This window comes from Pseudophaeobacter sp. TrK17 (genome assembly GCF_042192375.1).
GTDB lineage: Bacteria > Pseudomonadota > Alphaproteobacteria > Rhodobacterales > Rhodobacteraceae > Pseudophaeobacter.
The window spans coordinates 3,363,231-3,417,945 of record NZ_CP071700.1 but is presented as its reverse complement, the minus strand read 5'-3'; the positions used below and the strand labels follow the sequence as shown (position 1 = coordinate 3,417,945).

Below are 54,715 nucleotides of genomic sequence, written 5' to 3'. Positions count from 1 at the left end.
TGCCCTGGCGGCCACAACAAAACCGTGATCCCAGCGCGGAAGAGATCGACATGATGCTGCCCTTTCTTGCCCGCCATGTGGAATTGGCGCAGCCGGACATTCTGGTGCTGATGGGCAATATCAGCTGTCAGGCGGTGCTGGGCAAACGGGGCATCTCGCGGCTGCGCGGGAATTGGGTCGAGGCCTGGGGCAAGCCAGTGCTGCCGATGTTCCACCCGGCCTATCTGTTGCGCCAGCCCGAGCACAAGCGCGCGGCCTGGGCCGATTTGCTGGAATTGAAGGCGCGGTTGGGCGCGCCAAACTAGGGATCTTTGCAGATGAAAATACTGGCCTTTTCCGACCTGCACCTGTCTGCTGCCCATGCGGCGGCACTGGTAGCGGCCAGCGATCAGGCGGATCTGGTGATTGGCGCCGGAGATTTTTGCAATCAGCGCAAAGGTCTGGATCAGGCCATGGCACTGCTGGCCGATATCGCCGCTCCGTTGATAACTGTGGCGGGCAATGCCGAAAGCGCGGCGGAGATGCGCGCTGCTGCCCTGCCGGGGATGCATGTCCTGCACGGTGAGGGGATGGCGTTTGGCGGGCTGCATTTCTTTGGCCTTGGCGGTGGTATTCCCGCGCCGCCCTTTGGCGCGTGGTCCTACAACCTGTCAGAGGCTGAAGCAGAGGCGCTGCTGGCGGGCTGCGCGCGCACTGATATCCTGATCTGCCATTCCCCACCCAAAGGACAGGGGGATGCGACCTCGCTGGGACTGTCGGTGGGCTCCACTTCGATCCTGCAGGCGGTGGAACGGCTGCAGCCGCAGCTGGCCCTGTTTGGTCATATTCACGACAGTTGGGGATTTCGCGGTCAAATCGGCACAACCCTGACCGCCAATCTGGGGCCAGAGCCTAACTTTTTTGACGTCACACCATGATTGACCCCATCACTCTTTTGACCTTTGTGCCGGCGGCGCTGGCGCTGAACCTCACCCCTGGCGCTGATATGATGTTCTGTCTGGGGCAGGGGCTGCGGTCGGGGCGGAGATCGGCGCTGGCGGCCAGTGCGGGGATTTCTGCCGGCGGGATGGTACATGTGGCGCTGGCCGGGCTGGGGCTGGGCGCGGTTGTGAATACCATGCCGGGGCTGTTTGATGTGATCCGCTGGCTTGGCGTGGCCTATCTGCTGTATCTTGCCTGGGGCGCGCTGCAGGCGCCGGCCAGCGCGGCGCAGCCCGGTCAGCCGCCGGTTCCGGCCTCCCGCGCTTTTCGCGCCGGGTTTTGGGTCAATCTGACCAACCCCAAGGTGATCCTGTTTGTGTTGGCCTTTGTGCCACAGTTTGTGGTGCCCGAGGCCGGGCCAGTGCTGGGGCAATTCCTGATCTACGGCTTGGTTCTGGCGCTGGGGGGCTTTGTCATCAATGGGCTGGTTGGCGTCTTTGGCAGTGCCGCCGGGCGCTTTCTGGCCCCAACCTCGCGGGCGGGCCTGTGGCTGGGCCGCATCTCGGCGGGAATATTTGCGGGGCTGGCACTCAGGCTCGCGCTTTTGCAAAAGACATGAGGTCTGCTATGTCACGTATCGACGAAACCATGGAGTTCATCCCGGTCCGTATCGCCATCCTTACCGTCTCGGACAGTCGCAGCCTGGCGGAGGATCGTTCGGGGCAGGTGCTGGTCGACCGGTTGCAGGCGGCGGGGCATATCCTGGCGGATCGCCAGATCATGCCGGATGAACGGGGCGGGATCGCCGATCAGCTGCGCGCCTGGGTGGCAGACCCGGCGGTGGATGTGGTGATTTCCACCGGGGGCACCGGGCTGACAGGGCGCGATGTCACGGTTGAGGCGCACCGGGATGTCTATGAAAAAGAGATCGAGGCCTTTGGCACCGTCTTTACCATCGTGTCGATGAAAAAGATCGGCACCTCGGCGGTGCAATCGCGCGCCACAGGGGGCGTTGCAGGCGGCACCTACATGTTTGCGCTGCCCGGCAGCCCCGGCGCCTGCAAGGATGGCTGGGACGAAATCCTGGCGATGCAGCTGGATTACCGGCACCGCCCCTGCAATTTTGTGGAAATAATGCCGCGTTTGACCGAAACCCAGCGACGGAAGTAACGCCACGGTGCGTGTATTCGAATAAGACGCACACTATGTACAGTGATATGTGCCAATAAGGCGCTGCACAGGGGAGGCTCAGCAGGGGGCTCTCAGAGCGGCGCCTTGTCTGGCAAAGAAACATATTTGATAGGGTAGCAGGGGCGATCCCCAGCCATCAAAGGGAATAAGGCATGCGCTTTTTGCGGCACAGTTTGACGGGTTTGTTTCTGGCGGCAGTGGCAGTCGCGCTGATGCTCTATGCGGGGCAGATGGTGGTGGGGGCGGTGCAGACACGGCTCAACGCCGAACCGCGCAAGCCACCAGCGCGGGAACGGGTTTTTGCGGTGAACCTCGTCACTGCCGATCTGCAAGAGGTGACGCCGGAACTCATCGCCTTTGGCCGGGTTGAAAGCCGCCGGACGCTGGAGCTGCGCAGCGCTCAGGGTGGGCGGATCATCCATTTGTCCGACCGTTTTGAAGAGGGCGGCGTGGTCCAGGCGGGAGAGATCCTGATCCAGATCGACCCCTCTGATATGCAGGCGGCGCTGCAAGAGGCCGAGGCCGATATGCAGGACTCCCGCGCCGAAGAGCGCGACGCCACCCGCGACCTGACCCTTGCCAAGGATGAACTGAAGGCAACACAGGATCAGGCGCAGTTGCGGGCCCGTGCGCATCAACGCCAGTTGGAGCTGCAAGAGCGTGGTGTTGGCACCACCGCAGCGGTTGAAGCGGCTGAGCTCACCGCCGTGCAGGCGCGCCAGGCGGTGATTTCGCGGCGCCAGGCGGTCAGCCAGGCCGAGGCCCGTGTTGATCAGGCGGCCACCCGGGTGGCCCGCAGTCAGATTGCCCTGGACAGGGCGCGGCGCGACCTCGCCGATACCACCCTGCGTGCCGGGTTTGATGGCACCCTGCAGGCGGTGACCCTGGTCGAAGGACGTCTGGTTTCGGCCAATGAAAAATTGGCAGAGCTGGTCGATGGCGATCAACTGGAGGCCGCATTCCGGGTGTCTACCCTGCAATATGCCCGGTTACTGGGCGCTGATAATCGGCTCAGCCCAGCCCCGGTGCGGGTGACTCTGGATGCGGCGGGCGCCGGGCTTGAGGCAACGGGGCGGCTGTCGCGCGCCAGCGGCGCGGTGGGGGACGGCCAAACAGGCCGATTGCTCTATGCCAGTCTGGATCTGACGCCAGGGTTCAAACCGGGCGATTTTGTCACCGTGAAGGTCAGCGAACCGCCGCTCTTGGCTGTGGCGCGGGTGCCGGCTTCGGCGCTGGGATCCGATGGCACGGTGCTGGTGCTGGGGCCTGAAGAGCGGTTGCAGTCGCTGCCGGTTGAGCTGCTGCGCCGACAGGGCGATGATGTGCTGATCCGCGGCGCGGGGCTGGAGGGCCGACAAGTGGTGACCGGCCGCACGCCGCTTTTGGGCGCCGGGATCCGGGTGCGCCCCCTGCATCAGGACGCAGGGACGGCACAGCCAACCCCCGCGGCTGAGCGGTCGGCGACGGCGGCCGAGCTGATTGAATTGTCAGAAGAGCGCCGCGCCAAACTGGTCGCCGCCGTCGAAGGCAGCGCAGGCTTGCCGGATGCGGCCAAGGAGCGGATGCTGGCGGCCCTGGCCAAGGCGCAGGTGCCAGCCGGGCTGGTCAACCGGATCGAAGCCCGGATGGGGGGATAATCCATGCGTGATTTGTCGCGTCCTGCCGGCGGTTTGCTGAGCTACTTCACCCGCCACCGCACGGCGGCAAACCTGTTGTTGCTGGTGCTCTTGCTGCTTGGCACTGCGGCAATCCCAAAGATGCGGGCGCAGTTCTTTCCGGATGTGATTATCGAAAGCGTCACGGTCGGCGTCACCTGGGAGGGTGCCGGGCCGGAAGATGTGGACGGCGCCATCGTGCAGGTGCTGGAGCCGGTGTTGCTGGCGGTGGACGGGGTTGAGGAAAGCGCCGCCTCCTCGCGCGAAGGCGTCGCCTCGATCGTGCTGGATTTTGAGCCCGGCTGGGACATGGCGCTGGCGGCGGATGATGTGCAATCGGCGGTGGATGCCATTACCACCCTGCCGGAAGAGGCAGATGACCCGACGGTGCGGCGCGGCGCCTGGCGTGACCGGGTGACGGATGTGGTGATCTCGGGTCCGCTGGCGCCGGATCAGCTGGGGCTGTTCGCCGATGAATTGATTATACGCCTGTTTGCAGTCGGGGTCACCCGCACCACCATTCGCGGCCTTGCTGCACCACAGACCCTGGTCGAGGTGCCCTCCTACAGTTTGATCACCCATGATATCGCGATGAGCGATATCGCCAGTGCTATCGCCGCCGAGGTCGATGCCGATCCTGCGGGGGATGTGACCGGGGCCAATACCCGGGTGCGCACCGGGCGGGAAAAGCGCAGCCCGGAAGAGATCGAAGGGATCGTGTTGCGGACAGAACCAGATGGTTCGGTTTTGACCATTGGCGATCTGGCGCAGGCCACCCGCGAAGGGGTGGACCGCAACCGTTCCTATTTTGTCGGCGACAACCCCGCCATGTCGATCCGGGTGGATCGCTCGGATATGGGCAATGCCATCGCCATTCAGGCTGAGGTGCAAAAGGTGGTTGATGCGCTGCAAACCACCCTGCCGCAGGGCGTCAGTGCCGAGCTGATCCGCACCCGTGCCGCTGCCATCTCTGACCGGCTGGATATTCTGATCGACAATGGGCTGATGGGGCTGGGGCTGGTCATGGCGCTGTTGTTCCTGTTCCTCAATACCCGCATTGCCTTTTGGGTGGCGGCGGGTATTCCGGCGGCAATGTTTGCCGCCGTGGCGCTGATGTATGCCGCCGGGATCACCATCAATATGATCAGCCTGTTTGGCCTGATCATTACCCTGGGGATCGTGGTGGATGATGCCATCGTGGTGGGGGAGCACGCCGATTTTCGGGTGCGCCGCCTGAATGAAACCCCGATGCAGGCCGCCGAGAACGCCGCGCGCCGCATGGCGATGCCGGTATTTGCCGCCACCCTGACCACCATCATCGCCTTCTTTGGGCTGACCGCTATTGGCGGGCGCTTTGGTGATCTGATCCGTGATATTCCCTTTACGGTGATTGCAGTGCTGGCGGCCTCGTTGCTGGAGTGCTTCTTGATCCTGCCGCACCATATGGCCCATGCGTTGACCCACGCGCAAAAGGACCATTGGTATGACTGGCCCAATCGCATGGTCAATCGCGGCTTTCGCTGGATGCGCGACACCCTGTTTCGCCCCATTATGGCCCTGGTGGTGCAGGCGCGTTACGTGGTTTTGGCGGGGGCCCTGACCATTCTGGCCAGCCAGATGGCGCTGTTTATTGGTGGCGATGTCAATTGGCGCTTCTTCAATGCGCCGGAGCGCGGCTCTGTCACCGGCAATTTTGCCATGGCCGAAGGCGCCACCCGCGCCGACACCCTGGCGATGATGGCGGAGATGCAACGGGCCACCGCCGCCACGGGGGCCTCTTTTGCGGAACGCTATGAGGACATCAATCCGGTGGATTTTGTCATCGCCGAGGTCGGCGGCAATGCCGGGCGCGGCATGTCCGGGGTGGATGCCAAGGACACGGACCTGTTGGGGGGGATCTCAATCGAGCTGATCGACGCGGATCTGCGGCCTGACTATTCCAGCTTTGCCTTTGTGGCCGAACTGCAGGAAGAGGTGCAAAACCACCCGCTGGTCGAGGCTGTCAGCTTTCGCAGCTGGCGCTCTGGTCCCGGTGGTGATGCGCTGGATGTGCAGTTTTATGGCGCCGATGTTCAGGTGCTCAAGGCGGCCTCTGAAGATCTAAAAACCGCGCTGTTACGCTACCCTGAGATTTCGGCGGTGGAAGACAATCTTGCCTATGACAAAGAGGAAGTGGTGCTGGAGCTGACGCCCCAGGGGCAGGCGCTGAACTTTACCATCGACACCCTGGGGCGGGCCTTGCGGGCGCGGCTGAACGGGATTGAGGCGGCGACCTACCCGGATGGGCCACGCAGCGCTGAGATCCGGGTCGAGCTGCCCCGCGATGAGCTGTCGGCGGATTTCCTGGAGCGCACCCTGATGCGCAGCCCCGGCGGCATCTATGTGCCGCTCTCGGATATTGTCTCGGTGAGCCAGCGCACGGGGTTTTCCACCGTGCGGCGCGAAAACGGCATTCGCCTGATCAGCGTCACCGGCGATATCTCAGAGGATGACCCAACCCGTGCCGCCGATATCGGCAAGGCGCTGGAGGAGGAAATTCTGCCCGATATCGCCAGCCGCCGTCAGGTGGAGTGGCGGCTCAGCGGGTTGAGCGAACAGGAAGACAACTTTCTCAACGATGCCCGCACCGGGCTGATCCTCTGTCTTGCCGGGATTTATCTGGTGCTGGCCTGGATCTTTGCCAGCTGGACCCGGCCTCTGGTGGTGATGGCAATCATTCCCTTTGGATTGGTGGGGACCATCTGGGGCCACTATCTGTGGGGCATACCGCTGAGCATGTTCACCGTGGTTGGCCTGTTGGGGATGACAGGGATTATCATCAATGATTCCATCGTGCTGGTGACCACCATCGACGAATATGCCGAAACCCGCGGGTTGGTGCCTTCGATCATTGACGGGGCGGCGGACCGGCTGCGGCCGGTGATGCTGACAACCCTGACCACGGTACTGGGGCTGGCGCCTTTGATGTATGAAAGCTCGCAGCAGGCGCAGTTCCTCAAGCCAACGGTGATCACCCTGGTCTATGGCCTGGGCTTTGGCATGTTTCTGGTGCTTTTGGTGGTGCCGGCCCTGGTGGCGATCCAACGGGATATGGCGCGGCCTGTGACGGCCCTGCGCCGGGCCCTTCGTGGCGGGACAAACCCGCTGCGCTGGCTGGTTCTGGGCACCGGAGTGGCGCAGCTGGGCTGGCTGGGAGTAAGCCTGGGCTGGGCGATGGCAACCGGAGCGCTGCACCCGGCCTTGCGCACGGTGCTGCCCGGTCTGGCCGGGTTTGAGCCACTGCGCGCCGGGCTGTTTCTGGCGTTGGGCGGGATCGCTGCGCTGTCCCTGCTGGCCTATCTGATCTCGGCGCTGGTCTTTGGCCTGCGGCGGCACCGGACAGCCTAAACCGGACAGCCTAGATCCGTTTTTGTTAGGCTGGTTTTTGCTATGCCTGTCTTTGGCGGGCCAGGCGGGCCACGTCTGCGACCTGATCAATCAGCTCCAATCCCCGCTCTTCGATTTCATCGACGGGGATCCAGCTGGCCTGCAGGGCATCATCATCAGGCACAGGGATGCCGCTTTCATAAGCGCAGAGAACCGCCGTCAGCAGATATTGCTTTTGCACCGCACCCACAGAATCACGCAGCAAGACGTCGATATTGGTCAGATATTCCAGGGGGCGGGCCACGACGCCGGTTTCCTCAAACAGCTCGCGGATGGCTGCCTGCATGGCGGTTTCGCCCAGCTCCACATGACCACCGGGAAAGCCCCACCAGCCGGCATTGGGCTCGGTCTTGCGCTGGATCAGGATGACCTGTCCCAGGTGGTAGACCACGGCAATGGCCCCGAGAACGGGGCGGTGGGGCTGGGTTATCGACATTCTGGCACCATTTCGCAGTTACCCGGACGCTACCCGGCGGTTATCCAGCTGTGCAGCCAGAGATATCCACCGCATGTTTTTGCCCCAGAACGGTGATCCGCAATTGTGAGCGATCCACCGCAGCCAGGCTGCCCGCGCGGGTGGGAAGCAGCTCGGATGTGGCCACCAGAGTACCACCGCTGCGCCGGGTGGTGGTGGCGCCAGCAAACAGATGCGGCGAGCCAGCTTCGATCACCGCGACCTCGGTGCCACCAGCGCTGGGCATGGTGATCCGGGCTTCGACTTCGATACCGTATTTGGTTGGCGTCAAGCGGCAGGTGCTGGCGGAGACCCTGGCTTCGCGGGCGGAAAAGGGGCGGGCGGCAATGGCGGCGACGATGGCCGGGTTGCGCGGCGCTGCTGAATCTAGCTGATGGTCGAAAGACAGTTCCGATGGCACACAGATATCTTTGCAGATGCCCAGCTCCATCCGTCCTTTGAGCCGCACCGGGCGGCCGGGCCTTTCGGGGGTGATCTCTATCGGCAGCACCAGCTGATGGTGATAGCCGATGGTCTGATAACCAGAAGTCAAGAACACCTCGGGTGTGGGCCAGGTCATCGACATTTCGCCGACATTTCGGGAGCCACGCCAGGTGAAACTGGGGGGGATGCCTGCTTCGCCGGGGGCGCGCCAATAGGTCTTCCAGCCGTCGCGAAGGGTCAGGCGCAGGGCGCCGATATATGTCCCATCTGGTGAGACACCGCCGTCGAGGATTTCCACTTGCACCAGCTCATCCATGCTGGTGGGCAGGGCGCTTTGTGCCTTGGCCGCAAACGGGGTGAGCGCCGAAGCAAACACTGCAACCGCAGCAGCCATCAGGCTGCGCAGGCTGACCGCCGGTTTTGCGGCGGCGGATCTGGGATCGGTTTGTGGGCCGAGGGGAGGACGATATTCATGCATGGAAATATAAATGGCCTCTTGCGGGGCAATTGCCAAGTCACGATCTGGTCAAATGCTTGACTGCGCTGTTGTGACCGGATCGCCCGGAGGCTCTTGCACCTTCGGAAGCTGGGCGGCATGCTGCGGGAGACGCTGTAACAGCCAAGGGAAAGGGCAGGATATGGATCTCACCGGGAAGTTATTGATCGCGATGCCGGGCATTGGCGATCCTCGGTTTGAGCATTCGGTTATTTTTCTGTGTTCGCACAGCGAAGACGGGGCCATGGGGCTGATCATCAACAAGGTTGCGCCGGAGGTGCAGCTGGGAAATCTGCTTGAGCAGCTGGAGATCCCGGTGATTGCGGCAGGCAAGGGCGAAGAGGCCATCCGCTTTGGCGGGCCGGTGGAGGTGCAGCGCGGGTTTGTACTGCATTCACCGGAGTATGAATCCAGTATCAATTCCCTGACGGTGCCGCCGGGCTATGGCATGACTGCAACCCTGGATGTTCTTGAGGATATTGCCCAGGGCAATGGGCCTGAGAAGCTGTTGATCATGCTGGGCTATGCCGGCTGGGGGCCGGGGCAGCTGGAGGCAGAGATCATTGCCAATGGCTGGCTCACCACCGAGAGCACGGATGCGCTGATTTTTGAGACCGCGGATGTGGATAAATGGGAGGCGGCGCTTGGCTCCCTGGGGATTGATCCGCTGTCGCTTTCGGCCAGTGCCGGGAGCGCCTGAACTGCGACGGTTCTAGGGGGGGTAGTTATCTAGGGGTGGGCCTAGTTACTTGGAGCTGGTGAGGACACATCGCGCGGCGCTGCTGCGCGGCGCAACCGGTCATTGATGGCAGCGCCAAGGCCGGTCTCGGGGATGGGGGCCACGGCAATGGGCTGCCCCTGCGCATCCAGATGATGCAGATGGCCAAAGAGATTGGCGGCGGCCTCAACCAGATCGCCGCGCGTGGACAGGGAAAGGTCGCAGGCGCGGGCGCCGCTGTAGTGGCCAAATCCCAGGTAGCATTCGCCCGCGCGCGCAGAGGTTGCATTGAGGCGCACCCGCTCTTGTGGCGCGTAGTGGGACAGGAGCTGGCCGGGCGCTGTCAGGGGGTCGTGGAGGTCGCGTGTGGCCAGGGGCTGGCCCAGTACTGCTTCGATTTCCTCGGCTGCCAGACCACCGGGGCGCAGCAGCACAGGCGCCTCCCCTGCAAGGCCAACAATGGTGGATTCGACACCAACACCGCAGGCCCCATCTGCAACCACGGCGGCGATACGCCCGGCAAGGCCGGCCATGACATGCTGCGCCGTTGTGGGGCTGATCCGCCCCGAAGGGTTGGCCGAGGGGGCCGCTACGGGACCGTCGAGCGCCGCCAGCAGCTTTTGCGCCGTGGGATGGGCTGGCACCCGCACCGCCAGGGTGTCGAGCCCGGCCGTGACCAGCTCGGAGATACCATGTCCGGGTGCCAGCGGCAGCACCAGCGTCAGCGGTCCGGGCCAGAAGGCGCGGGCCAGGGTCTCGGCCCAAGGATTCCATATGACGTGGCGTTTTGCAGCCTCAACCGAGGCCACATGGGCGATCAGCGGGTTGAAGCTGGGACGCCCCTTGGCGGCATAGATCGCCGCCACCGCATCGCCGCGCCGGGCATCGGCGCCCAGGCCATAGACCGTCTCGGTTGGGAAAGAGACCAGATCGCCCTGCCGCAGCAGCTGCGCTGCGCGACTGATCCCGCTGGCGGAGGCATCCAGCATTTGCGTTGCTTTTTGGTCGGTTTCTTGAGGCATTTTGGGTGACGCGGCGTTTTGGTTGATTGCAAGGGGGCGAAGGTTAGGTAATCGATCAGCTAAACTGACAGACAGCGCAACAGACATACCGGGCGGTTTGGGCAATGCCAAGCCTGCGCCCGCGATTATCCCCAAGGCCGACAAGAGGATGCCTATGACCTTCCGTGCCCCCGTTTCCGAGTATGAGTTTCTCCTGAACACCGTGATTGGCTTCGAGCAGATCGCCCAGACAGACCGGTTCAGCGAGGCAAGCCGTGAACTGGTGACTGCGATCCTGACCGAAGCGGGCAAGCTGTGTGATGAGGTCATGGCGCCGCTGCAACGGGCGGGTGATGTGCAACCTGCGGCGCTGGAAAACGGCGTGGTGCGGACCTCGCCCGGCTTTGGCAAGGGGTTCACGGCCATTGCCGAGGGCGGCTGGATTGGCATGAGCGCCGCGCCTGAGCAGGGCGGCATGGGGCTGCCGATGACCCTGACGGCGGCAGTGAATGAGATGATGTCGGGGGCCTGCCTGTCTTTGCAGCTGGCACCCCTGATGAGCCAGGGCCAGATCGAGGCGCTGGAGCATCACGCCAGTGACGTCCTGAAACAGATGTACCTGCCGAAACTGATCTCGGGGGAATGGACCGGCACCATGAACCTGACGGAACCGCAGGCAGGCTCTGACGTGGGGGCGCTCAGCTCCAAGGCCGAAGCCAATGGCGATGGATCCTATGCGGTGACCGGCCAGAAGATCTATATCTCCTGGGGCGACAATGATTTTGCCGAGAATGTCTGCCATCTGGTGCTGGCGCGATTGCCCGATGGGGTGCCCGGCACCAAGGGGATCTCGCTGTTTCTGGTGCCCAAGTTCCTGCCCAACGAGGAGGGCACCATGGGCGCCGCCAACACATTGGGTGTGGTCAGCCTGGAGCATAAGATGGGCCTGCATGGCAGCCCGACCTGCGTGATGCAGTTTGATGGCGCCAAGGGCTGGCTGGTTGGCCCCGAACATGGGGGTATGGCGGCGATGTTCACCATGATGAACAATGCCCGCCTGGGCGTCGGCGGCCAGGGCGTTGGCGTTAGCGAAGCTGCCTATCAGCAGGCGCTGTCCTATGCGCTGGAGCGCAAACAGGGGAAGACGCCCTCGGGCTTTATCGCGGATCACGCCGATGTGCGCCGGATGCTGATGGAGATGAAAGCCGATACCTACGCTGCGCGGGCCATCCTGCTGGCCTGTGCCCATGCCACCGATATGCAGACCGCAACCGGGGCTGCGGATTGGAAGGCGCGGGCTGCCTTTCTGACCCCAATCGCCAAGGCCTTTGGCACCGAGACCGGCATTCGGGTGGCCGATCTGGGCATCCAGGTACATGGCGGCATGGGCTTTATCGAGGAAAGCGGCGCGGCTCAGTTCCTGCGCGATGTGCGGGTGACCTCGATCTACGAGGGCACCAATGGCATCCAGGCGATGGATCTGGTGGCGCGCAAGATGATGGATGGCGGCGATATGGCCCATCGCATCATTGACGAGATCGAAGCCCAGGCCGAGGGTGCCCGGGCCACCCATCCCAATATGGGAGAGGCGGTCTGGCAGGCCTGCGAATCCCTGCGTGAAACCACCGAATGGCTGGTAGAGCAGGACGACCTGCAGGATCGCTTTGCCGGGGCGGTGCCCTATCTGCGCGCCTTTGCCCGGGTTCTGGGCGGCCATTACCACCTGTCTGCGGCCATTGCCGACAAGGGTGGCCCGCGCGAAAAACTGGCGCGGTTCTACATCAAACGCATGCTGCCGGAACATTCGGGTCTGCTGACCCACGTGCAGGAAGGTGCCGCCGGCACCATGGCGCTCACTCTTGAAGAATTGGCAGGCTGATCATGGCAAGTGTCCCCGAAGTAGGTCCCCGCACCCCCTGGACCGAACCGCCCGCGCTGGGCGAGGCGATTGAGGTCGCCGAAGGGGTTCTGTGGATGCGCCAGCCGCTGCCGATGAAGCTGGATCACGTCAACATCTATGCCCTGGACGAGGGCGACAGCTGGACGGTGGTGGACACCGGCTTTAACACCCGCAAAAGCCGCGAGATCTGGCAAAGCCTGATGGCAGGTCCCTTGAAGGGTAAGCCGATCAGCCGGGTTGTCGGCACCCATCATCACCCCGATCACATCGGGCTGGCGGGCTGGTTTCAGTCCGAATACGGCGCCGAGCTGGTCACCAGCCGCACCGCCTGGCTGTTTGCCCGGATGCTGACGCTGGATGTGCAGGAAACCTGGCCCGCCGAAACCCTGGCCTATTACCGCTCGGCCGGGATGGACGGGGAGATTTATGACAAACGCATTGCCGACCGGCCTTTCAATTTCTCCGATATGGTCTACCCGATGCCGCTGGGCTTTACCCGGGTGCAACAGGGCGATGTCTTCCGCATGGGCGGGCGTGACTGGGATGTGCATATGGGCAATGGCCACGCGCCCGAACACGCCACCTTCTGGAGTCGCGATGACAATCTTGTGATCACTGGCGACCAGATCCTGGCCTCGATCAGCCCCAATATCGGGGTCTATGCCACCGAACCCATGGCCGATCCCCTGGGCGAATGGCTGGAGGCCTGCGAGCGGCTGGCACCGCTGTCGCGCCCGGATCATCTGGCGCTGGGGGGCCATAAGCTGCCCTTTACCCGTTTGCCGCTGCGCATGCGGCAGCTGATCGACAATCACCACGGCGCGCTGGACCGGCTGATGAACCATCTTGAAACGCCAAAGACCGCAGCCGATTGTTTTGCGCCGCTGTTCAAGCGTAAGATTGGCGAGGGTGAATATGGGCTTGCACTGGTAGAGGCGGTGGCCCATGTCAATCATCTGTACCGCACAGGTCGCGTCAGCCGCGTCAAGGGCGACAACGACGCCTGGCTGTACCAGAGCATAGAGTAGGCGCCGGGTGTTCCCCGGCAGAAGAGTGGCAGGGGAGTGAAGGCCATGGACAACAAGATTTCAACCAGCGCCGAGGCCGTCGAGGCCGCGGCATTGCCCTGCGTCCATGAGGTGCATGCGGACCCGGAGGCCAAAAATGGTCTCACCGAAGTGCCAGAACAGCTGCAAAAAACCGATGGTGCCAAGAGCCAGGCGCGCTGGGCCTATGAGCGGCTGATCCTTTATATCCAGAACTTCGAGAAGCAGTTGGACAGCGAGCACGAGGTGGCCATGGGCTTTGTCGGCGGTGACGCCGGGGTGCTGCGCATCGAGGGCATGGGGTATTATGACCCTGACATCGTGACCTTCTATGGCACCGATGGCGCAGGCGCCAAAACCCAACTGGTGCAGCATGTGAGCCAGATGAACGTGATGCTGCGCGCCCTGCCCAAACCCCGCGAGGAAGTCCCGGCCAATCGCATCGGATTTCGTCTGGCCAGCGACCTGGAGACCTAGGGGCGGCGATTCGGCGGTGCGCCTTGTCCGGGGGCTGCGGCGGGCAGAACAGCTGCGGATTGGGGCAAGGACGCGACGGATTGGTCGCAGGTTGGGGTTTTTGCCCCCCTGTGCGGCAATGACGTGGTGACAGGCAATTTGAAATCCAGTATCCAGCAAAAAAACATACGCGAATAGAAAGATCCATCATGGCTGAACACAAACACGGTACCATGGACTCTAAAGTTCAAGAAGAAACCTATGCAGGCTTCATCACCTTCACCACGCGTTTCACCATCTTCCTGGTGTTTCTGGCGTTGTTTCTCGCCGTATTTGCAACCTGATCCTTGCACATGACATCTGGTAAAGCGGTTGCGCGCCGGGCGCCGGGTCGTATTGGCCTGGCGATGACTCTTTTGGCGGGCAGTATTGTGCTGGCGGGCTGTGAGGCCCAGAAAAAGCCCAATGCGGATGCGGCGACACTTGCAGCAGCATCCTATACCCACAGCGGGCCACCTGCGCTGACCTTGTTCACCATGGTCAACAACCGGACCGGCTCCGGTGGTCATACCTCCCTGATGATCAATGCCTCTGAGCGGGTGATTTTTGACCCTGCCGGATCCTTTTATGCCGATGTGGTGCCGGAACGGAATGACGTGCTGTTTGGCATCACTCCGCCTGTTGTGCTGGCCTATCGCGGCGCCCATGCCCGCAGCACCCACCATGTGGTGGTGCAGCGTCTTGAGGTCACGCCTGCACAGGCGCAGCTGGCCTATGAGCTGGCGATCTCAAATGGTCGGGTGCCCGGGGCCTATTGCGCCAACTCCACCTCCTCCATCCTGCGCCAGATCCCAGGGCTGCAAGGTTTGAAAACCACATTCTACCCGGTGAAGCTGTCCGAGCAGTTCGGTGCGCTCCCCGGCGTTGTCACCAGCAAATACTATGAGGATGACGACGCGGATCTGCAAAAGGCCCTGGCTGAGGGCAATGTTGTCCTGAACTACGAGACCACGCAGAGCGAGTGATCCGTGCGGCGGACCAAGTAAAGATCAGAGCGGCTGAGCGGGGAAAAAACCTGCTCAGCCGTTTTTTTGTCAGCTTTAGCCCAGCAGAAACAGCACCAAAAATCCACTGACACCGCTGAGCAATGCCCAGAGCACATTGCGGGTGAGATACCCCACCGCAAAGGTCAGCGCCGCCACCGCCAGATGCGGCAGGCTGATCTCGCCGCCCGTGGGGGAGGGCCAGACCACCAGCGGCGTGACCAGGGCGGGCAGGATCGCCACCGCCGTATAGCGCAGGTGCCGCATCAGCCAGGCAGGCATTGGGCGTCCGCCCATAAATCCGATAAAGGCAAACCGCAGGGCAAAGCTGCCGACCGCCATGCCGGTAATCACAATCCACAGGCTGAGGCTGTCAAATCCATTCATGATGAGGTCTCCTGGCTGGCACTGCTGCTGGGGGTGCGGCGGGCGGCTTTGCGTTCAAGCCAGAGCTCGGTCTGGGCGCCGGCCATCATACCTGCCAGCCCGGCAACAATCAGCCCAAGGTTATGGGGCATCAAGGTTGCAGGCAGCGCAGCGACAATGGCGACAAAGCAGGCAACCATATGCGCAGGGGTGCGCAGCATTGGGCCGATCATTGCCAGAAAGGCCAGGGGCAGCACAAAATCCAACCCCCAGCTTGCCGGGATCTGCGCCCCCACCAAAGCACCGACGACCGTGGCGATCATCCAGCTGGGGGCAATCACCGAGGTGGTGCCAAAGAAATAGGCCATCCGCTGCGGCGTGGTCATCTCTGGTTCGGTCTCAAATTTGACGATCGACAGGGCGTAGGATTGATCCACTGTCATATAGGCGGCACAGGCGCGCTGCCACATCGGCGCATCGCCAAGGTAGGGGGTCAGCGAGGCGGAATACATCCCCATCCGCAGATTCACCGCCAGAGCCGAGACCAGAACGATCAGCAGCGGCGTGTTCTCTTGCAGCAGTTGCAGGGCGGTGAACTGGGCGGCGCCCGCAAAAACCGCGAGCGAAAAGGCCAGAGCCTCAAGGACATTTAGTCCCGCTTCGGCTGCCAGAACTCCAAACAATAGGCCAAAAGGACTGGCCACAAGCAGAAAGGGCAGGCTGTCGCGCAGTCCTTTCCAAAACAGGGATTTCGTGGTGGTGATTGCCATGCGCCCGTCCTAAGTTCACTGACAACTTGGTAGGCAGCTTCAAAGGGCTCTGCAATTGGTAAAATCATCTGACCTCACGGAGATCTTATCCGAGTACCTGATTGCGCCCGATCCGGGGCGCCCAGGACTCACCCGTGGCGTGACCGGCCATGATGAGCACGGCGCTGCGGTGGCCCTGTCGGTGGTCGAGGAACGCCCGCTAACTATCTATCTGAATCGGCAGGAAATTGTCACCGCCATGACCATTGGTGACTACCCAGAGTATCTGGCGCTGGGGTTCCTGCGCAATCAGGGCATGCTGTCGCCGGGCGAGGATATCCTGCGCGTCGACTATGACGAAGAGCTGGAGGTGGTGGTGGTGCGCACCGCCCGCGAGACCAACTATGAGGAAAAATTGCAGAAAAAGACCCGCACCTCTGGTTGCGCGGTGGGTACAGTTTTTGGCGATATGATGGAGGGGCTAGAGGACGTGCAGCTGCCTGCCACGCCGGTGAAAACCTCTTGGCTCTATGCCCTGGCGCATAAGATCAACCGCACCCCCTCGCTCTATCTTGAGGCCGGGGCAATCCATGGCACGGTGCTGTGTCACCAGGACCGTCCGCTGGTCTATATGGAGGATGTGGGGCGCCATAATGCGGTGGACAAGATCGCCGGCTGGATGCTGTCGGAAGGCGTCGATGCATCGGATAAGATCCTTTATACCACGGGCCGGATGACCTCCGAGATGGTGATCAAAACTGCGATGATGGGCATTCCGGTGCTGGCCTCGCGCTCGGGCTTTACCGCCTGGGGCGTCGAGATCGCCCGGCAGGTCGGCCTGACCCTGATTGGCCGCATGAAGGGCCAGCGGTTTGTCTGCCTGTCCGGCGACGCGCGGTTAGAGCGCGACATGGACCCGCGCGACGCGCCGGTTGAGGCAAAGAAACATCGCAGGAAGGGGGCGGAGTGAACCGGTTGGAAATGTCTCTCCAGTTTTCTAGCCCGGCACAGCCGAGATGCGCCCAACCCGCCCCTCACGGGGTGGGCGCTTTGCACTCTCTTTTCTGTTGTCGCGTCCGTACGACGTCATAGGAGATCAATAAATGACCAAACCCCTCGGAGTAATCCTAGCCGGTGGTCTCGCCACCCGGATGGGCGGCGGCGACAAAGGTCTGTTGCAGATCGGTGGCCAAAGCCTGCTTGCGCGGGTCCGCAACCGGCTGGAGCCACAGGTCTCAGGCTTGGCGCTGAACGCCAACGGCGATGCGGCGCGCTTTGCTGACCTGGGGCTACCGGTGGTGGCCGACAGCATTGATGGCTTTGCCGGTCCCCTGGCCGGGGTGCTGGCCGGGCTCGACTGGGCCGCCGGGCAGGGGGCTGATGCCATTGTCACCGCTGCTGCCGATACGCCGTTTTTCCCGACGGATCTGGTGGCGCGATTGGTGGAGGCATCAAAGGGACAGGCGCACCCGCTGGTGCTGGCGACAACACCCCGCACTGGAGAAGAGCTGAAATCGGGGGGCCGCAGCAAGGTCAATCGCCACCCGACCTTTGGGCTCTGGCCGGTGGCCCTGCGCGATGATCTGCGGGCGGCGCTCAAGGATGGCCTGCGCAAGGTGGTGCTCTGGACCGACCAGCACGGAGGCCGCGAGGCGCTGTTTGACGTTACCCCCTTTGATCCCTTTTTCAACGTCAACACGCCTGCGGATCTCACCCGGGCTGAGGAGCTGATGCGATGAAACTCTACGGTATCACTGGCTGGAAGAACTGCGGCAAAACCGGGCTGATGGAGCGGCTGGTGACCGAGTTTACTGAGCGCGGCCTGACGGTCTCGACCATCAAACATGCCCATCACAGCACCGATGTGGACCAGCCGGGCACCGACAGCCACCGCCACCGTATGGCTGGTGCCGCCGAGGTGATCCTTGCCTCGACCCACCGCATTGCCATCATGCAAGAGCTGCGCGGCGCCGAAGAGCCACCGCTGGCCGCGCTGCTGGCACGGCTTTCACCGGTGGATCTGGTGCTGGTAGAGGGCTATAAGCGCGAACCCCACCCCAAGATCGAGGCCCACCGCGCCGCCGCCGGTCAACCCCTGATCGCGCCCCAGGATACCAGTGTTCGGGCCCTGGCCAGCGATGTACCGCTTGACTGCGAACAGCCGGTTTTGGATCTGGATGACACCACAGCGATTGCGGATTTTATCGCCGCAGAGCTGTCGCTTTAGCTCCTCTTTTGTAAAGGTAGGACGCCGATGAACCTGACCCCCCCTCCGCTGCGCAACGATTGTTTTTCCCTGCCCGCAGGCGTCGATTGGACCCCGGTAGACGAGGCCCTGGCGCTGCTGCGAAAGCGGTTGCAGCGGGTCGTCAGCAGCGAAGAGCTGCCCCTGACCACAGCCGCAGGCCGTATCCTGGCCGCTGATGTTATTGCCAACCGCTCAAATCCGGCGCTGCCCAATACGGCAGTGGATGGTTATGGTTTTGCCGGGCCAATTGCAGAGGGTACGCATGTGCTGCCCCTGATGCCGGGGCGCGCCGCCGCCGGGCTGGCCTATGAGGGCGCGGTGCCCGCAGGTCAGGCCATCCGCATCCTCACCGGGGCGGCGCTGCCCGATGGTGTCGATACGGTGATCCTGGAGGAGGACGTATCGCTGGGCGCAGCGGAGATCGCCTTCCATGGCCCGCTGAAACGCGGCGCCAATACCCGCAATGCAGGCGAGGATGTGACCTCGGGGGCGGTGATCTTGCCAGCCGGACGGGTGCTGACCCCAGCTGATCTGGCGCTTGCCGCCGCTGCTGGTATTTCCCAGGTCCAGGTCTACCTGCCCCTGCGGGTGGGGGTTCTGTCAACCGGGGATGAGCTCTGCGAGGTTGGCGAGGCAGCCGCCGCGGGGCAGATCTATGATGCCAACCGGCCAATGCTGCTGGCGCTGTTGCGGCAGATGGGATTCGTGCCGGTGGATCTTGGGCGCGTGGTGGATGATCGCGACGCTCTGCGTGCCCGGCTGGATACGGCTGCGGCGCAGGTGGATGTGATCCTCACCAGCGGGGGCGCATCGGCGGGGGACGAAGATCACGTCTCGGCGCTGTTGCGCCAAAGCGGCGCCCTGCAGGAATGGCGCATCGCGCTGAAACCCGGGCGCCCTTTGGCTCTGGCCATGTGGCAGGGCGTGCCGATCTTTGGGCTGCCCGGCAATCCGGTGGCGGCCCTGGTCTGCACGCTGATCTTTGCCCGCCCCGCCATGGGGCAAATGGCCGGCGCCAACTGGCACCAGCCACAGGGATTTGATCTGCCCGCCGCGTTTGCCAAACGCAAAAAACCGGGCCGGCGCGAATATCTGCGCGCCCGCATCCGGCAGGGTCAGGTTGAGGTGTTCAAATCTGAAGGCTCCGGGCGCATTTCCGGCCTCAGCTGGGCCGAAGGCCTGGTTGAACTGGCAGATGGCGGTGCGCAGATCCAACCGGGTGACTTGGTCCGTTACATCCCCTATAGCGCCTTTAACCTGTAAATCTGGCCCTCTGTGGCAGGCCCGACATTGGGCGCCCTGATTTGTGGTGTTGTGTAGCGGCTGGCGTATCGGTTTGGGGAGGACGGGGATTTCATCTTGCCCCAAATACCTCCGCCGGAGGCAGCGGCCCGTCAGGGCCGCCAAATTTCAAGCAGTCAAATTCCGGGCCACCAGACAGGGCGCTGTCGGTCTGCTCAGAGCTTCCGGTTGGTCAAAGGTTCCGGCTAGTCAAAGGTTCCGGCAACCCGCCCCAGCAGCATAAAGGCGCGGGCAGTACGGGTGTCGCCCAGGGCGGTGATTTCCCCATCACTGGCATCGGTTTCGAACTCGGCAAACATCCGGTCAAACCGGCGCAGGAAGTGATGTGCTGCATCGCGAAAAATGGGATCCTGCTTCATCCGGGCCGAGGTCAGCGCCAGCGAGGTGCGATCCCGCACCCCGCCCAAGGCGGCGACGGCGCGGCCACGGGTGCCCTGAGCAAATTGTCGCCAGATCTCGGGGCGGGCCATATCGGGGCGCAGGTCATCCATATAGATGCCATCCTGGCTCAGCAGGGTCAGCACATCCTGGGCCGCCTGCACCACCTGTGCTGCCTTCCGATCCTTCAGCGCCGCCCGCAGGGCGGTAAAGCCATCTTCATCTTCTGCGGTCTCGGGGAAGTTCAGCGCCCGAATGAACTGCTCTGCGGGCAGGGGCGGCGCCATGTCTTCTGCAGAGGTGCCGAGCGCCAGACTGCCCTGATCCTCGGTGGCCAGCTTGCTGGCCTCTGCCGGAATGGCAGGTCGGGCAGGGCCATGGCGGCTGCTTTGAAAGGTGGCCAGGGCGGTTTCGGTCTTGCGGGCGGCCTCGGCGATTTCTTCCAGTTTCTGGCTGACGGTTGGTTCGCCCGCCGCCTCGGTTTGCTGCACATGGGTCAGGTAGCTGTGGCGCAGACTGTCGATGGCCGCCTGCAGGCGCTGGTTTTCGCTGCGCATGACCCGCGCTGCGCGCAACGCCGAGGTGCCAACCCAGATCATCACCAGCGGCATCACAATGGCCGAGGCCGTCAGCACGGTTGGGGTCCAATGGGCGACCCCCTGATCCGTCGGCGCCAGCAGATAAAGCCCCAGAATCACCAAAAGCCAGAGCGCCGACAGCAAAATCGCCACCACCTCGGCGCTGCCCATTCCGGCCTCGGGTTGGCCCGCATTGGGGCCGCGTCCCGCAAGGGGAGAGAGGCGTTTGGAGGCATCCTGGGCAGTCATAGGCAGGCTCGCAATCCGAAGGGAGGTCTGGGTTTATACAGGCTTTACACAAGGCTAACGGTTTCAGGGCCAGAGGCAAGGAGAACCACACCGGACCCTCCTGCGCCAGTGCTGTGCCCTAGCCGTAGTGGATGCTCAGAATTTCGTAGCTGCGCACACCGCCGGGGGTGCGGACCTCGACGCTGTCGCCTTCTTCTTTGCCGATAAGCGCGCGCGCAATGGGGGATTTGATATTCAGCAAGCCCGCCTCAACATTGGCTTCATGCTCGCCAACGATCTGCCAGGTCTTTTCTTCGTCGGTGTCTTCATCCACCAGGGTGACCTTGGCGCCAAACTTGATCGAGCCAGAGAGTTTGGCCGGATCAATCACATCTGCAAGGCTCAGAATTCCTTCCAGCTCTTTGATGCGGCCCTCGATAAAGGACTGTTTTTCGCGCGCCGAGTGGTATTCGGCATTTTCCGACAGATCGCCCAGCTCGCGGGCTTCGGCGATGGCCTTAATAATCGTTGGGCGCTCCACCGATTTCAGGTTCTTGAGCTCAGCTTCGAGTGCGGTGTGACCCGCAGAAGTCATTGGGATCTTTTCCATATCTTGGGTCCAGGTCGTTTGGCTAACGGGGTAGCTCTTGGGTCATTATGATGTCGGTTTGCCAAAGGCAGAGCCCCGCCACAGCACTGCAGCGGGGCCTGTCTTTTGTGTTGGCATTTACCTGACCCAATCTGGGCACAAATTTCAAGGGGGCGGAGCAATCTCTGCACCGGCAAATCGGCTCAATCAGCGAATTTTGCAGATTTTATAATGGGTTTGCGCGGAAAAATGCCATGATCCGGGAGATTGGGCATATCAGCCTGCCACAGTAATCAATCATCGTATTGCACCACTTCATATTCGATCCCGTCACTGTCGCGAAAGTAAAAGCGCAGACCGGGTTCGTAATCTGCGTGGTTGGTGGGGGTGAAACCGGCAGCCACCACCGCCGCTTCGGTGGCCTTGATGTCATCCACAACCACGGCCAGATGATTGAGCCCACCGCGGGTGGTGTAGCTATTGCCTGGCGCCTGTGGCTGGGTGGGCGGCTGATAAAGCGCCAGATAGCTGTCAGCGCCGCCAACGTGCAGGCTGACGCCGTTGTGGATCGAGGCCCCGGACCAGCGGGTATGCCAGCCAAAGACATCCGCCATCCAGGCAGCGGTACCCTGCGGGTCGGTGACGGTAATATTGGCGTGTTCCAGAATGGCGCTCATTTTCTTTCTCCTTTTTGAGTGGCGTTTACCTATGAGTCGCCTTACGGTAATTCCTAAACCTAACTTTAGCTCAAGCATTTTTTGAGCTTTTTTCAGGAGAACGACGAGATGGCAAAATCCGCAGGGGTGGCAATTGGCTACCTGTCCGAACGCACTGGCCTGGCGGTCTCGGCCATTCGCTACTACGAGGCGCAGGGGTTGCTGGAGCCCTGGCGCAACGCGGGCGGTCAGCGGCGGTTTCACCGGGCAGACATTCGCCGCCTCAGCTTCATCATGATTGCCCAGCAGTTTGGGTTTTCCCTGCCGGAGATTCGCGGTTTTCTAAAAACCCTGCCCGGCGGACGCACCCCGACGCCCGAAGATTGGGCGCGGATTTCAACCAGCTTCCGGGATCATCTGGATTCGCGAATCAAAACCCTGCAAAAGATGCGCGACAATCTGGATGGCTGCATTGGCTGTGGCTGCTTGTCTTTGCCCAAATGCAGGCTTTATAACCCGCAGGACCAAGCGGCCCAAAAGGGAAAGGGGCCGCGATATCTGATGGGAGACAGCCCCGAGACCGGCAAGACGCCGGAAAAAGGGGCCTGAGCGCCGGAAAATGCCTGTGCCCCTGCGGCAAAGCGTGGATCTGATGCAACTAACGCAGAGTTTGGATTGACCTGGTATGTTGCCAAACGCTAAGCAACCGCGAAAGAAAATTACTCCCAGCTCGCCCCCAGCGATGGGACCGGTAGCGAATACAATAGCCAAGGAGCAGCTCTATGGCCGAGATCGAACGCGAAACAATGGAATATGACGTAGTGATCGTTGGGGCAGGCCCCGCTGGTCTGTCTGCCGCGATCCGTTTGAAACAGCTGGATGCCGACCTTGAGGTCGTGGTTCTGGAAAAAGGCTCCGAGGTGGGGGCGCATATCCTGTCTGGTGCGGTGCTGGACCCTTGCGGTCTGGACGCGCTGATCCCTGACTGGAAGGAAAAAGGCGCGCCGCTGAATACTCCGGTCAAAGAAGACAATTTTTACATGTTGGGGGAAGCGGGCGAAATTCGGGTTCCCAACTTCCCGATGCCGCCGCTGATGAACAACCACGGCAATTACATCGTCTCGATGGGTAATGTCTGCCGTTGGATGGCCGAACAGGCCGAAGAGCTGGGTGTTGAGATCTTCCCCGGCATGTCCTGCTCTGAGCTGGTCTACGGTGACAAGGGTGAAGTCAAAGGCGTGGTTGCCGGTGTCTTTGGTCTGGAAGAGGACGGCTCTTACGGTCCCAACACCGAGCCAGGCATGGAGCTGCACGGCAAATATGTCTTCCTGTCGGAAGGGGTGCGCGGCTCGCTGTCGAAAGAGGTCATCGCCAAATACGACCTACAGGCCGGCAAGGACGTGCAGAAATACGGCGTCGGCATGAAAGAGATCTGGGAGATTGATCCCGCCAAGCACAAAGAAGGCACCGTCACCCATACCATGGGCTGGCCGCTGAACTCGAATGCTGGGGGGGGCTCCTTTATTTACCACCTGGAGAACAACCAGGTCTATGTCGGCTTTGTGGTGCATCTGAACTACAAGAACCCACATCTGTACCCCTACATGGAATTCCAGCGTTTCAAGCACCACCCCATGGTTGCCGATCTGCTGAAGGGCGGTAAACGTGTTGCCTACGGCGCCCGTGCCATTACTGAGGGCGGCTATCAGTCGATGCCCAAGCTGGTTGCACCCGGCGTGGCGCTGCTGGGCTGCTCGGCCGGTATGGTCAACGTGCCGCGCATCAAGGGCAACCATAACGCCATGCTGTCGGGGAAATCTGCCGCTGAGGCCGCCTACGCGGCGATCAAGGCAGATCGCTCCGGTGATGAGCTGCCCGATTACGAGGCCGCTGTACGCGATGGCGCCATTGGCAAAGACCTCAAGATGGTGCGCAACGTCAAACCGATGTGGTCCAAGTGGGGGCTGATGGCCTCGCTGATGCTGGGCGGTCTGGACATGTGGACCAACAACATTCTGGGTCTGTCCTTCTTTGGCACCATCAAACATGGCAAAAACGACGCCGAGGCGACCGAGGAAGCCTCCAAGCATCAGCCGATTGACTACCCCAAACCTGACGGGGTGCTGTCCTTTGACCGCTTGACCAATGTGTCCTTTGCCGCCACCAACCACGAGGAAAGCCAGCCCTGCCATCTGCGCCTGGCGGACCCCAACCTGCCGATTTCGACCAACCTGCCCAAATTCGACGAACCGGCGCAGCGCTATTGCCCGGCCGGCGTTTACGAGGTGGTGGAAAAAGATGGCAAGCCGGAGTTTGTGATCAACTTCCAGAACTGCGTGCACTGCAAGACCTGCGATATCAAAGACCCAAGCCAGAACATCACCTGGACCACACCCCAGGGCGGCGACGGTCCAAACTATCCAAATATGTAAGCGTTTGGGTGCATTCTCTGCACCCAGATAGGCAATAGAACGCCTTAAGAGCCGGTTGCATATAGAAATCACGTAAAATTGGGGCGGCCTTCGGGTCGCCCCATTGCGTGTCAGCTGGTCCCGCACTACGATTCGGTTTGAGCGAGCCGCACACGCAGAGGAGAACTCCAGGTGCCACTTTCACATTTTCGTAGCCTGACGGCGCTGGCCCTGGTTGCCTTTTCGACATCCGGATCTCTTGTAACAGCCCAAAGCGCAGCGGCAGAGGGTCTGGTCGGGGCCTATCTGGCCGGGCGGGCTGCCACCTTTGAAAGCGATTTTTCCACCGCGGTAGAGTATTACACCCGGGCGCTGGTGCGTGATCCCTCCAATCCGTTGTTGATGGAAAACGTGGTGTTTGCTCATCTGGCACTGGGGCAAATGAAACAGGCTCTCCCGGTGGCAGAGCGTCTGTGGCAGAACGAGGTGCGCAGTCAGGCCGCAAATATCGTCATGGTCGGCGGCTTTGCCCTGTCTGACGACTACCAGGCGATCCTGGATCGCAATCTGGAAATCCGCCAGATCCACCCCCTTGTCGACGGGCTGATTGAGGCCTGGGCGCAGATGGGCATCGGCTCTGTTGATAAGGCGATCGAAGTTTTTGATCGCGTCGCAGAGGAAGAGGCGCTGCGCCCCTTTGCAGACTATCACAAGGCGCTGGCCTTGGCGTCGGCGGGCAATTACGGCGGGGCCGAGGCGCTGTTCGCAGCTGATGATGGGCGGCTGACCCGGTTGTCGCGCCGCTCGGCGTTGGCACGGGTCGAAATCCAGTCGCAACTGGGCGAATTTGACCTGGCTCTTGCAACGTTGAATGACAGCTTTGGCGCGGGCAGTGATCCAGCCCTGGATGAAATCCGCGCCCGGTTGCAGGCAAAGGAAGCTCTGGGCTTTTCCATTGCCAGCACCGCCCGCGACGGCATTGCCGAGGTGTTCTTTACCCTGGCGGCAGTGATGAACGGCGAGGCCGCCAATGACTTTGTGCTGATGTATGCCCGTGTTGCCTCGGCCTTGAGCCCGCAACATGTGGATGCGGTGCTGCTCAGTGCAGAACTGCTGGACCAGCTGGGGCGCTATGAGCTGTCGATTGCCACCTACAAACAGGTGCCCAGCGATCACCCGGAATATTACGCCGCCGAAATGGGCCGCGCCGAAGCACTGCGCCGCGCCGCCAAACCGGATGCCGCCGCCGAAGTGCTGGAGCAATTGTTCAGGGATTTCCCTGACTTGCCGCAGATTTCGATCAGTCTTGGCGATCTGTTGCGCCAGCAAGAGGACTACGCCGGCGCCATTGCGGCCTATGATTCTGCGCTGTCCAATATGCCCGAAGAGGCCGGCAGCCGTTGGTTCCTGCACTATGCCCGCGGTATATCTTATGAGCGGCTGAAAGACTGGCCAAAGGCAGAGGCCGATTTCCGCGCCTCGCTGGCGTTGCAGCCCGACAGCCCGCAGGTGCTGAACTATCTCGGCTATTCGATGATCGAAAAAGAAGACAGCCCGGAAAAGCTGGATGAGGCCCTGGGGATGATTGAACGCGCGGTCGCGGCGCAGCCGAATTCCGGCTATATCGTCGACAGTCTTGGCTGGGTGTTCTACCGCCTTGGCCGCTACACGGAGGCCGTGGCCCATATGGAACGCGCGGTAGAGCTGATGCCGGTGGATCCGGTGGTCAGCGACCACCTAGGCGATGTCTATTGGGCCGTTGGGCGCCAGCGCGAGGCAGAGTTCCAGTGGAAACGCGCCCTGTCCTTCATCAAATCCGGTCGCGGCGATGGTGAGGCGGACCCGGATCGTATCCGCAAAAAACTAGAGCTGGGCCTTGAGGCGGTTCTGGAACTGGAAGGCTCTGCCCCGCTGCAGGTTGCCAATGGCGATTGAGGTCTTCGCGCCGGCCAAGATCAATCTGACCCTGCATGTCACCGGCCAACGGTCGGATGGCTATCACCTGCTGGATTCGCTGGTGGCCTTTGCCGATCTGGGCGACCGCCTGCGGCTGGAGGCTGGCCCGGATATGGCCATAGATCTGCGCGGCCCCTTTGCCGAGGGCGTCCCACGGGACGGGCGCAATCTGGTCTGGAAGGCGGCGCAGGGGCTTGGCTGGGCTGGTGCCATTCATTTGAACAAACAGCTGCCTCATGGGGCGGGGATTGGCGGTGGATCTTCGGATGCGGCCGCCGTACTGAACGCCCTGGCCGCAGAGGGGCTGACAGTGCCGCCAGAGCTGCCGCTGTCCCTGGGGGCGGACCTGCCGGTCTGTATGGTTGCCAGGGGCGCACGGATGCAGGGCATTGGCGAGCAGATCACCCCGGTCTCCCTGCCGGACTTGCCGGCGCTCTTGGTCAATCCTGGGTGCCATGTGCCAACTGGCGCGGTGTTTTCGGGCCTCGCATGGCGTGACAACCCTGCCATGCCGGACGAGATCCCAAGTTTTGAGACGGCGAGAGACTGTGCCGTCTGGCTCAAGGATCAGCGCAATGATTTGGAGATTCCGGCGGCTTATGTGGCGCCGGAAATCGACCGGGTTCTTGCTGATCTGCGGAGCACCGGGAATGAAATGCTGTCGCGAATGTCGGGGTCCGGGGCCACGTGCTTTGCGCTTTACCCGACGCTAAAGGCGGCCCATATGGCCGCCTATGAGATCGGCGCCGAACATCCTGACTGGTGGATACAGGCGGTAACGCTGCGCTAGGGGGCTAGAGCTGCAGGTGAATGTGGTCGTCATGGCGCGCCGCCCGGCAGCCCTGAAACCGGATCTTGTCATCGGCCAGAGCCAGAGACTGCTGTAGGTGTGGCTCGACAAAGATCTTTCCCACGCGCAGATCCCGCGCCAGGGTCTCAATCAGCAGACGATTGCGATCAGGCTCTAATCCATAGGTTTTCCACAGGGGCTGTAGCCAGGCCAGATCCCAACGCAGGCTGAGCCATTGGTCCGGGCAGCTGCTGGCACCCTGTTCAAAGGCAAAATAACCAATTGGGTTGCGGGTTTGACCGGGCAGGTAACGCCCTGCAGCATCCGCATAATAAAACGCCAGATCGACCTTTTCGCCGTCGTCATGGGACAGATGCGGCAGCAGTGGAAACCCGGCGAAGAAGGGAAAGCCTGCATCCAGTACCAGCGTCTGGGTGTCAGGATGGTCCGCCTCAACCTCCGCGGCGACGTCTTGCAACAGGGCTTTTAGCTTTGGCGTTACATAGGTCCGGTTGGTGGCGCAGTAAAACCAGGATTGCACCTGTAATGGCCCGCGCTCAAAACAGGACAGCGCGGTTCTGCCGGTCATTGGCGCGACCCAGACCGCTAGCACTGCCAGCCCCAGATACAGCCCCGTAAAGGCCAGGAGAGGCCTGCGAAACAGGCGCGACAGCCCCCAGGCAAGGCCGCCGAGCTGGGTCAGAGCTGTGAGCAGGACAATGATGCAGCAGTGAAATACAAGGCGCAGCATGGGTCTATAATCCGTCCTAGGGCCGTTTGGTAAGACAAAGCACAGATAAAAACGCCCGCACAGGGGCGGGCGTGGGTGTTGGGTACTTTGGGCCTGGTCTAGTGCAGGCGGGAGACCACATATTCCGCCAGATCATGCAGCATTTGCCGGATCGGGTGGTCGGGCAGCGGGGCGAGAGCCTGTGTTGCCGTCTCGGCCCAGAGCAGCGCATCCTGGCGGGTGGCCTCAAGCGTGGCGTATTTCGCCATCAAGGCCAGGGCCTGTTCCAGATCGCCCTCTTGCTGCTGGCCCTTTTCAATGGTGCGGGTCCAAAAGGCGCGTTCGTCATCGGTGGCCTGGGCCACGGCCTTGATCACTGGCAGGGTCAGCTTGCGCTCGCGGAAATCATCGCCGACGTTTTTACCGGTGGCGGCGCTGTCGCCCTGGTAATCCAGCAGATCGTCGGCAATCTGAAAGGCAATGCCAAGCGCATCGCCGTAGTCAAACAGCGCCTTGACCTGCTCCGCCGGGGCCTCTGCGATGACGCCGCCAACTTCGGTCGCAGCCGAAAACAGGGCCGCTGTCTTGCCCCGGACCACCTGCAGATAGACTGCTTCATCGGTGGCCAGGTTGGAGGCGGCAGTCATTTGCAGCACCTCGCCTTCTGCAATGGTGGCCGAGGCATTGGCGAGAATATCCAGAACCCGCAACGAGCCGGTTTCGACCATCAGCTGAAAACTGCGGGAGAACAGGTAGTCGCCAACCAGAACCGAGCTTTTGTTGTCCCACAGCAGGTTGGCCGTGGGTCGGCCACGGCGTTGGCCGCTTTCATCCACCACATCGTCATGCAGCAGCGTTGCGGTGTGGATGAATTCTACCGTTGCTGCCAGTTTGATGTGATGTTCGCCCTCATAGCCACAGAGCTGGGCGGCAGCGAGGGTCAGCATGGGGCGCAGCCGTTTGCCGCCAGCCCCTACCAGATGCGCCGTGACTTCGGGGATGCGCGGCGCATGTTTTGACGCCATGCGGGTCTGGATCAGTGTGTTCACCGCGTCCATTTCACCGCTCAAGGTGGCGGCGAGCAATTCATGCGGTTTTTGAGTCGTGACTTGATTCATTGCATTCCCGGCTTTCAGGCTCGACAAGATCGTAACCTTGCCCTTAGATCCATCCCCATGAAAGAACTTTTGCGCAGCACCGATCCGACTGTCCTGGCCTTTGCATCCGCCCTTCTTGAGGGTGAGGATATAGACTGCTTTCAGATGGACGTAAATATGAGCATCCTCGAAGGAGGCATTGGGATTTTTCCACGCCGTCTGATGGTGCGCGAAGACGACTATACACTGGCCAAGCGCGCGATGCTGGACAACAAGATCCCGCTTGGCAATGACATATGACGCAGGGGGGCGGAGCAGGGCCAAACTCTGATGCGGGCTTTGCCGAGGAAAACCTGTCGCTGAACGATTTTCTGGGCGGCCGGGTGCAGCTGTGGCAACCTCGCGAAGGCTACCGAGCCGGGGTGGATCCGGTGCTTTTGGCCGCCGCGATGCCGACACGGGCAGGGGAGCGGGTGCTGGAGCTGGGCTGTGGTGGTGGTCAGGCGCTGTTATGTCTTGGCGAACGGGTGCCTGGGCTAGAGCTCACCGGAGTGGAGCTGCAACCGGACTATGCTGCCCTAGCGCGCCGCAATGCAGCGCACAATGGTCAAACCGTTGAGGTGATCGAAGCCGACCTGGCGGCGCTGCCCAAAGATTTGCGCCAGCGTCAGTTTGACCATGTTCTGGCCAACCCGCCGTATTACCGCGCCGGAGCCCATAGCCCGGCCGAAGATATGGGGCGGCAGATTGCCCTGGGCGGTGATACGCCTTTGCAGATCTGGGTTGAGACCGCAGCCCGTCGGCTGACCTATAAGGGCTATTTGCATATGATCCAGCGCGCCGACCGTTTGCCCGAGATCCTGACCGCCTGTCAGGGGCGTCTTGGCTCGATTGAGGTGCTGCCGCTGGCGCCGCGCCAGGGACGTCCGGCAGAGCTGGTTTTGCTGCGCGCCCGCAAGGGAGGCCGGGCCGATTTTCGCCTGCACGCGCCGCTGATCCTGCACCAAGGGGCGCGACATCTGGCAGATGTAGAGAGTTATCAGCCTGAAGTGCGGGAAATTCTGCGCGAAGGCGCGGCGCTTTGCTGGCCCGCGACAAGATAGGTGTGACGCGGTTATATTGCAAGCTTTCAGGTGGCTTTTTCGGCGTTCTGGGCTCGATTTCACCCATAAAAATATGGCTTCTGGCGGGCTTTGGCCGATATGACAATTTCATGACAAAAACTATGCGTCTGCGGCGTGACAGGGGGCAAAACTTGTGGTCCACTCGTTTCAACCCCGCAGGTTCGGGGTTGTTAGTCTCGCTTTAAAAGGAGGAACGCCATGAGCCTCAGCTCGCATCTTACCGAACTGAAAAAGAAGCATGACCACCTGAGCATGGAAGTGGAGTACGCCCAACGATCCCCCAGTACCGACGGGTTGGAGATTGCCGGGATGAAGAAGCAAAAGCTGAAACTCAAAGAAGAGATTGAGCGTCTGTCAAGCGAAACAGAGACAGCATAAACGCCTATTGGCGCAGGAGATTACCCCGGATATTGCCGCCAGGCACCAGGGGATTTATCCCTAGCTGATATAAGCGATAGAGTTTTCAGGGCTGCCAGATCTGGCGGCCCTTTTATATTGTGGTGGCCGTCGTGTCGGGGCGCAGGATCAGCCGCTTTTGGCGGCGATGGCAGCCCCAGCGGTAATCAGCGCGGCCGCCAGGGCCAAGGCCCAGCTGGGATCCGCGACGCCGGCCAGAACCAGTACCAGGGTCGACAGCAAAGGCGCTGCATAAGAGCTGGTGCCGAGCATCTGAATGTCGCCCTGCTTGACGCCAATGTCCCAAACATAAAACGCCAGCCCCACGGGTCCTAATCCCAACAACAGGGTCGACGCCCAGCCAAGTGTACCCTGTGGCCAGACGGTTTCTTCCACAGCAAAATGCAGCGCCCAGGAGGCGATAGCAGTGGCCGTGCAAAACACCGAGACTGAACTGGTGGGGGCGGATCCCACCAGCCGCGACAGCACCGAATAGCTCGACCAAGTCAGCGCGCAGAGGAAGGCGAGGATATAGCCGGGCAGGTACTCTGCCTGAAAACCACCGGACCCACCGGTAATGATCGCCGCCGCCCCGGCAAAGCCCAGCAACGCCCCGATCAGATGCCCTGGCCGTAGGCGTTCGCCGGGCAGCAGGCCGGAAAACAGCACGATCAGCAGCGGCCAAAGATAGGCAATCAGGCCTGCCTCGGCGGCGGGGGCCAGGCGCAGGGCCGAAAAATACAGGGCGTGATAGCCAAATAACCCAATCGAACCAAAGGCGTAGACCTTCCAGGAGATGTCTCGCAATTGGCCCAGACCACCCGTGCGCAAGGTCCAGATCAGCCCCAGGATGCCGCCAATGGTAAAACAGATCGCATTCAACAGTAGCGGTGGGGTTGGGGCAGAGCCGACTGTCAGCAGCGCCAGTAGCGCCCAGAGCAGAACGGCCACAAACCCAACTGCGGTGGCTGTGGAGCGGGTCATAGTGCGGCGATCTCCTCAACCGGGATAATGGTGAAATCATCTGATATATGCGCGGTTTTTTCGATCTCCGCCAGAAACCAATCGCGAAAAGCCGCGATTTGGGGGCGTTTTTCAGCGCCGGGCAAGCAGAGAAAACGAAACCGGGCCTGGCTTTCGATTGCCAGCTTGAAAGGGGCGACCAGGCGGCCCTCTTGCAGGTCAGAGATAATCATCGGGCGTCGCCCCAGCGCCACCCCCATGCCTGCGACTGCGGCGTTGATGGCATGGTCGGCATTGGAGAAATGGGTGCCATGCAGGGGGGTGTAATCAATCCCGGCGGCGCGGAACCAGGTGGGCCAGTCGCAGGGGGGCTGCAAAAAGTCGATGGAATCATCAAAAATCAGCGGTGCCTGCCGCAGGCTTTCTACGGTGGTGAATTGTTTGGCCAGTTCTGGCGACATCACTGGTGTCAGCCATTCTTTGCGCACCGGCACCGAATACAGCCCATCATCTCCGCCATAGCCAAACCTGAGCGCCACATCGACGTCATCGCGCGCCAGATCCATATTGCGCAGGGTGGCCGAAAATCTGAGATCAATTTCGGGATGGGCGCGGGCAAAATCATAGAGGCGCGGTGCCAGCCATTTGGCCGTCAGCGCCGGGCCGGCGGTGACGGTCAGGCTGCTGTTGTCCTGCAACCGCTTGGTTGCCATCCAGGCGGTCGACAGGGTCTGGAAGCCCTCGGCAGCCCCTGGCGCCAGGGTGCGCCCGGCTTCGGTCAGCTCTACCGCCCGGTTGAGGCGACGAAACAAGGGCACGCCCAGGTGCTCTTCCAGGGATTTGATCTGAAACGACAGGGCGGCCGGCGTGACATTCAGTTCAGCCGCAGCCTGGGCAAAGGACATGTGGCGGGCAGCGGCATCAAAGGCGCGCAGGGCGGTGAGAGGGGGGAGGCGATCTGACATGATCACATAAGTAATACTTAACTGAAGCCTTGGAAAGTCTCGTTTGTGCCTTTTTCCATAAAAGCCCATGTTGGCTTTAGATAGACAATCCTAATCCGAACGGAGGCCCAGGCGATGGAATATTCAGCTAATAGCAACGTCAAGCAAGCGATGGAACGTGCACATGCAGAGCGCAGCCAGGCCCTGTTTTCCGGGTTGGCAAGACTGTTCCGGTTGCGCAAATCCGGGGCGACAAAAACCGCTGGTCCAAAGGTGACCGGAATTGGGTTTTCCCGCTGGGCATAGTGCACATATGTCCTTACGGGATTAAAAAGGGCCGGTCTGAAAAGACCGGCCCTTATCTGTTCTCTCATATCGCCACTGCTGCTGTTGCGGCGCAGGATCAGACGAAGAATTGACCGCCATTGGCCGAGATGGTGGAGCCATTGATAAAGCCCGAATCATCGGAAGCCAGGAAGGCAACGCAACGGGCGATCTCTTCTGGTTCGCCCAGGCGGCCGGTTGGGATCTGGGCGATGATCGAATCACGGACCTTTTCGGGCACGGCCATGACCATTTCCGTGGCGATATAGCCAGGGCAGATCGCATTGGCGGTGATGCCTGCACGCGCGCCTTCCTGAGCCAGGGATTTGACGATACCCAGATCGCCGGCCTTGGTTGCGGCATAGTTCGCCTGGGCAAATTGGCCTTTTTGACCATTGATCGACGAAATCACGATGACGCGGCCAAATTTACGCTCGCGCATGCCGGGCCAGATCGGGTGAACGGTGTTGAACACGCCGGTGAGGTTGGTGTCGATCACCTCTTGCCACTGCTGCGGCGTCATTTTGTGGAAGGGCGCATCGCGGGTGATGCCTGCATTGGCCACCACGATGTCGATGGGGCCAAGGTCGGCCTCAACCTGGGCGATACCCGCTTGGCTTTCCTCATAGGAGCCAACGTTCCACTTGTAGGTCTTGATCCCGGTCTCTTCGGTGAACTTTGCCGCCGCTTCGTCGTTGCCCGCGTAGGTCGCGGCGACAGTGCAGCCCTGGTCCTTTAGGGCCTGCGAAATTGCTGCGCCAATGCCGCGTGAGCCGCCGGTGACGAGTGCAGTACGTGCCATTCAGTTTTCCTCCAATTCGATATTCGCTCGGTAATCTTGCTACCTATTGATAGTGCAATGCGCAACAATATTGCGCAATGAATTTTTGCCGCAACGCCGCGAAAATTGTCGCAGGTGCAGCAATACCGCCCTGTTGTAATAAAAAGGGCGCCAAACTGGCGCCCTGATCTATGTTAAACTGTGGTCCCGATTATGGGCGCTCCAGGCACATGGCGACGCCCATGCCGCCACCGATGCAGAGCGTGGCGAGGCCTTTTTTGGCGCCGCGCCGCTGCATTTCAAACAGCAGCGTGTTTAGCACCCGGCAGCCCGAGGCACCGATTGGGTGGCCGATGGCGATGGCGCCGCCGTTGACGTTGACGATCGCCGGATCCCAGCCCATGTCCTTGTTGACGGCGCAGGCCTGTGCGGCAAAGGCTTCGTTGGCTTCAACCAGATCCAGGTCGCTGACCGACCAGCCGGCCTTGTCCAGGGCTTTGCGCGAGGCGTAGATCGGACCAACACCCATGATCGAAGGGTCGACACCGGCAGTGGCATAAGAGGCAATCCGCGCCAGCGGCGTGATACCGCGCTTTTCGGCGTCATCGGCGCTCATCAGTAGGGTTGCGGCGGCGCCGTCATTCAAACCAGAGGCATTGGCCGCCGTGACCGAGCCATCCTTGGTAAAGGCGGGGCGCAGTTTCTGCATCGCTTCCATGGAGGCGCCGTGGCGAATGTATTCGTCCTGATCCACCACGGTTTCGCCCTTGCGGGTCTTGATGGTGAAAGCCGCGATTTCATCGGCAAATTTACCAGCTTTTTGCGCCGCTTCGGCCTTGTTCTGGCTGGCGACAGCAAATTCGTCCTGCATTTCGCGGGAGATCTGCCATTTGTCGGCGACGTTTTCCGCAGTCTGCCCCATGTGGTAGCCGTTGAAGGCATCCCACAGGCCATCGCGAATCATGGTGTCGATGTATTTCATGTCACCCATCTTGTGACCGGCGCGCAGGGCGGCGGCATGGGGTGACAGGGTCATGTTTTCCTGGCCGCCGGCGCAGACAATCGCGGCATCCCCAAGCTGGATATGCTGCGCGCCTAGCGCAACAGCACGCAGGCCGGAGCCACAGACCTGGTTGATGCCCCAGGCAGCACTTTCCTGGGGAAGGCCGGCATTGATATGGGCTTGGCGGGCTGGGTTTTGCCCCTGTGCGGCGGTCAGAACCTGCCCCAGGATGGTCTCGGAAACCTCGGATTTGTCAACGCCTGCGCGCTCTACCACGGCTTCCAGTACCGCACGACCCAGATCGTGGGCGGGCGTATTGGCGAAAGCTCCGCCAAAACTGCCGACAGCGGTACGCGCGGCGGATGCAATTACAACATTGGTCATTATTTCTGGTCCTCTGCCATCAAATTCTCTCGTGAAGACATGCAATTTTTCTGCGGTCCGTAAACTTACCGCAAAATCACAAATCCCCACCTCCCTCTCCGGGACAGATATAGCGTCTTGCTGCAGGTGCAGCAAATGACAGGGTGTCTCAGGGGTTGGGTTCGAGTCAACTGGCATAAGTCAAAAACGCAAAGAACCGCCCGGGGTGGGACCCGAGGCGGCTCAAATTTTTCTGCGGCGCAGCGATTTTTCCGCCCGGGGGCAAGACCTTAGGGAAACGGCACATGGTGGAGGGGCGCGGTCAACTATGTGTTAGGCGCGATTGCGCTGTTTCATCTTCTCCAGCCAGGGCGGCGAAACGGTTGGGGCCCCATAGAGGAAGCCCTGCAGGCAGTCGACGCCAATTGAAACCAGAAATTCGGCCTCGGCTTGGGTTTCTACGGATTCTGCCACAATCAACATATCGAACTGTTTGGCGATGCCCACCAGGGCGCGCACAACCGCCTGATTGTCAGGACAGTTGCAGATGTTGCGAATAAACTGCCCGTCGATCTTAACTGCATCAAAGTAGAAGTCGCGAAAGTGGCCAATGGCTGTGGTGCCCGCTCCAAAGTTGTCGAGCGCAAAGGCGATGCCATGCTTTTGCATACGATCCATAAAGTCGATGACCAGTTCTGGGGCCGCCATGGCAGAGGCCTCGGTGATTTCCAGAACCAGGCGTTCGCCAATGGTTGGGTCCTTTTTTATAAATCTTTCCAGTGTTTTAGACCAGCGACTGTAGCCGATGGAACGTGCGGACATGTTGATGGAGAGGCGAATGTTCGGAGATTGGGACAGGGCCCGTAGCCCGTGTTGCAGGGCAAGGCAATCCAGCTCACGGCCGATTTCCTTATCATAGACTACATGCATGAATTCGCGCGCAGGAATAACCCGGTCGGTGGCGTCCAGAACCCGGATATAGCCTTCGTAAAAGGCGATGTCATGGGGCGGCATCGCCTGCATGACAGGCTGATAGGCCAGCATGGTCTGATCGTGCTTGACCGCATCTGCAACCATATCCAGCGTCGAGTGATCCCGCGAGACCACTGCAGCGGAAAGCGGATCTTCAGCCCCTTCGGACATATTCGCCCGTCTTAGTTTTCGCTTATTGACCACGCTTTGCCTCCTACTGCTGCCGTTTTCTGGGAAAACTATGCGTCAGCAGGGACTGTCGGGCAAAAGGGTAAATTGAGGCTTAAATCTAAAACTTTAGCCAATCAAATTTGCGGAACTATCGGCGCCTCGCACCTCTGCACGGGGTGGTCTGAATAGGCGGGTTGGCGACGCGCTGCCATCGCGGCACATCTCTGCCAAAGGGGCTGTTCAAAATCCGGGCGTGCCGCTGTCCTGGGGCTGGCGGGCCAGGTGTTTGGCTTTGATGGTCTCAGAGGTGTCGCGGCTGCCATCGTGGCTATAGCCCGGCGGCGCCAGCGCATAGAGCAGCCTTTGCTTCAGGCTCAACCCCGGTTGTGTCATATCCCGGTAGATTGCTACCCATTCGTGGAAGGCCACCCGCAGGGGATTAAAGGTGGCGATATTGTAGACCAGCCCATAATCCACCGGATCGCTGTCCTGTTCCGGTACAAAGGTGCCAAAGATCTTGTCCCAGATGATAAACACCCCGGCGTAGTTGCAATCCAGATAGCGCGGATTGCGGCCATGGTGGGCGCGGTGATGGCTGGGGGTGTTCATCACCGCCTCAAACCAGCGCGGCAGTTTGCCGATGGCTTCGGTGTGGATCCAGAACTGATAGACGAGGTTGATGCCACCGACAAAGAGCACCAGCGCCGGGTGAAATCCCAACAGCACCAGCGGCGCCCGCACCACCATCATAAAGGTAAAGGTGCCGGTCCAGGTCTGGCGCAGCGCCGTGGTCAGATTGTAATGCTGGCTGGAGTGGTGATTGACGTGGCTGGCCCAGACCCAGCGAATGCGGTGGCCAAAGCGGTGCACCCAATAATAGCGCAGGTCATCCAGCACAAAGCATAGGACGATCACCCCGATCGAGCTGCCAAGGTCCAGCGGCGTAATCTCCCACAAGACCATAAAGAATCCCCAGGCGATAAAGCCAAGTACAATTCCCGAGGCCACACTGCCGGCCCCCATGATCAGCGAGGTCACCGCATCGCGGGTCTCGTAGCGGCCCCCGCGCCCCTTGAGCGCGATCCATAGGAATTCGCCGAGGATGGCGGCGATAAAGATCGGCACCGCCAGTTGGGTCACATCAGGAAAGGAAAGCGGATCCATCGGTTACATCTCTGTTGCGGTGGCTAATGCGGCGGGGTGGTGGGCAATCAGGCGCTGCCAGTGCTCGGCCTCGGAACCGTTCAGATGCAGCTGCACCCCTGGCGCTGAGAAATCAGCCAGGCGGAGGTATAGCCCTTGCCTGGCGGTCTTCATTTCGACATTTTCCAGGCAGCGGGCCACGGTATCAGCGCCAAAGGACCAAACCAGGCCAAGCGGCGCGCTACCGTCCTCGGGTTGGATAAGAGCGGCATGGCCGTCCTCGGCCAGGGTCAACTGGGCAATGGGGCTGTCGGGGAACTGGCGCAGCCAGGCCTGCCGCGCCTGATCGGCGCTGAGCAGCCGCAGGTCTGAACGCCCGGTCAGATGCAACAAGACGGCGATCGCCGCGACACCCCCGACAACGAGGATCAACAAAAGCTCCAGCGGCATTGTCCCCTCCCTGATGATGCCCCGTGGCTCTCAGAATGGCGTTGCAAAGGCGCGGCTGTCAAAGGTGGCGTGGGGGAAAGCCCATTTGGGCAGAATGGTTGCTGCTGCTACAGGTGTCGTATTCATCTGGCGGTAAAGCGGATTGTCGAACTGGGCGCTGCAGATGAATAGGCCTAAATGGAGCCGGCCCTGCAAGCGAACCTGCAAGGCTGACCCCATATGGGAACGAGAGAGAGTACGAGATTAACTGCCGGTATCGCTGTCAATCATCGCTGCAATGATCGCCTTGGCGCTGTCAGAGTTCCACTCGGCATCGCCCAGCAGCCGCGCGACTTCCTCGCCTTCGCGGTTCAAAAGCACGGTAATGGGCAGGCCGATCACCGCCATCTCGCGGGCCAGCGCCTGTTTGGGGTCCTGATGGCGCGGCAGGTTGGTGATGCCGTTTTCCTCAAAGAACTTGACGATACCGGCTGGCGAGTTGCGCCCGGCGGCGATGGTCAGGACTTCAAAGTCCTCGCCGCCAAACTCTTGTTGCAGCTCGGCGATCTGCGGCATTTCCTTGCGACAGGGGGCACACCAGGTGGCCCAGAAGTTCAGCAGCACCACTTTGCCCTGATAGTCCTGCAGGCTGGCTTTGCCGCCGTCATCCTCCAGGAAAAACTCCGCCTGGGAGACCTCGCGGGCTTCCTTGTGGACCACCAGACGTTTCAGGCTTTCGGCGCGCAGGGCTTCCAATTCGGCCACATCTGCGGCTAATGCCGCATTTGCACCCAGGCCCAGGGCGATATAAAGGGAAAGATGACGTAACAGACGCATATTATCTCCGGGATTCCACCATGACAGATCAAGCCTCGAACCAGATGTGGGGCGGCCGCTTTGCCGCTGGCCCAGACGCGATCATGGAGGCGATCAACGCCTCGATCACTTTTGACAAGCGGATGGCTGCCCAGGACATTGCTGGCTCCAGGGCCCATGCAGCGATGTTGGCCGCAACAGGCGTTATAAGCGATAACGACGCCGAAGCAATTCGGGAAGGCCTGCTCACGGTCTTGTCAGAGATCGAGACCGGAACCTTTCAGTTCTCCACCGCGTTGGAAGACATTCATATGAACGTCGAGGCGCGCCTGAAAGAGGTGATCGGCGAACCCGCAGGGCGTTTGCACACGGGCCGGTCACGCAACGATCAGGTGGCGACGGATTTCAAACTCTGGGTCCGTGATCAGCTGGACGCGGCCGAGACGGGCCTGCTGGCCTTGATCCGCGCGCTGTTGACCCAGGCCGAGGCAGGCGCTGACTGGGTGATGCCGGGCTTTACCCACCTGCAGGTGGCGCAGCCGGTGACCTGGGGCCATCACATGATGGCCTATGTGGAAATGTTTGGCCGCGACCTGTCCCGGGTGCGCGATGCCCGCAAACGCATGAACGAATCTCCCCTGGGGGCCGCAGCCCTGGCTGGCACCTCCTTTCCCATCGACCGGGAGATGACTGCTGCGGCGCTGGGCTTTGACCGGCCTGCGGCGAATTCGCTGGATGCGGTGTCGGATCGCGATTTTGCGCTGGAGTTCCTTTCCTGTGCCTCGATCAGCGCCATTCACTTGTCGCGCTTTGCCGAAGAGCTGGTGATCTGGTCCTCGGCGCAGTTCCGCTTTGTCACCCTGTCGGATCGCTTCTCGACCGGGTCGTCGATCATGCCACAAAAGAAAAACCCCGACGCGGCAGAGCTGATCCGCGCCAAGGTGGGGCGGATCTTTGGTGCCAACACCGCGCTGATGATGGTGATGAAAGGTCTGCCGCTGGCCTATTCCAAGGACATGCAGGAAGACAAAGAGCAGGTTTTTGATGCCGCCGACAACTGGATGCTGGCCCTGGCAGCGATGGAAGGCATGGTCAAAGACATGAGCGCCAACCGCGCCGAGCTGGCTGCGGCTGCGGGCTCTGGGTTCTCAACCGCGACCGATCTGGCGGATTGGCTGGTGCGGGTGCTGGGGCTGCCGTTCCGCGACGCCCATCACGTGACCGGCTCGCTGGTGGCCCTGGCCGAAGGCCGCGGCTGTGACCTGCCAGATCTGACACTAGAAGACATGCAGGGCGTCCATGGCGAAATCACTGCCGATGTCTTTACTGTTCTTGGCGTCGAGAACTCGGTAAACTCGCGCATGTCCTATGGCGGCACCGCACCGGCGCAGGTGCGTGCCCAGGTGGCCCGCTGGACGGCGCTTTTGCAGGCCTGAAACGGCCAAAGCGTATGAACAAGAGGCGTGGGGCTGCCTTGAACTGCGGCCCGCGCCCCCCATCTAAGCCCGATAGCAACCGGGCCGGTTTCTGGAGGCGTGACAATGAAGACTTGGATGCTCAACCTGATTGGGATCACCGTCCTGACGGCAGGATTAAGCGCCTGTGGCGTCGATGGGGAGCCGGTGCGCCCCGCTTTGAATGCGGGCATTGGGGTTTCCAACTCTGGCGTCCATGCTGGTGGCTCGGTTGGGCTGCAAAAGGGTCCGGTGAGTGTTCTTTTTGGTTTCTAGGTGTTTGCAAGACCTTGGGCTTAGTGCCCGTCATCGTGCAGACGGTTCCCCCGGAATGGGCAGGAGTATTTAACAGTGATCCGTATTTTTCTGGTTCTTGGCGTCCTCAGCCTGTCTGCCTGTGATTTGCCGCAGTCCTACGCCCAGGCGCCTAAGGCGGACAAGGCAGAACAGACGCCCGCCTCCGGGGTGCGGGTTTCGGGATATGCCCGCGTCGGTGTTTCTCACCACTTCTGACTTTTCACAGCTTCCGACCTGGGGCCTGGGCGATTGCCAAAGCGCAGGTTTTACAGGGAATCATTTGCCAGCCCTGCCGGTTTTGGTCTAATCGCCAAGGCATGGATCACTTTCTCTACCGCGACGGCGCGCTTTACGCCGAAGACGTGCCGGTTGCCGAGATTGCGGCTGCCGTGGGCACTCCGTTTTATGTCTATTCCACGGCCACTCTGCAGCGCCATTTCCGCCTGTTCGACGAGGCGCTGGCGGGCATGGATCATCTGGTTTGCTACGCGATGAAGGCGGCCAGCAATCAGGCTATCCTCAAGACCCTGGCCCAGGTCGGCGCCGGCATGGATGTGGTCAGCCAGGGCGAATATCTGCGGGCCAAGGCGGCCGGGGTTCCCGGCGACAAGATCGTGTTCTCCGGCGTTGGCAAAACCGCAGAGGAAATCCGCTGTGCCCTGTCTGGCGGCATTCGCCAGTTCAACGTCGAATCCGAGCCCGAGATGGCCGTTATCAACGCGGTGGCGCTGGAGCTGGGGCAGGTGGCGCCGATCACCATTCGGGTGAACCCGGATGTGGATGCCAAGACCCATGCCAAGATCGCCACCGGAAAATCCGAGAACAAATTTGGCATCCCCATTTCCCGCGCCCGCGAGGTCTATGCCCATGCAGCGACCCTGCCGGGGCTCAAGGTCATAGGCATTGACTGCCATATTGGCTCGCAGCTGACCGATCTGGAGCCCTTCCGCAAAGCCTATGAAAAAATCGCCGACCTGACCGAAAGCCTGCGCGGCGATGGTCACGACATTCGCCGTCTTGATCTCGGCGGTGGGCTGGGCATTCCCTATACCCGCTCGAATGAGGCGCCGCCGCTGCCGGTGGAATATGGCCAGCTGATCAAGGACACGCTGGGCCATCTGGGCTGCGAGATCGAGATCGAACCCGGCCGCCTGATCGCGGGTAATGCAGGGCTGATGGTCAGCAAGGTGATCTATGTGAAATCCGGCGAGGATCGCGAGTTTCTGATCGTGGATGGCGCGATGAATGACCTGATCCGCCCTGCCATGTATGAGGCGCACCATGATATCGTTGCGGTACATGAACCCGCACCGGGGATCGAAAACCGCCCCTATGATATCGTGGGGCCGGTCTGCGAAACCGGCGATACCTTTGCCAAGCAACGCGACATGCCACCCCTGGCGGCGGGGGATCTCATCGCCTTTCGCAGCGCCGGGGCCTATGGTGCGGTGATGGCCAGCGAATACAACTCGCGGCCCCTGATCCCCGAAGTTTTGGTGCACGGGGATCAATTTGCGGTTATTCGCCGACGTCCGGACTTTGACGAAATGATAAACCGCGATACCATCCCGGAGTGGCTGTAACAGGTCCGGCAGATCTTGCCGGGTTCGCGGCCACATGCACCGCCCAAAGGAGGCAGAGCAGTCATGGCGCGACCTGGTAAGCAAACGGGTAATCGAACTGGCAAGACTGACCCACGCTTGCATCCCCTGCGATGGCCGCTGCGGCTGACGCAGGCGGGGCTGGTCTGTGAACGCGCCCTGCGGGCCTTTTGGCCGCTGTTTTCCGTTCTGGCGGTGACAGCCGCAGCGCTGATGCTGGGGCTGCATGAACTGATGTCGCCGCTTTTGTTCTGGGGCACTGCCGTTGTGGCGCTGGCCGCGATGCTGGCCAGCCTGGTCTTTGGGCTGTGGCGCTTTCGCTATCCCCGCCGGGCAGAGGTGTTGGCGCGGTTGGATGCCAGCCTGCCGGGCCGTCCGGTCAGTGCCTTGCTGGATGCCCAGGCGATTGGGGTTGCGGATGCCGGAGCAACGGCCCTGTGGCAGGCGCATCAGGCACGCATGGCGCGGGCTGCGGCAATGGCCCGTGCGCCGGCTCCAAACCTGCGGATTGCGGCGGCGGATCCTTTTGCGCTGCGCTATGTGGCGCTGGTCTCGTTGCTTATTGCGCTGGTTTTTGGCTCGTTCTGGCGGGTTGGCACGCTTTCGGCCCTGGCGCCGGGGGGCGGTGAGGCGGCAATGACTGGCCCCTCCTGGGAGGGCTGGATCGAACCGCCGCTTTATACTGGCCTGCCGGTTCTCTACCTTAATGACCAGCAAGGCGAGCGGTTGCAGTTGGCAGAGGGCAGCCGCATCACCCTGCGGTTCTACGGCGAAGTCGGGGCTTTGACCCTGGTGCAGAGCCTGTCGGTTCAAGACGCGCCTGATGCGCAGGATGACGCGCAGGATCCGGGGCTTGAACATGACATCGCGGTTGAGCGCTCCGGCAATCTGGAGATCCAGGGACGTGGCGGGCAGCGCTGGGAGGTTGCGGTGGTGCCGGATCAACCCCCGAGCATTTCCATAACCGGCCTGCCCGAGCTGATGGAGGACGGCGCCCTGTCGCTGCCCTTCCTGGCGCAGGATGACTACGGGATCGAGGGCGGCACGGTGCGTATCTCGCTGGACCACCTCGCCCTGTCGCGCCGTCACGGATTGCTGCCGGATCCCGAGACACGCGCCGACATAGAGCTGGACTTGCCGATGCCAGTGAGCGGATCGCGACAGGCGTTTGAAGGCCTGTTGATCGAGGATTTTTCCACCCATCCCTGGGCCAACCTGCCAGTGGTGTTCAGCGTCTCGGTCCGCGATGCGGCGGGGCAGTCCTCGGTCTCGTCAGGGCTGGGGGCACCGTTGGTGGCACCACGGTTTTTTGATCCCCTGGCGGCAGCCGTGGCGGAACAGCGCCGGGATTTGATCTGGTCGCGCGGCAACAGCCTGCGCATCACCCAGCTGCTGCGGGCGCTGTCGCACCGCCCCGAGGATCTGTTCCGCGAGGCGGGCAGCTATCTGCAACTACGCGGTATTCTGCGCGGGCTTGAGGTGGCTTTGCGCCAGAGTAGCGCGACCGAGATGCCAATAAGTGAGGGTCAGCGGGATGAAACCGCAGCGGCACTTTGGGCCCTGGCGCAGAGCCTGGAAGAGGGCGATATCGGCGATGCCCTGGAGCGGATGCAGCGGGCCAAGGAGCGCCTGAGCCAAGCGATGCGGGAGGGGGCAAGCGACGAGGAAATCGCCCGCCTGATGCAGAAACTGCGCGAGGCCACCCAGGATTACATGCGCCAGCTGCAGCGTCAGGCGCAGCGCGACAATCCGTCGGGAGACAGCGGTGAGGCGCAGGAAAATGCCATGACGCTGAGCCAGCAGGATCTGCAGGCGATGATGGACCGCATTCAGGAATTGATGGAACAGGGGCGCATGGCCGAAGCGGAACAGGCGCTGGAAGAGTTCCAGCGGATGATGGAAAACATGCGGATCAGCCAGAGCCAACAGGGGCAGAACGGCTCTGACGGTCAGCAGGCGATGGAAGATCTTGGCGAGACCCTGCAAGAGCAACAGGGGCTTTCCGATCAGGCCTTTCGCGATTTGCAGGAACAGTTCAACCCCAATGCCCAGGCCGGCGAAAGCCAAGGCAATGAAGGCCGCAGCGGCGGCCAGGGCCGGGGGCAGCAGCACCAGGGTGGCACCGGCGGTGAGGGCCAGTCCGGCGAAGACGGCAGTCAGGGTCAGGGCGGTCAATCTCCAGGCCAGTCTCCGGGCCAATCCGCTGACGGATCATCCCAGGGCGGTGCCGAGGGGGGATCAGCCGGTGCGGGTAGCCTGGCCGGACAACAGCAGGCCCTGCGAGAGGCCCTGCGGCGGCAACAACAGGGGCTGCCGCTGGGGCAGGGCGCAGAGGGCGAAGCCACCAAAGAGGCGCTGGATCGCGCCGGTGAGGCGATGGATGGCGCCGAAGAAGCCCTGCGTCAGGGCGATTTGGCGGAAGCAATTGATCGCCAGTCCGAGGCCATGGAGGCCCTGCGCGAAGGCATGCGTGCTCTGGGGGAGGCAATCGCGCAGAACCAACAACCCGGACAGCAACAGGGCCAGGGGGACAGCGCATCCTCTGGGCAGGCCGACCCCTTGGGGCGGGATCGCAATGCCGGCGGGCTGGCAGGGGAGCAAAACTCCGAGTTTGGTGATGGCCGGGCGCATCGCCGCGCTTGGGATCTGCTGGAAGAGCTCCGCCGTCGCGTGGGTGAGCAAGATCGGGCAGAAGACGAACGGCGCTATTTTGAACGTCTGTTGGATCAATTCTAAACCTGCGGCAGGGTGATGTGCTCTGTATTTCCCTGTCTGGGCAAGCAATGCCCCTCTTTGGCGAAAGCGCAAGGGGGGCTCCCGCCCAGGACTTGGGGATTTGAAAATCCCGCGTCCTCGTTGGGCCGGGCGCCTACCGCTCTGAGAGAGCGGTAGGCGCGGCGCCAGGCTGCACTGTCGCGGGAAGATCCATGCGGCGGCCTATCTGGCTGTGGCAGAAGATCGGCCCCGGTGAACATGGGCACACTGGAATATGGGCACACTGACCGAGACGTCGCCTGCTAACAGGCCAGAAAAACAGGCCCCAAAAACAGGCAGGTGAAACAGGTTGGGGCTATCGGCCGGGATAGTTGCCGCAAAACCCTTGGTGGGTTGTACGGTGCGCCTGCGACTTACCAGCTTATCTGCCAGCATATCCGCCAGTGATCAGCAATGTGATCAGCGAGTCATCTTCCTGTGGCCAGCCAGCGGGGGGGCGCTTACAGCTGAGGTTTCTGCAACGCTGTGACCTGTGTGGACAGCCAAAGCCGGAGCTGATCCACCCAGGTCACATAGCTGCTCAGGTAGGGGTCTGCCTGGGGCAGAATTTCCGCGATTTGCGGCGCATTGCTGTAGACCATCACCAGCGCCAGCACAGCCAGCACAGCCAGGGCAAACCCACGGGTAAACCCGGATTTCCGGGGCGCCGGTGCCATGTGCTCGGACTCTGGCGGCGGTGGGCTGTCTGCTGCGCGCAGGGTCGAGTTGATCTCTTCGATGTCTGGCAACACGCCGCGCTTTAGTCCGCTGGCCTCGGCGGCCAACTGGCGCGGATCTTCGCCACGAATGCGGGCCATGCGGTCTTTGGCCTGGCGCGAGCGCTGGGCCTCTTCGTTTTCAGGCAGATCATCCAGCCCCAGGTTGGGCTGTGTCTCCAATGTCTGGCTTTGGTCCGCAGCGCGCAGGCTGGCTTCCCGCTCTGCTTCCTCGCGCAGGATCTCGCTGAGAGCGGGATCCAGCCCACGGGCGGGCGACTGGGGTGGCTGGGGGGGCTGAGGCGGCGACTGGGGGGCAGGCTCGGCGAGATCCTCGGCGGCGGCGTCCTGCGCCTGCTGCGGGGAATCCTCTGTTGGCGAGACGTCAGCGGCATCCTGAGCCGTACTGTCGGAGGACGCAGAGGGGTCGAACTGGGGCTCGGATGCAAAGGTGACCTCGGTATCCTGGTCGGCGCGGTCGGGGTGTTCAGTGGCTGTCCGCGCCGGAGCGGCGTCTGCTGCCGGTTCTGGGGCGGGTGGCTCTGCAAAATCCGGGTCTGCAGTGGCATCGGGGGCAATGCCCGCGGCCTGTTGAAACCAGGTATCGCCGCAGTTGGAGCACTGCACATCACGACCTTCATCGGGAATGACGTCATCCGGTACTTCGTACTGGGCACCACAATTCGGGCAGGTCAGACGCATAAGATCTCCTTGACCCCGGCGGTCTCCGGGGAGCTGTCGGCAGTATTTCTAAATGACAATAGGCAGTTCGGCGCTTTGGTGAAAGGGTGAATTGTGCTTTGTCGGCGCCGTCAGGGGGGACATTGGGCGCTTTGAACCATGGCCCATTGAAACTGACGGGCTGCTGGGGCAAAACTGCTGAGCGCATACAGGGGACAGTCGTGATAGAGCTGGAAAACGTTGGCTACAACTACGGAGGCGGGGAGCTGCTGAGCGATGTCTCGGTAAAGCTGGCTCCGGGGTCTTTTCATTTCCTGACCGGGCCGTCGGGCGCAGGCAAGACCACGCTGTTGAAACTCTGCTATGGGGCGCTGACGCCGACCTCGGGGCGGGTGCGAGCCTTTAACATGGATGTGCAGGGGCTGGACCGGGATCAGATGGCGCATTTGCGGCGTCGTGTCGGGGTGGTGCATCAGGACTGCCGGTTTCTGGACCACCTTGCGGTGATCGAAAACATTGCCCTGCCGCTGATTGTCGCCGGCAAGGATCTGTCCCAGGAAGAGGCCAACCTGCGCGAATTGCTGACCTGGGTCGGCCTGTCCCAGCGCGCCGATGCGCTGCCACCGGAACTGTCTGGCGGTGAGCGGCAGCGGGCGGCGCTTGCACGGTCGGTGATCCTGTCGCCGGATGTGATTATCGCGGATGAGCCCACCGGCAACGTCGACTGGGAGATGTCACAGCGGCTTTTGCAGCTGCTGGTCGAACTCAACCGGATGGGCAAGACGATTCTGGTGGCGACCCATGATATGGCTCTGATCCGGGCTGCCAAGAAACAGGTGCAGGCGCGGGTGCTGCGGATCTCGGCCAAACAGCTGATCCAAGCGGGGGCAGACCTATGAGCGAAGGACGGTTGCGTAAACTCATCATGGGCGATGTTCAGGCGGACCGCGTGGTGCCGCCCAGCGGGTTTACCGCCCAGCTGACCCTGTTTGTCTCAGGCGCGATGGCGTTTCTGGCGGTGTTTGCCCTGGCGCTGTCGCTGGCCTCGGGACGGCTGGCCAATCGCTGGGCGGATGAGCTGGCCCGCGCCGCCACCCTGCGGATCAATGCCCCTGCCGAGCAGCGTCTGGCCCAGACCGAAGCGGCACTGACAATTTTGCGCCAAACCCCTGGGGTGGCCTCGGCCCGTGCCTTTAGCGCCGAAGAACAGGCTGAGCTGCTGTCCCCCTGGTTTGGATCCTCTCTGGCCATCGACAGCCTGCCGGTGCCGCAACTGATCGAGGTGATCGAAGGCGATCCCGGCTATGACGGCACCGGGCTGCGCCTGCGCCTGCAGGCCGAGGTGCCGGGGGCGGTGCTGGATGACCATACCCGCTGGCGCGCGCCGTTGGTGGATGCCGCCCGCGCCCTGCGCCGTTTGGGAGCGGTCTCCATTTTGCTGATTGCCGGCGCCACGGCGGCGATGATCACGCTGGCGGCCAATGCCGCGCTTGCCGCCAATGCGCAGGTGATCGAAGTGCTGCGTCTGGTCGGGGCGCTGGACAGCTATATTGCCCATGCCTTTGTGCGCCGCTTTACCCTGCGCGCCCTTGGCGGGGCTGCGGTTGGCGTTGGGCTGGGTATGATCGGGGTCTGGCTGATGCCAAGCGCCTCGAATGAGGGTGGGTTTTTGACCGGGCTTGGGTTTCAGGGCTGGGCCTGGGGGCTGCCACTGTTGATCCCGCCTTTGGGGGCCTTGGTTGCCTTTGCCGCCACCACCCGCGCCGCCAATAAACGTTTGGGAGATTTGACGTGACATTTGCAATTCAGTGGCTGCGATCCTTTCTCTTTGTGTTTCAGATCTATTTCATGATGCCAATTTTTGGCCTGATGTTTGCGCCCTGGGCGATCTTTAGCAAACGCGGCGCCCGGGCCTGCTGCAAAAGCTATTCGCGCTGGGTGTTCTGGACGGCACGTTTCATGGTGGGCATTCGCTGTGAAGTGCGCGGCACGCCGCCATCGGGTGAGGTGCTGATTGCCGCAAAACACCAGTCGTTTCTGGATATCATGATGATCTTTACCGCGCTGCCCACAGCCAAGTTCATCATGAAAAAAGAGATCCTGCGCACCCCCGTAATTGGCCAATATGCCAAGCTGCTGGACTGTGTCGCGGTGGATCGCGGCAAGCGCGGCGCGGCCATCGACAAGATGGTGCAGGACGTCAGGGCAGGCCACCAGGAGGCAGGCCAGTTGATCATCTATTCACAAGGCACCCGCGTCGCGCCGGGCGTCAAGGCGGATTACAAGGTTGGCACCGGGGTGCTGTATGAGCAGCTGGGCCAGCCCTGTGTGCCGGTGGCCACCAATGTGGGTGTGCTTTGGCCGCGCACCGGCATTATGCGCAAACCCGGCGTGGCGGTGGTGGAGTTCCTCGACCAGATCGAGCCAGGCCTGGACCGCAAGGAGTTCATGGACACCCTGGAGACGCGGGTAGAAGAGAAATCGGACGCATTGATGCGGGAATTGGGGTTTGATCCAGATGCAGTATCTTAAAACGATTGACGACCTGGAGGCGCTTTATGGCACGCCGGGGGGGCCTGCACTGCGCAAGGTGGCGCGCCGGATGACGCCGCTCTATCGCCAATGGATCATGGCCTCCAAACTGTGCATGTTGACCACCGTGGGGCCGGAGGGCACCGATGACAGCCCCCGCGGTGACGATGGCCCGGTGGTGCAGGAACTGGATCCCGGCACTCTGGCCCTGCCCGATTGGCGCGGCAATAACCGGTTGGATTCCCTGCGCAATATCGTTCGCGACGGGCGTGTTTCGCTGATGTTTCTGGTGCCGGGATCAAACAATGTCATGCGGGTCAATGGCACCGCTCAGGTGACGGCGGATGCGGATCTGCGCGCCCGGTTCGAAAAGAAGGGCAAGCAGCCCGCCACGGTGATCGTCATCGCCATTGATGAGATCTACAGCCAATGCGCCCGTGCCCTGCTGCGCGCAGGCACCTGGGAAGGTGTAGATGAAAGTCAGGGCCTGCCCTCAATGGGCGAAATCCTGGCCGAGCAGACCGATGGCGAAGAGGGTGGCAAGGACTATGACCAAGCCTGGGGTGCACGGGCAGCCCAGACCATGTGGTAGCCGATGGAGCAGGTGCTGGCTGAGCCCGATGTAACGGCGTTTATGGTCTGGTTGGGGGGATACCTGTCAGTCTTTTTGCTGCTTCTGTGGTGGTCGCGTCAGTTCCGCGAATGTTTTCTCGACTGGATCACCCTGAAGGACCCTTTGGGGCTGCGGTTCTGGGGGCAAAACATTTTGTTTGCCGCGTTCAGCCTGGCCTATTTTGCCGTGGCTGTCCTGTTCCTCGGGGGCTGAGCTCCATTGGGCAGAGGCGGCGCCTTGGAGCAGCCTCTGCGCTCGTGTTGTTCCGGGGCGACCGGGTCAGGCGATGACCTCACCAATCAGAACCTGCGGCTGGATATTGGTGAAATTTGCCATATCTGCCATCACCGGGCCTGAGACCTTCATCGCGGCGCCCATGGCCTCCCGATCGGCAAAGACGATTGTGGCTACGGCATGAAATCCGGCGGGCTGATCCGGGCCACCAGCCAGACCTTTGGTGACCAGAACCCGGTCGATATGAGGCCCCATATGTTCCTGAACCAGCGGCATATGCGTATCGGCATAATAGGCGTGGTCAAAGGTACTGCCGTCGCTGACCGGATAGATAACTTGTAGTGACACAGCCATGTGCCGTCCTCCCTTGGATTTCTATGACATCAGTAGACAACTGATACGGCGGCTTTCCTAGTGATAGTTTTTGCGACGCTGCGCTGCGTTCAGATCTAGGGGCCTTAGCCTGTTGGGGAGGTTAGGAAGAGAATGCTGTTGGAACTCTGCCCCGAGTTTGGATGGGCGCTAAAGAAAACGCCCCACCTTTTGGGGGATTGGATCTTTCCTACAAACCAGCCCTGCTCAAACACGTCTGGATCGGAGGATGACAGCCGAGGGTCGACTGCTAGGTCTGGAAATTCCTGAGAAACGATTTTTCTGGTCAGCTCCAGAAGTTCTTTGGCATCGGCCTCGGACAGAGCAAAGGGGTGATATGTTGCCACAGTACAGTAGCTGGCCTTGATACTGATGAAGCTAGCAGAGGCCTGATCAATCCACTGGGACGAGGATGGGCTACGTTTGCGAAGCACCAGATTGGCTTCTGCCTTTGCTACGACGTTTTCTCCGCGATGATTTGGCAGACAATAGTCGCTGAACAGAGCGGCGAGATGTTCAGCGCGGCTGGGCAGAGGCCAGAGGACCGCGGCGAGGGTAAAGCCTGCTAACAGGCCCAAGGCAACAATGGGGAAAAGAATATGTTTCTTCAAAATGCAAAGCCTAAAGGAAACGCCCCGACAAAATATGCCGGGGCGCGAAAGGCGAAGTTAGCTGTGGATGGCGCCATTGCCGCAGGCCAGGGCGGCTTCGCGCACGGCTTCCGAATAGGTCGGATGGGCGTGGCAGGTCAGGGCGACGTCTTCGGCAGAGGCGCCAAATTCCATCGCGACGCAGAGCTCGTGGATCAAGTCGCCAGCGCCGGGGCCAATGATGGCAGCGCCCAGGATGCGGTCGGTTTCCTTGTCGGTGATGATTTTGACAAAACCGCCTTCGGCCTGGTGCACCGCCTTGGCGCGGGCATTGGCCATGAAGTTGAACTTACCAACCTTGATTTTGCGACCCTCAGCCTTGAGCGCATCCTCAGTCGCGCCAACGGTGGCGACCTCGGGGGTGGTGTAGACCACACCGGGGATAACGCCGTAGTTCACGTGACCATGTTTGCCACCAATGACATCGGCCACGGCCATGCCTTCATCTTCGGCTTTATGGGCCAGCATTGGGCCCTCGATCACGTCGCCAATGGCATAGATGCCAGGCACATTGGTGCGCCACTGGGAGTCGGTGGCGATCTGGCCGCGCTCGGTCAGTTTGACGCCCAGTGCCTCCAGGCCCAGCCCATCTGCATAGGCTTTGCGCCCGGTTGCAACCAGCACCACATCGGCGTCGAGGACCTCCTCGATCTCGGGGGTTTTCTTTAGGGCGTATTTTACCTTGGCTTTGGTTTTGGAGGCCTCAACCCCCTGCACCGCAGCACCCATGATGAAGGTCAGGCCCTGTTTTTCCAGGATACGCTTGAAGCCGCGCTGCACGTCCTTGTCCATGCCGGGGCAGACCGCGTCCATATATTCAACAACGGTGACTTCTGATCCGAGACGGGCATAGACAGAGCCAAGTTCCAACCCAATGACGCCGGCGCCGATAACGACCATTTTCTTTGGCACTTTGGGCAGATCCAGCGCGCCGGTGGAGGTAACAACGATCTTTTCGTCGACCTCGACGCCGGGCAGGCTCGAGGGCACAGAGCCGGTGGCCACAACGATGTTCTTGGCCTCATGGGTGTCATCGCCGACCTTGACCTGACCGGCAGCGGGGATTGAAGCCCAGCCTTTGAGCCAGTCGATCTTGTTCTTTTTCATCAGGAATTCGATGCCGCCAGTGTTCTGGCCCACGACGTCTTCCTTGTAGGATTTCATCTGGTTCCAGTCGACCGAGGGGGATTTGCCTTTGAGCCCCATGCTGCCAAAGTTGTGCTCGGCTTCGTGTAGCATATGGGTGGCATGCAGCAGCGCCTTGGAGGGGATGCAGCCAATGTTGAGGCAGGTGCCGCCGAGGGTTTCGCGGCCCTCTACGATGGCGGTTTTGAGGCCCAGCTGGGCGCAGCGGATGGCGCTGACATAGCCGCCGGGGCCTGCACCGATGATGATGACGTCGTAGCTTGCCATTATTGAGGGTCCTTTTGCGGTTTGTGTTGGGGAGGGGGCTCTGCCCCCGGCCCGAGTGGGCCTCCCCCGAGGTATTTGTGGTGAGATGAAAGCCTAGATGAGGGTGGCGATCAACATGGTTGTGGTGGCCAGAAGGCCAATGAACCAGATCACCGAGCGCCAGGGGGAGAGCCCCAGGGCATAGGCGGGGACATAGGCGATCCGCGCGGCCAGATAGATCCAGGCGCTGGTTTGGGTGACTGCGGTGGACTGATCGCCAAGGGTGATAACGATGCAGGCGATGGTGAAGAGCGCGAGGCCTTCATAGTGGTTTTCCATCGCCCGTTTGAAACGGCCTGCGGTGCCAGTCAGCGTGACGGGTTCATCGCGGGGGCCAAGAGCGACGCGGCGGCTGACCTGTTGGTTGGCGGTAAAGGAAAAGGCGCAGAATTGCAGGACCTGCAGCAGCGCGGCGAGTGTGAGGGTGGTGAGTTCGGTGGTCATTTGAGGGTTCCAATTGGGCGTTCAACTCTTGTTGTGCTAAAAAGCACCAGCCCAGCAAAATAGGTGAGAAATGCCCCCAGCATGCAAAGCGGCGCAATGAGGGATACCGTTGCGAGAAAAGTTGGCTCTCTGACGCCTTTGCTTGGATTAAACCAGCTTAGGTGTTGGTAGGAGTTTGAAATCCATACGCCGGTAAACGCGGCATAAAAAAAGACAGGTGCCACCAAGAAAACGAACATCAGCACCTGACGGTGCATTGGAAAAATCAGATTCAATAGGCTCGAGCAGTCGGAGCATCTATGTGCGTCGTATTTGGGTTCGAAACCGGTATCCTGAAGAGTGTTAAACATGGCGCCAACAGGTTGAATGGATTTACACACTGGACACCGGTATCTCACGACATGGGACGATAATCCGAGGCCTCGAGCATCTCTTACTGACATTTTGCTACGATGTGCCAAGATTGGTCATAAATCCATCAGCAATGATTGGCGGACCTCCCAGCTTGCGGATTTTGCAGGGAAGGAGGTCCGTTAAAGACTTTTACAGATCCATCAGCAGGCGGCGGGGATCTTCCAGGGCTTCCTTGACGCGCACCAGGAAGGTCACGGCGCCTTTGCCGTCGACGATGCGGTGGTCGTAGCTCAGCGCCAGATACATCATCGGGCGGATCACCACCTCACCGTTGATCGCCATGGGGCGGTCCTGGATCTTGTGCATGCCGAGGATGCCGGACTGTGGCGGGTTCAGGATCGGCGAGGACATCAGCGAGCCATAGACGCCGCCGTTGGACAGCGTGAAGGTACCGCCCTGCATGTCTGCCATTGACAGTTTGCCGTCGCGCGCCAGTTTGCCCTTGGCCGAGATGGCCTTTTCGATTTCCGCAAAGGACATCGCATCGGCGTCGCGGATTACGGGAACCACCAGGCCAGTCGGGGTGCCGGCGGCCACGCCCATGTTGACGTAGTTTTTGTAGACGATGTCGGTGCCGTCGATTTCAGCGTTTACCTCGGGCACTTCTTTCAGGGCATGGCAGCAGGCCTTGGTGAAGAAGGACATAAAGCCGAGACGCACACCGTGCTTTTTCTCGAACTGGTCTTTGTACTGGCTGCGCAGGGCCATGACCTCGCCCATGTCCACCTCGTTATAGGTGGTCAGCATGGCGGCGGTGTTCTGGCTGTCCTTCAGACGCTTGGCGATGGTCTGGCGCAGGCGGGTCATCTTGACGCGTTCTTCGCGGGCAGCGTCATTTGCCGCCACTGGCGCCCGTGCGGCTGCGGGCGTGGGCGCTGGAGCCGCAGCGGCTGCTGCGACGGCGCGCGCCACGTCGTCTTTCATGATGCGGCCATCGCGACCGGTGCCTGCCACATTGGCGGCAGAGAGTCCGGCTTCGGTCATGGCCTTTTCCGCCGATGGCGCATTGGCGATGTCCTTGCTCGCGGCGGCAGGAGCAGCATTTGCAGCAGGGGCTGCGGCTGGCGCCGCCGCTGCGCCAGAGCCGGAGATCACGCCCAGTTTGGCGTTGGCTTCAACAGTAGAGCCTTCGGCGGCAGTGATTTCTGCCAGAACACCTGCGGCGGGGGAGGGCACTTCGACGGAGACCTTATCTGTCTCCAGTTCGCAGAGCATTTCGTCCTGAGCGACGGTATCGCCGACCTTTTTGAACCAGACGGAAACAGTCGCCTCGGTCACGGATTCGCCGAGAGTGGGCACCATGACGTCGGTGCTGCCGCCCGCGGCCTCTGGGGCTGCGGCGGCGGGGGCTGGGGCGGCGGCAGGCGCGGGAGCTGCGGCGTCGCCGGAGGCTGAGATATTGGCCAGCAGCGCGTCAACGCCGACGGTATCGCCTTCGTTGGCGACGATGTCAGCCAGAACGCCAGCGGCGGGGGCGGGCACTTCTACAGTGACCTTGTCGGTTTCCAGCTCACAGAGCATTTCATCCTGCGCCACGGTATCGCCAGGTTTCTTGAACCAGGTGGCAACGGTGGCTTCGGTAACGGATTCGCCCAGAGTGGGCACGCGAACTTCGGTTGTCATGTCTGTCTTCCTCAGATGCTCAGCGCGTCGTTCACGAGCGCAGCTTGTTGGGCTTTATGTTGGCTGGCGAGGCCGGTGGCAGGCGACGCCGAGGTGGCTCGGCCGACGTAGGTGGGCCGGGTGTGCTTGGCCTTGATCCGGCTCAGCACCCATTCAATATTGGGCTCAATGAAGGTCCAGGCACCCTGGTTCTTGGGTTCTTCCTGACACCAGACCATTTCCGCGCCTTTGAACCGTTCCAGCTCCTTGACCAGTGAGATCGCCGGGAAGGGATAGAATTGTTCGATGCGCATCAGATAGACGTCGTCAATGCCACGGGCGTCGCGCTCTTCCAGCAGGTCGTAGTAGACCTTGCCCGAGCACATGACGACGCGCTTGATCTTGTCATCTGCGGCCAGCTGGGTGTCGGAATTGCCCTGTTGGGCATCATCCCACAGTACCCGGTGGAAGCTGGATCCGGTGGTGAAATCCTCAGTATTGCTGATCGCCAGTTTATGGCGCAGCAGTGATTTTGGCGTCATCAGCATCAGCGGCTTGCGGAACGAGCGGTGTAGCTGGCGGCGCAGGATGTGGAAGTAGTTGGCCGGGGTGGTGCAATTGGCAACGATCCAGTTGTCCTG

At 61.4% G+C, this 54,715-nt stretch carries 60 protein-coding genes (2 of these 60 only partly in view); 34 read left to right on the top strand and 26 right to left on the bottom strand.

What is annotated here, in order from left to right:
• The 6 genes from JZI28_RS16135 to JZI28_RS16110 all read left to right on the top strand — a co-directional run.
• On the top strand, window positions 1–305 hold the 3' end of the coding sequence (locus JZI28_RS16135; protein ID WP_375698262.1) for a uracil-DNA glycosylase family protein. Its footprint begins 496 nt before the window's first position; the window shows 305 of its 801 coding nt (coding positions 497–801); the start codon falls outside the window, past its left edge; its stop codon occupies window positions 303–305.
• Window positions 306–317: 12 nt separating this feature from the next.
• Window positions 318–917 carry a metallophosphoesterase family protein gene (locus JZI28_RS16130; RefSeq protein WP_375698261.1) on the top strand — a complete coding sequence of 200 codons (600 nt, stop codon included), beginning with the start codon at window positions 318–320 and terminating at the stop codon, window positions 915–917.
• The gene (locus tag JZI28_RS16125) at window positions 914–1,540 is read left to right on the top strand and encodes a LysE family translocator (RefSeq protein WP_297341136.1); all 627 of its coding nucleotides are present in this window, start codon (window positions 914–916) and stop codon (window positions 1,538–1,540) included. Before JZI28_RS16130 ends, JZI28_RS16125 begins: the two co-directional genes overlap by 4 nt.
• Window positions 1,541–1,548: 8 nt before the next feature.
• Window positions 1,549–2,091, top strand: a complete 543-nt coding sequence (moaB, locus tag JZI28_RS16120) for a molybdenum cofactor biosynthesis protein B (protein WP_375698260.1) — start codon at window positions 1,549–1,551, stop codon at window positions 2,089–2,091.
• 173 nt (window positions 2,092–2,264) lie between these two features.
• On the top strand, window positions 2,265–3,749 hold the full coding sequence (locus JZI28_RS16115; RefSeq protein ID WP_375698259.1) for an efflux RND transporter periplasmic adaptor subunit: 1,485 nt from the start codon (window positions 2,265–2,267) through the stop codon (window positions 3,747–3,749).
• Window positions 3,750–3,752: 3 nt separating this feature from the next.
• The gene (locus JZI28_RS16110; protein ID WP_375698258.1) at window positions 3,753–7,154 is read left to right on the top strand and encodes an efflux RND transporter permease subunit; all 3,402 of its coding nucleotides are present in this window, start codon (window positions 3,753–3,755) and stop codon (window positions 7,152–7,154) included.
• Between the two features lie 40 nt (window positions 7,155–7,194).
• On the opposite strand, the gene JZI28_RS16105 is transcribed toward JZI28_RS16110, so the two are convergent.
• Together JZI28_RS16105 and JZI28_RS16100 are read right to left on the bottom strand one after the other, a co-directional pair.
• On the bottom strand, window positions 7,195–7,629 hold the full coding sequence (locus JZI28_RS16105) for an NUDIX hydrolase (protein ID WP_375698257.1): 435 nt from the start codon (window positions 7,627–7,629) through the stop codon (window positions 7,195–7,197).
• A 40-nt stretch (window positions 7,630–7,669) separates the two neighbouring features.
• Window positions 7,670–8,485 carry a protein-disulfide reductase DsbD domain-containing protein gene (locus JZI28_RS16100; protein WP_375700114.1) on the bottom strand — a complete coding sequence of 272 codons (816 nt, stop codon included), beginning with the start codon at window positions 8,483–8,485 and terminating at the stop codon, window positions 7,670–7,672.
• A gap of 244 nt (window positions 8,486–8,729) precedes the next feature.
• Between JZI28_RS16100 and JZI28_RS16095 the strand changes: the two genes are divergently transcribed.
• The gene (locus JZI28_RS16095; RefSeq protein ID WP_295454895.1) at window positions 8,730–9,287 is read left to right on the top strand and encodes a YqgE/AlgH family protein; all 558 of its coding nucleotides are present in this window, start codon (window positions 8,730–8,732) and stop codon (window positions 9,285–9,287) included.
• A 41-nt stretch (window positions 9,288–9,328) separates the two neighbouring features.
• On the opposite strand, the gene JZI28_RS16090 is transcribed toward JZI28_RS16095, so the two are convergent.
• Entirely contained in the window at window positions 9,329–10,294 is a 966-nt protein-coding gene (locus JZI28_RS16090; RefSeq protein WP_375698256.1) for an L-threonylcarbamoyladenylate synthase, read from the bottom strand.
• A gap of 187 nt (window positions 10,295–10,481) precedes the next feature.
• Between JZI28_RS16090 and JZI28_RS16085 the strand changes: the two genes are divergently transcribed.
• The 5 genes from JZI28_RS16085 to JZI28_RS16065 all read left to right on the top strand — a co-directional run bounded on the left by JZI28_RS16085 (window position 10,482) and on the right by JZI28_RS16065 (window position 14,733).
• Window positions 10,482–12,185 (top strand): acyl-CoA dehydrogenase, encoded by a 1,704-nt coding sequence (locus JZI28_RS16085; RefSeq protein ID WP_375698255.1) that lies wholly within the window; start codon window positions 10,482–10,484, stop codon window positions 12,183–12,185.
• 2 nt (window positions 12,186–12,187) lie between these two features.
• The gene (locus JZI28_RS16080) at window positions 12,188–13,234 is read left to right on the top strand and encodes an MBL fold metallo-hydrolase (RefSeq protein WP_375698254.1); all 1,047 of its coding nucleotides are present in this window, start codon (window positions 12,188–12,190) and stop codon (window positions 13,232–13,234) included.
• Window positions 13,235–13,279: 45 nt separating this feature from the next.
• Window positions 13,280–13,729, top strand: a complete 450-nt coding sequence (locus JZI28_RS16075; RefSeq protein WP_295454901.1) for a DUF6173 family protein — start codon at window positions 13,280–13,282, stop codon at window positions 13,727–13,729.
• Between the two features lie 188 nt (window positions 13,730–13,917).
• A complete protein-coding gene (locus JZI28_RS16070; RefSeq protein ID WP_295454903.1) occupies window positions 13,918–14,052 on the top strand; it encodes an aa3-type cytochrome c oxidase subunit IV in 135 nt (44 codons plus the stop codon).
• A 9-nt stretch (window positions 14,053–14,061) separates the two neighbouring features.
• Window positions 14,062–14,733, top strand: a complete 672-nt coding sequence (locus JZI28_RS16065; RefSeq protein ID WP_375698253.1) for a hypothetical protein — start codon at window positions 14,062–14,064, stop codon at window positions 14,731–14,733.
• Window positions 14,734–14,808: 75 nt separating this feature from the next.
• Here JZI28_RS16065 and JZI28_RS16060 read toward each other — a convergent pair whose 3' ends face one another.
• Both JZI28_RS16060 and JZI28_RS16055 read right to left on the bottom strand, forming a co-directional pair.
• Window positions 14,809–15,138, bottom strand: a complete 330-nt coding sequence (locus JZI28_RS16060; RefSeq protein ID WP_348154535.1) for an AzlD domain-containing protein — start codon at window positions 15,136–15,138, stop codon at window positions 14,809–14,811.
• Entirely contained in the window at window positions 15,135–15,887 is a 753-nt protein-coding gene (locus JZI28_RS16055) for an AzlC family ABC transporter permease (protein WP_295454908.1), read from the bottom strand. The genes JZI28_RS16060 and JZI28_RS16055 overlap by 4 nt, the downstream gene beginning before the upstream one ends.
• 55 nt (window positions 15,888–15,942) lie before the next feature.
• On the opposite strand from JZI28_RS16055, the gene JZI28_RS16050 reads away from it, so the two are divergent.
• From JZI28_RS16050 to glp, 4 genes are all read left to right on the top strand, one after another.
• Window positions 15,943–16,836, top strand: a complete 894-nt coding sequence (locus JZI28_RS16050; protein WP_375698252.1) for a formate dehydrogenase accessory sulfurtransferase FdhD — start codon at window positions 15,943–15,945, stop codon at window positions 16,834–16,836.
• Between the two features lie 133 nt (window positions 16,837–16,969).
• Window positions 16,970–17,605, top strand: coding sequence for a molybdenum cofactor guanylyltransferase MobA (mobA, locus tag JZI28_RS16045; protein ID WP_375698251.1), 636 nt, complete (start codon window positions 16,970–16,972; stop codon window positions 17,603–17,605).
• A complete protein-coding gene (mobB, locus tag JZI28_RS16040; RefSeq protein WP_375698250.1) occupies window positions 17,602–18,093 on the top strand; it encodes a molybdopterin-guanine dinucleotide biosynthesis protein B in 492 nt (163 codons plus the stop codon). Before mobA ends, mobB begins: the two co-directional genes overlap by 4 nt.
• Before the next feature lie 27 nt (window positions 18,094–18,120).
• Window positions 18,121–19,377 (top strand): gephyrin-like molybdotransferase Glp, encoded by a 1,257-nt coding sequence (gene glp, locus JZI28_RS16035; RefSeq protein WP_375698249.1) that lies wholly within the window; start codon window positions 18,121–18,123, stop codon window positions 19,375–19,377.
• A gap of 224 nt (window positions 19,378–19,601) precedes the next feature.
• Here glp and JZI28_RS16030 read toward each other — a convergent pair whose 3' ends face one another.
• The 3 genes from JZI28_RS16030 to JZI28_RS16020 form a co-directional block, all read right to left on the bottom strand.
• The gene (locus JZI28_RS16030) at window positions 19,602–20,621 is read right to left on the bottom strand and encodes a hypothetical protein (protein WP_375698248.1); all 1,020 of its coding nucleotides are present in this window, start codon (window positions 20,619–20,621) and stop codon (window positions 19,602–19,604) included.
• A gap of 118 nt (window positions 20,622–20,739) precedes the next feature.
• Entirely contained in the window at window positions 20,740–21,210 is a 471-nt protein-coding gene (gene greA / locus JZI28_RS16025; RefSeq protein WP_295454916.1) for a transcription elongation factor GreA, read from the bottom strand.
• Window positions 21,211–21,482: 272 nt separating this feature from the next.
• Entirely contained in the window at window positions 21,483–21,866 is a 384-nt protein-coding gene (locus tag JZI28_RS16020) for a VOC family protein (RefSeq protein WP_297342031.1), read from the bottom strand.
• A 108-nt stretch (window positions 21,867–21,974) separates the two neighbouring features.
• On the opposite strand from JZI28_RS16020, the gene soxR reads away from it, so the two are divergent.
• From soxR to JZI28_RS16000, 4 genes are all read left to right on the top strand, one after another.
• Window positions 21,975–22,454: a redox-sensitive transcriptional activator SoxR gene (soxR, locus tag JZI28_RS16015; RefSeq protein ID WP_295454919.1), complete on the top strand. Its 480-nt coding sequence runs from the start codon at window positions 21,975–21,977 to the stop codon at window positions 22,452–22,454.
• A 173-nt stretch (window positions 22,455–22,627) separates the two neighbouring features.
• Window positions 22,628–24,277 carry an electron transfer flavoprotein-ubiquinone oxidoreductase gene (locus tag JZI28_RS16010; RefSeq protein ID WP_348156517.1) on the top strand — a complete coding sequence of 550 codons (1,650 nt, stop codon included), beginning with the start codon at window positions 22,628–22,630 and terminating at the stop codon, window positions 24,275–24,277.
• A gap of 171 nt (window positions 24,278–24,448) precedes the next feature.
• Window positions 24,449–26,191, top strand: coding sequence for a tetratricopeptide repeat protein (locus JZI28_RS16005; RefSeq protein WP_375698247.1), 1,743 nt, complete (start codon window positions 24,449–24,451; stop codon window positions 26,189–26,191).
• The gene (locus tag JZI28_RS16000) at window positions 26,181–27,002 is read left to right on the top strand and encodes a 4-(cytidine 5'-diphospho)-2-C-methyl-D-erythritol kinase (protein WP_375698246.1); all 822 of its coding nucleotides are present in this window, start codon (window positions 26,181–26,183) and stop codon (window positions 27,000–27,002) included. Before JZI28_RS16005 ends, JZI28_RS16000 begins: the two co-directional genes overlap by 11 nt.
• A 4-nt stretch (window positions 27,003–27,006) precedes the next feature.
• On the opposite strand, the gene JZI28_RS15995 is transcribed toward JZI28_RS16000, so the two are convergent.
• Both JZI28_RS15995 and JZI28_RS15990 read right to left on the bottom strand, forming a co-directional pair.
• Window positions 27,007–27,753 (bottom strand): hypothetical protein, encoded by a 747-nt coding sequence (locus JZI28_RS15995; RefSeq protein WP_375698245.1) that lies wholly within the window; start codon window positions 27,751–27,753, stop codon window positions 27,007–27,009.
• A gap of 98 nt (window positions 27,754–27,851) precedes the next feature.
• The gene (locus tag JZI28_RS15990) at window positions 27,852–28,850 is read right to left on the bottom strand and encodes a polyprenyl synthetase family protein (RefSeq protein ID WP_375698244.1); all 999 of its coding nucleotides are present in this window, start codon (window positions 28,848–28,850) and stop codon (window positions 27,852–27,854) included.
• A gap of 57 nt (window positions 28,851–28,907) precedes the next feature.
• On the opposite strand from JZI28_RS15990, the gene JZI28_RS15985 reads away from it, so the two are divergent.
• From JZI28_RS15985 to JZI28_RS15975, 3 genes are all read left to right on the top strand, one after another.
• Window positions 28,908–29,129 carry a DUF2007 domain-containing protein gene (locus JZI28_RS15985; RefSeq protein WP_295454929.1) on the top strand — a complete coding sequence of 74 codons (222 nt, stop codon included), beginning with the start codon at window positions 28,908–28,910 and terminating at the stop codon, window positions 29,127–29,129.
• On the top strand, window positions 29,126–29,932 hold the full coding sequence (locus tag JZI28_RS15980) for a tRNA1(Val) (adenine(37)-N6)-methyltransferase (RefSeq protein WP_375698243.1): 807 nt from the start codon (window positions 29,126–29,128) through the stop codon (window positions 29,930–29,932). The genes JZI28_RS15985 and JZI28_RS15980 overlap by 4 nt, the downstream gene beginning before the upstream one ends.
• Before the next feature lie 219 nt (window positions 29,933–30,151).
• On the top strand, window positions 30,152–30,331 hold the full coding sequence (locus JZI28_RS15975) for a YdcH family protein (RefSeq protein WP_027241537.1): 180 nt from the start codon (window positions 30,152–30,154) through the stop codon (window positions 30,329–30,331).
• Between the two features lie 147 nt (window positions 30,332–30,478).
• Here JZI28_RS15975 and JZI28_RS15970 read toward each other — a convergent pair whose 3' ends face one another.
• On the bottom strand, window positions 30,479–31,333 hold the full coding sequence (locus JZI28_RS15970; protein ID WP_295454933.1) for a DMT family transporter: 855 nt from the start codon (window positions 31,331–31,333) through the stop codon (window positions 30,479–30,481).
• Window positions 31,330–32,277, bottom strand: coding sequence for a transcriptional regulator GcvA (locus JZI28_RS15965; protein ID WP_375698242.1), 948 nt, complete (start codon window positions 32,275–32,277; stop codon window positions 31,330–31,332). Before JZI28_RS15965 ends, JZI28_RS15970 begins: the two co-directional genes overlap by 4 nt.
• Before the next feature lie 114 nt (window positions 32,278–32,391).
• Between JZI28_RS15965 and JZI28_RS15960 the strand changes: the two genes are divergently transcribed.
• Window positions 32,392–32,562, top strand: a complete 171-nt coding sequence (locus JZI28_RS15960; protein ID WP_375698241.1) for a hypothetical protein — start codon at window positions 32,392–32,394, stop codon at window positions 32,560–32,562.
• Window positions 32,563–32,659: 97 nt separating this feature from the next.
• Here the strand turns inward: JZI28_RS15960 and phbB are convergent, their stop codons facing one another.
• The 6 genes from phbB to JZI28_RS15930 all read right to left on the bottom strand — a co-directional run bounded on the left by phbB (window position 32,660) and on the right by JZI28_RS15930 (window position 38,279).
• A complete protein-coding gene (phbB, locus tag JZI28_RS15955; RefSeq protein WP_295454938.1) occupies window positions 32,660–33,382 on the bottom strand; it encodes an acetoacetyl-CoA reductase in 723 nt (240 codons plus the stop codon).
• Window positions 33,383–33,572: 190 nt separating this feature from the next.
• The gene (locus tag JZI28_RS15950; RefSeq protein WP_295454940.1) at window positions 33,573–34,748 is read right to left on the bottom strand and encodes an acetyl-CoA C-acetyltransferase; all 1,176 of its coding nucleotides are present in this window, start codon (window positions 34,746–34,748) and stop codon (window positions 33,573–33,575) included.
• A gap of 312 nt (window positions 34,749–35,060) precedes the next feature.
• Window positions 35,061–35,870, bottom strand: a complete 810-nt coding sequence (locus JZI28_RS15945; protein ID WP_375700113.1) for an EAL domain-containing protein — start codon at window positions 35,868–35,870, stop codon at window positions 35,061–35,063.
• A gap of 240 nt (window positions 35,871–36,110) precedes the next feature.
• The gene (locus JZI28_RS15940) at window positions 36,111–37,034 is read right to left on the bottom strand and encodes a sterol desaturase family protein (RefSeq protein ID WP_295454943.1); all 924 of its coding nucleotides are present in this window, start codon (window positions 37,032–37,034) and stop codon (window positions 36,111–36,113) included.
• Window positions 37,035–37,037: 3 nt separating this feature from the next.
• Window positions 37,038–37,463 (bottom strand): hypothetical protein, encoded by a 426-nt coding sequence (locus JZI28_RS15935; protein ID WP_375698240.1) that lies wholly within the window; start codon window positions 37,461–37,463, stop codon window positions 37,038–37,040.
• Window positions 37,464–37,706: 243 nt separating this feature from the next.
• Window positions 37,707–38,279, bottom strand: coding sequence for a TlpA disulfide reductase family protein (locus JZI28_RS15930; protein ID WP_375698239.1), 573 nt, complete (start codon window positions 38,277–38,279; stop codon window positions 37,707–37,709).
• A gap of 20 nt (window positions 38,280–38,299) precedes the next feature.
• On the opposite strand from JZI28_RS15930, the gene argH reads away from it, so the two are divergent.
• The 5 genes from argH (at window position 38,300) to JZI28_RS15905 (ending at window position 44,346) form a co-directional block, all read left to right on the top strand.
• Entirely contained in the window at window positions 38,300–39,694 is a 1,395-nt protein-coding gene (argH, locus tag JZI28_RS15925; protein WP_297339868.1) for an argininosuccinate lyase, read from the top strand.
• A 105-nt stretch (window positions 39,695–39,799) separates the two neighbouring features.
• Window positions 39,800–39,988, top strand: a complete 189-nt coding sequence (locus JZI28_RS15920) for a hypothetical protein (protein ID WP_295454950.1) — start codon at window positions 39,800–39,802, stop codon at window positions 39,986–39,988.
• A gap of 75 nt (window positions 39,989–40,063) precedes the next feature.
• Window positions 40,064–40,225, top strand: coding sequence for a hypothetical protein (locus JZI28_RS15915; protein WP_375698238.1), 162 nt, complete (start codon window positions 40,064–40,066; stop codon window positions 40,223–40,225).
• 101 nt (window positions 40,226–40,326) lie between these two features.
• Complete coding sequence (lysA, locus tag JZI28_RS15910; protein ID WP_375698237.1) at window positions 40,327–41,592, top strand: diaminopimelate decarboxylase; 1,266 nt, start codon at window positions 40,327–40,329, stop codon at window positions 41,590–41,592.
• A 63-nt stretch (window positions 41,593–41,655) separates the two neighbouring features.
• On the top strand, window positions 41,656–44,346 hold the full coding sequence (locus JZI28_RS15905) for a TIGR02302 family protein (RefSeq protein ID WP_375698236.1): 2,691 nt from the start codon (window positions 41,656–41,658) through the stop codon (window positions 44,344–44,346).
• A gap of 479 nt (window positions 44,347–44,825) precedes the next feature.
• Here the strand turns inward: JZI28_RS15905 and JZI28_RS15900 are convergent, their stop codons facing one another.
• Entirely contained in the window at window positions 44,826–45,782 is a 957-nt protein-coding gene (locus JZI28_RS15900) for a zinc-ribbon domain-containing protein (protein WP_375698235.1), read from the bottom strand.
• Window positions 45,783–45,982: 200 nt separating this feature from the next.
• Here JZI28_RS15900 and JZI28_RS15895 point away from each other — a divergent pair, with 200 nt between their 5' ends.
• Genes JZI28_RS15895 through JZI28_RS15875 form a run of 5 tightly spaced genes read left to right on the top strand, consistent with a single transcriptional unit; the run spans window position 45,983 to window position 49,119 of the window.
• Window positions 45,983–46,660 (top strand): cell division ATP-binding protein FtsE, encoded by a 678-nt coding sequence (locus JZI28_RS15895; RefSeq protein ID WP_297341064.1) that lies wholly within the window; start codon window positions 45,983–45,985, stop codon window positions 46,658–46,660.
• Window positions 46,657–47,556 (top strand): cell division protein FtsX, encoded by a 900-nt coding sequence (locus tag JZI28_RS15890; RefSeq protein WP_375698234.1) that lies wholly within the window; start codon window positions 46,657–46,659, stop codon window positions 47,554–47,556. The genes JZI28_RS15895 and JZI28_RS15890 overlap by 4 nt, the downstream gene beginning before the upstream one ends.
• Window positions 47,553–48,293 carry a lysophospholipid acyltransferase family protein gene (locus JZI28_RS15885; protein ID WP_348156575.1) on the top strand — a complete coding sequence of 247 codons (741 nt, stop codon included), beginning with the start codon at window positions 47,553–47,555 and terminating at the stop codon, window positions 48,291–48,293. Before JZI28_RS15890 ends, JZI28_RS15885 begins: the two co-directional genes overlap by 4 nt.
• Window positions 48,280–48,885, top strand: a complete 606-nt coding sequence (locus tag JZI28_RS15880; RefSeq protein WP_375698233.1) for a pyridoxamine 5'-phosphate oxidase family protein — start codon at window positions 48,280–48,282, stop codon at window positions 48,883–48,885. Before JZI28_RS15885 ends, JZI28_RS15880 begins: the two co-directional genes overlap by 14 nt.
• 3 nt (window positions 48,886–48,888) lie before the next feature.
• Window positions 48,889–49,119: a hypothetical protein gene (locus JZI28_RS15875; RefSeq protein ID WP_375698232.1), complete on the top strand. Its 231-nt coding sequence runs from the start codon at window positions 48,889–48,891 to the stop codon at window positions 49,117–49,119.
• Between the two features lie 66 nt (window positions 49,120–49,185).
• On the opposite strand, the gene JZI28_RS15870 is transcribed toward JZI28_RS15875, so the two are convergent.
• From JZI28_RS15870 to JZI28_RS15840, 7 genes are all read right to left on the bottom strand, one after another.
• A complete protein-coding gene (locus tag JZI28_RS15870) occupies window positions 49,186–49,494 on the bottom strand; it encodes an EthD family reductase (protein WP_375698231.1) in 309 nt (102 codons plus the stop codon).
• 104 nt (window positions 49,495–49,598) lie between these two features.
• Entirely contained in the window at window positions 49,599–50,123 is a 525-nt protein-coding gene (locus tag JZI28_RS15865; protein WP_375698230.1) for a hypothetical protein, read from the bottom strand.
• Window positions 50,124–50,180: 57 nt separating this feature from the next.
• Window positions 50,181–51,575 carry a dihydrolipoyl dehydrogenase gene (gene lpdA, locus JZI28_RS15860; protein ID WP_375698229.1) on the bottom strand — a complete coding sequence of 465 codons (1,395 nt, stop codon included), beginning with the start codon at window positions 51,573–51,575 and terminating at the stop codon, window positions 50,181–50,183.
• A gap of 93 nt (window positions 51,576–51,668) precedes the next feature.
• On the bottom strand, window positions 51,669–52,058 hold the full coding sequence (locus JZI28_RS15855; protein WP_375698228.1) for an MAPEG family protein: 390 nt from the start codon (window positions 52,056–52,058) through the stop codon (window positions 51,669–51,671).
• The gene (locus JZI28_RS15850) at window positions 52,055–52,408 is read right to left on the bottom strand and encodes a hypothetical protein (protein WP_375698227.1); all 354 of its coding nucleotides are present in this window, start codon (window positions 52,406–52,408) and stop codon (window positions 52,055–52,057) included. The genes JZI28_RS15855 and JZI28_RS15850 overlap by 4 nt, the downstream gene beginning before the upstream one ends.
• A gap of 193 nt (window positions 52,409–52,601) precedes the next feature.
• The gene (gene odhB, locus JZI28_RS15845; RefSeq protein ID WP_375698226.1) at window positions 52,602–54,095 is read right to left on the bottom strand and encodes a 2-oxoglutarate dehydrogenase complex dihydrolipoyllysine-residue succinyltransferase; all 1,494 of its coding nucleotides are present in this window, start codon (window positions 54,093–54,095) and stop codon (window positions 52,602–52,604) included.
• Window positions 54,096–54,106: 11 nt separating this feature from the next.
• Window positions 54,107–54,715, bottom strand: the end of a protein-coding gene (locus JZI28_RS15840) for a 2-oxoglutarate dehydrogenase E1 component (protein ID WP_375698225.1). The gene runs 2,343 nt beyond the window's last position; the window shows 609 of its 2,952 coding nt (coding positions 2,344–2,952); its start codon lies beyond the right edge, outside the window — the gene reads right to left on this strand; it ends in the stop codon at window positions 54,107–54,109.

Coding starts and splice junctions, on each gene's coding strand:
- JZI28_RS16105 (WP_375698257.1), bottom strand. CDS start 7,629: ATGTCGATAACCCAGCCCCACCGCCCCGTTCTCGGGGCCATTGCCGTG.
- phbB (WP_295454938.1), bottom strand. CDS start 33,382: ATGGCACGTACTGCACTCGTCACCGGCGGCTCACGCGGCATTGGCGCA.
- JZI28_RS15995 (WP_375698245.1), bottom strand. CDS start 27,753: ATGCTGCGCCTTGTATTTCACTGCTGCATCATTGTCCTGCTCACAGCT.
- JZI28_RS15870 (WP_375698231.1), bottom strand. CDS start 49,494: ATGGCTGTGTCACTACAAGTTATCTATCCGGTCAGCGACGGCAGTACC.
- JZI28_RS16115 (WP_375698259.1), top strand. CDS start 2,265: ATGCGCTTTTTGCGGCACAGTTTGACGGGTTTGTTTCTGGCGGCAGTG.
- JZI28_RS16020 (WP_297342031.1), bottom strand. CDS start 21,866: ATGAGCGCCATTCTGGAACACGCCAATATTACCGTCACCGACCCGCAG.
- JZI28_RS15875 (WP_375698232.1), top strand. CDS start 48,889: ATGGAGCAGGTGCTGGCTGAGCCCGATGTAACGGCGTTTATGGTCTGG.
- JZI28_RS16060 (WP_348154535.1), bottom strand. CDS start 15,138: ATGAATGGATTTGACAGCCTCAGCCTGTGGATTGTGATTACCGGCATG.
- JZI28_RS16070 (WP_295454903.1), top strand. CDS start 13,918: ATGGCTGAACACAAACACGGTACCATGGACTCTAAAGTTCAAGAAGAA.
- lysA (WP_375698237.1), top strand. CDS start 40,327: ATGGATCACTTTCTCTACCGCGACGGCGCGCTTTACGCCGAAGACGTG.
- JZI28_RS16090 (WP_375698256.1), bottom strand. CDS start 10,294: ATGCTGGATGCCTCCGCCAGCGGGATCAGTCGCGCAGCGCAGCTGCTG.
- JZI28_RS15990 (WP_375698244.1), bottom strand. CDS start 28,850: ATGAATCAAGTCACGACTCAAAAACCGCATGAATTGCTCGCCGCCACC.
- JZI28_RS16030 (WP_375698248.1), bottom strand. CDS start 20,621: ATGACTGCCCAGGATGCCTCCAAACGCCTCTCTCCCCTTGCGGGACGC.
- JZI28_RS16095 (WP_295454895.1), top strand. CDS start 8,730: ATGGATCTCACCGGGAAGTTATTGATCGCGATGCCGGGCATTGGCGAT.
- JZI28_RS15945 (WP_375700113.1), bottom strand. CDS start 35,870: ATGTCCGAAGGGGCTGAAGATCCGCTTTCCGCTGCAGTGGTCTCGCGG.
- argH (WP_297339868.1), top strand. CDS start 38,300: ATGACAGATCAAGCCTCGAACCAGATGTGGGGCGGCCGCTTTGCCGCT.
- JZI28_RS15965 (WP_375698242.1), bottom strand. CDS start 32,277: ATGTCAGATCGCCTCCCCCCTCTCACCGCCCTGCGCGCCTTTGATGCC.
- JZI28_RS15850 (WP_375698227.1), bottom strand. CDS start 52,408: ATGTTTAACACTCTTCAGGATACCGGTTTCGAACCCAAATACGACGCA.
- JZI28_RS16130 (WP_375698261.1), top strand. CDS start 318: ATGAAAATACTGGCCTTTTCCGACCTGCACCTGTCTGCTGCCCATGCG.
- JZI28_RS15900 (WP_375698235.1), bottom strand. CDS start 45,782: ATGCGTCTGACCTGCCCGAATTGTGGTGCCCAGTACGAAGTACCGGAT.
- JZI28_RS16000 (WP_375698246.1), top strand. CDS start 26,181: ATGGCGATTGAGGTCTTCGCGCCGGCCAAGATCAATCTGACCCTGCAT.
- JZI28_RS15890 (WP_375698234.1), top strand. CDS start 46,657: ATGAGCGAAGGACGGTTGCGTAAACTCATCATGGGCGATGTTCAGGCG.
- JZI28_RS16080 (WP_375698254.1), top strand. CDS start 12,188: ATGGCAAGTGTCCCCGAAGTAGGTCCCCGCACCCCCTGGACCGAACCG.
- greA (WP_295454916.1), bottom strand. CDS start 21,210: ATGGAAAAGATCCCAATGACTTCTGCGGGTCACACCGCACTCGAAGCT.
- lpdA (WP_375698229.1), bottom strand. CDS start 51,575: ATGGCAAGCTACGACGTCATCATCATCGGTGCAGGCCCCGGCGGCTAT.
- mobB (WP_375698250.1), top strand. CDS start 17,602: ATGAAACTCTACGGTATCACTGGCTGGAAGAACTGCGGCAAAACCGGG.
- JZI28_RS15880 (WP_375698233.1), top strand. CDS start 48,280: ATGCAGTATCTTAAAACGATTGACGACCTGGAGGCGCTTTATGGCACG.
- soxR (WP_295454919.1), top strand. CDS start 21,975: ATGGCAAAATCCGCAGGGGTGGCAATTGGCTACCTGTCCGAACGCACT.
- JZI28_RS15980 (WP_375698243.1), top strand. CDS start 29,126: ATGACGCAGGGGGGCGGAGCAGGGCCAAACTCTGATGCGGGCTTTGCC.
- JZI28_RS15855 (WP_375698228.1), bottom strand. CDS start 52,058: ATGACCACCGAACTCACCACCCTCACACTCGCCGCGCTGCTGCAGGTC.
- JZI28_RS16110 (WP_375698258.1), top strand. CDS start 3,753: ATGCGTGATTTGTCGCGTCCTGCCGGCGGTTTGCTGAGCTACTTCACC.
- JZI28_RS15930 (WP_375698239.1), bottom strand. CDS start 38,279: ATGCGTCTGTTACGTCATCTTTCCCTTTATATCGCCCTGGGCCTGGGT.
- JZI28_RS16065 (WP_375698253.1), top strand. CDS start 14,062: ATGACATCTGGTAAAGCGGTTGCGCGCCGGGCGCCGGGTCGTATTGGC.
- JZI28_RS15950 (WP_295454940.1), bottom strand. CDS start 34,748: ATGACCAATGTTGTAATTGCATCCGCCGCGCGTACCGCTGTCGGCAGT.
- moaB (WP_375698260.1), top strand. CDS start 1,549: ATGTCACGTATCGACGAAACCATGGAGTTCATCCCGGTCCGTATCGCC.
- JZI28_RS15970 (WP_295454933.1), bottom strand. CDS start 31,333: ATGACCCGCTCCACAGCCACCGCAGTTGGGTTTGTGGCCGTTCTGCTC.
- JZI28_RS16010 (WP_348156517.1), top strand. CDS start 22,628: ATGGCCGAGATCGAACGCGAAACAATGGAATATGACGTAGTGATCGTT.
- JZI28_RS16055 (WP_295454908.1), bottom strand. CDS start 15,887: ATGGCAATCACCACCACGAAATCCCTGTTTTGGAAAGGACTGCGCGAC.
- JZI28_RS15960 (WP_375698241.1), top strand. CDS start 32,392: ATGGAATATTCAGCTAATAGCAACGTCAAGCAAGCGATGGAACGTGCA.
- JZI28_RS15920 (WP_295454950.1), top strand. CDS start 39,800: ATGAAGACTTGGATGCTCAACCTGATTGGGATCACCGTCCTGACGGCA.
- mobA (WP_375698251.1), top strand. CDS start 16,970: ATGACCAAACCCCTCGGAGTAATCCTAGCCGGTGGTCTCGCCACCCGG.
- JZI28_RS16085 (WP_375698255.1), top strand. CDS start 10,482: ATGACCTTCCGTGCCCCCGTTTCCGAGTATGAGTTTCTCCTGAACACC.
- odhB (WP_375698226.1), bottom strand. CDS start 54,095: ATGACAACCGAAGTTCGCGTGCCCACTCTGGGCGAATCCGTTACCGAA.
- glp (WP_375698249.1), top strand. CDS start 18,121: ATGAACCTGACCCCCCCTCCGCTGCGCAACGATTGTTTTTCCCTGCCC.
- JZI28_RS16075 (WP_295454901.1), top strand. CDS start 13,280: ATGGACAACAAGATTTCAACCAGCGCCGAGGCCGTCGAGGCCGCGGCA.
- JZI28_RS15975 (WP_027241537.1), top strand. CDS start 30,152: ATGAGCCTCAGCTCGCATCTTACCGAACTGAAAAAGAAGCATGACCAC.
- JZI28_RS16100 (WP_375700114.1), bottom strand. CDS start 8,485: ATGGCTGCTGCGGTTGCAGTGTTTGCTTCGGCGCTCACCCCGTTTGCG.
- JZI28_RS15935 (WP_375698240.1), bottom strand. CDS start 37,463: ATGCCGCTGGAGCTTTTGTTGATCCTCGTTGTCGGGGGTGTCGCGGCG.
- JZI28_RS16125 (WP_297341136.1), top strand. CDS start 914: ATGATTGACCCCATCACTCTTTTGACCTTTGTGCCGGCGGCGCTGGCG.
- JZI28_RS15940 (WP_295454943.1), bottom strand. CDS start 37,034: ATGGATCCGCTTTCCTTTCCTGATGTGACCCAACTGGCGGTGCCGATC.
- JZI28_RS15905 (WP_375698236.1), top strand. CDS start 41,656: ATGGCGCGACCTGGTAAGCAAACGGGTAATCGAACTGGCAAGACTGAC.
- JZI28_RS15985 (WP_295454929.1), top strand. CDS start 28,908: ATGAAAGAACTTTTGCGCAGCACCGATCCGACTGTCCTGGCCTTTGCA.